Here is a 55458-nt window from a genome sequence, read left to right on the forward strand (position 1 = left end):
AGTATTCCCTGATGCCCGAAGTGCGCGACGTCTACCGCTACGACCGGGAAGATGCCGCCCGCATCGAAAACATGTGGGCCTACGAAGTGGACCCGATTTCGCCGGGTCGGTCGCACCAATTGGTGGGCCTTTGCGGCCCCGCCGGTAGCGCCGGACCCGAATACGGCCGGACTACGTTCGGGTCCATGTTTGCCTACATGTCGTTTTACAAATCGTTCAACCCGGTCGACAAACGCCGGTTGCTGCTGGATACCAACTACGTCGACAAAGCGGGCAAAATTGTGCCACAGCGCAGCATCACCCCGATCACGACGGAGGGCGTGCTGATCAAAAAATACCAGGACCCGAACTCGACCCAGGGGCTGATTCCGAACATTCCCATCCTGCGGTTGGCCGATCTATACCTGATTGCAGCCGAAGCCGAAGCCCGGCTGAACGGCGCAACCCCAGCGGCTTACGGGTATATCAACACGGTTCGGAAGCGGGCGGGCTTACCGGATTTGGCCACGGGTTTGTCGAAAGACGCCTTCATCGATGCCGTCATTCAGGAGCGGGCCTGGGAGTTCTTTGCCGAGGGCGACCGCTGGTATGACCTGACCCGGACGGGCAAATTCCTGACGGTGATTCCGAAAGCCGTCAACTCGGTGTATCCGACCCGCAACGTAACGGCCAAAAACAAGTATTTCCCGATTCCGCAGGATGAGCTGAACGCCAATCCGAAGCTGGAACAAAACCCGGACTGGAAGTAACCCCGTACCCCCGGACTTTAGTCCGGGTGAGTTAGAATGTCCAGAAGTTGATATTAACTCACCCGGACTAAAGTCCGGGGGTACGATACGACCCTAACTATGAAAAAAATAGGCGGTTTGCTTTTTGGACTATTGATCATTCTGACCAAACCGGTTTTGGCCAGAACCGGTTTCCCGGTTGGATCAAAAACCGTTGGCGAGCAACCAGCCAAAATCCGTGAGTTTACCATCACCGAAAACGACACGACTTCCTACACCCTGAAACTGGCGTTGAACACCTCGGACGAACCGCAATATTTTTTCCGAAACGTGTTCACGCCGGTTTGCCTGACGGGCGAATGCAAACCCGTGTACATCAACTTTTACTGGGATTTGCTGGGCAATTATACGCACTTCGATTTCCCGCCCGGTGAAGTCCTGACCAAGATGGATCACCGGGAATTCAAGCCGGAAGATTATGCGAAATTGCAGGATATTCTGAGCAACCAAAGCTCGTTACTGAAAGACGTCGCCATGGAAGATCTGGTCGGGAAAGGCACCGAAAACCTGGCCGATTCGGTCGATGCGAAAGCCGGAGCAACCCTAAAAACCGTCAAAAACGAGGTGATCGACGGGGCCGTGTATACCTGCTACACCCTCTGGCACCTGGCCCACGGAACGGTCGTCGACGAAATGCTGAAGATCACCGAAACCTATCGAACCGATGCGCTGCTGCACCGGTTTCTGAGCAGCAACAACCACCATTACCAGTATTGGGCCATGGAACGAATCATGGACACGAAGGGAAATGTGATGAACCCGTTTGCCAACGACCTGATGCAGATCATGCGAAGTAAAAACGTCTTTACGGCCCGGTACGCGTTGCAAAAAGTAAACAATGGTTTTTTTGCGGAAACCAACCGCCAAAACTGGCTCTGGGCGACGTACCAACAGGCCGCTTATCCGCTGCAAATTGCTATTCTGAAGAAACTGGCGACCATCCCGTTCCGGCCTCCGCTGGCCGAAAAAACCGCGCAGGCCCTCGGCAACGCCAATCCGGAACAATTCAAACTCATGCTGAATGCACTGGCCGCTCAGCCCAACTTACCCGACAAAACCGTTCAGCTTTTAGCTAATCATCTGAGTCATTCGAATGCGGACTATACCGCTGAAATCCACAAGGTTCTGACGCGCCTGCAACCCAAAAACCCGGTTGTTCGCAGCAAAATGAAGCACTACCAAACAAGCCGATCACCAACTCCCAACTAATCATGAACACTTTTCTCCGAACCCTTTTAGGCCTGCTGGTTTCCTGGCAACTGCTCGCGCAGGACCACGTCTTTGTCGAAACCGAATCGTTTGACGACAAAGGCGGCTGGGTCGTCGATCAACAGTCATTTGTGGTCATCGGTTCCTCCTACCTGATGGCTCACGGATTGGGTCGGCCGGTCAAGGACGCCAGTACGACGGTTCGTTTTCCGAAAAAAGGCAACTACCAGGTTTGGGTCCGCACGAAGGATTGGGCACCGTTTCCGAAAGGACCGGGCAAGTTTCGGGTAATGCTGGATGGGCAACCCCTAAAACCGGTTTTTGGGGAAAGCGGGTCGGACGCCTGGAAATGGTACAGCGGGGGCGAAATTGACGTCAAAACCGATCAGATGAAACTGGTCCTGCACGATTTGACCGGTTTTAATGGCCGCTGCGACGCCATTCTGTTTACCAATGCCCCGAAGTTCACCCCGCCTGACAAACCCGAAGCGCTGACGGCGTTTCGCAACAAACTGCTGAATCTGGATGGCAAACCGGCCGAAGCCGGGCACTTCGACCTCGTGGTCGTCGGGGGCGGTATTGCCGGAACCTGCGCGGCCATTTCGGCCTCGCGGATGGGCCTGAAAGTGGCCCTGATTCAGGACCGGCCGGTGTTGGGCGGCAACAACAGTTCGGAAGTTCGGGTCCATTTGCGGGGCGATGTCGATAAAAACCACTACCCGAAACTGGGCCGGATTGTGCGGGAAATGGACAACGGCGACCCCGGCAACGGCCACCCCGACGGGCAGGAATACGGTGATGCGCGCAAAACCGCCATCGTCAACGCCGAACGAAACATCAGTCTGTTCCTGAACACGCACGTGTACAAAGCCGAGAAAAACGGTGAATCGGTGACCGCAGTCGTGGGGCGCGACATTGCCACCAACAAAGAGGTCCGGTTTACGGGTACATACTTTGCCGATTGCACGGGCGACGGCACGCTGGGCCATCTGGTGGGGGCCGACTACCGGTTTGGGCGCGAAAGCAAGGCCGAAACCGGCGAGTCGCTGGCGGCCGAAAAAGCCGATAACTTTACGCTGGGCACCTCCAACCTCTGGGCGTCGCTCGAACGCGACACGGTTTCGACGTTCCCCGAAACGCCCTGGGCCATTCAGTTTTCCGACGAATACCACATCGACGAAGCCCGTGCCGACTGGCAGTGGGAAACCGGTTTTGGCAATTTCAATACGATCACCGACGCTGAGAAAATCCGCGACCATAACCTGCGGGCGGTTTTCGGCAACTGGTCGTACCTGAAAAACAACAAAAAGGCTAAATACGGTAAGCACCAACTGGCATGGGTCGCTTACATTGGTGGCAAACGCGAATCCCGGCGGCTGATGGGCGACTATGTCCTGAACCAGATGGATATACAGGAAGGCAAGCAATACCCGGATGGCACCGTAACGGCCACCTGGACGATCGACCTGCACTTTCCGGATGCCAAAAACAGCAAATATTTCGAAGGGCAGGAGTTTTTTGCCGGAACCAAACACATCAAAGTGGCTCCGTACACCATTCCCTACCGCTGTCTGTATTCCAAAAACATCACCAACCTGTTCATGGCCGGACGAAACATCAGCACAACGCACGTCGCCTTCGGCAGCACCCGCGTCATGCGGACCTGCGGCATGATGGGCGAAGTGGTCGGTTTTGCGGCTTACGTAGCCAAAAAACACAACACCAGTCCGCGCGGGGTTTACCAAGAACACCTGCCGGAATTCATGGCAATCATCAAAGACGAACCCGCCACGGCGGCTAAACCGTAATCCATCGAAGTTTTCAGTATACGGTTTTCGGTTTACAGTTTTCGGTGGTCGTTATTCGATATTCGGTGTTCGTTATTCATTATTGTGATGAAGTATCTTTTTAATAACGAACACTGAATATTGAATAACGAATTGAAGGGTCAGCAGCGCCACTGAAAATCGTATACTGAAAACCGTAAACCACAAGTAACAAGTCACTGATTATGAAATACAACCTGATCCTATTCCTCACCCTCTTTACCCTGGGTGGTCTGGCCCAGACGCCGAAAAAACTCAGCCTGTCGAACGACCGGATTCAATTGGTCTGGGCGTCGACGGCTGGGGGCTGGCGGTTGCAGAACGTGGCCGTCCGGAAGGGCAAGCAGTGGCAAACCCTGGCCCAGCCTTCCGGCGAAAATACCCTGCTGTACGCGGCCGAAAAACCGTCGGACAAACCGGCTGAAACCTTCAAAACCATCACGGGCGAGGAGTTTCCGGGCGAAAAGTACCATTATCAGCAGGTCCAATGGGCCGAAAGCACCAATCCGGTTTCGCTCAACACCGCCGGACAAGCCACGCACTTTTTCCCCAAAACCGGGCAGGCCGCTGGTAAAAACCACCTGACGTTCCGGCAGGAAACCGAAACCGCCACCATCCAAACCGACTGGTCCATCGATCCCCAGTTTCCGCAGGACGTAATTGTAAAACAAACCCTAACGGCGAAGAAAGGCGGTTTTTTCTCACTGGCCAGCCCCAGCCTTTCGACGGTTTCGGAGCCAAACCTGGCCTGGGCCAGCGTGCCGGGCTACTTTCAGGGCACTAAACTTCAACCCAATTTTGTGCTGGCTTACGCTTACGGCCACGGCATTCCGAACCGGCCCGTGATCTACCGCGAACGCTGTGCCAGCACGCTGGCACCGATGGTCAGCACAAAAAACGGCCTGACGCTGGCCATCATTCCCGAACCGGGCCTGGCCCGCGATCCCTGGGCGGAAGACAAAAACACCCAGATTGTCTGGAACATTGGCTTGTCGCACATGAACCGCAAGGCCCAGCTTTCGCCGACGCTCTACTACCCGGTTTTGGGCGAACCCAAATCTGCACTGAAACCTGGCGAAACTGTCAGTTATACGTTCCGCTACAGCCTGACCGACGGCGACTGGTTCAAGGCGCTCAATCACGCGATCTACGAAATTTACCGGTTTAAGGAAGCGCTGGCGCTGCGGCAAAGCAAACAATCGCTGACCAACCGCATTCAGCAAATGCACCAGTACCTGACCGACCCGAAAACGTCACTCTGGAATGTCGAAGAATTTGAAGGGAAAAAGATCGGGGCGCAGTCGTACCTGGGCGGGGTCGTGGGTTCGAACAAAGACGCCATGAAAAATTCGGATTACGGCGCGATGTGGATGCTGGCGACGGCTACCGGCGACTCGTTGCTGACCAAAAACGTGCTGCCTTACGCCCAGAATTTCAAACTGGTGCAGCAGGAAACCGGCAACAATTTCTTTAAAGGAGCCGTCGAAGGTCAGTATTACCTCGCCAAATCGAAGAAATTCGTGGAAGAATGGGGCGCGGTGGTCGAGCCGATTGCGCTGACGTATTACACGATGCTCGACATCGGGAATATGCTGTTGTTCGAGCCAACCAATCAGGAACTGAAGGAACGACTGCGTTTCGGAGCGGAACGTTTATTGATCTGGCAAAAACCGGATGGGAGTTGGGCCGTGGCTTACGACAAACAGACTGAACAGGAAATTTTTAAGGACATTCAGGATGTCCGGCCCACGTTTTACGGCCTGATTGTGGCCCATCGCATCCTGAACGACCCGAAATACCTGGCAGCCGCCCGTAAAGGGGCCGACTGGCTGATCAAAAATGCCGTCGAAACCGGCAGCTTTCTGGGCGTTTGTGGCGATGCACGGTACGCACCGGATTTTGCCACGGGGCAATCGGCCCAGGGGTTTCTGGATTTGTACGATCTAACGAAAGACGAACGGTATAAACAAGCCGCCATCACGGCCGCGAAGATTTACACGGCCTCGATTTACACCCACCCGATTGCCAGCCGGAAACCCAAAACCGTCAACGGCACGGCGCGGGAGGATTGGGAAATCAGCCAGGCCGGGCTGAGTTTCGAGCATGGCGGTATTTTCGGCTCGGCCACCCGCCTGGGACCCATTCAGTTATGCAGTCACGCCGGAATGTTCATCCGGATGCACCAGTTGACGAAAGAGCCGATTTTTGCGGACATGGCGCGGGCGGGAGCCATCGGCCGGGATGCGTTTGTGGACCCGAAAACCAGCGTCGCGTCGTACTACTGGCAGGCCATGAACCGGGGCGCGGGGCCGTATCCGCACCACGCCTGGTGGCAGATCGGCTGGCTGACCGACTACCTGGTGGCCGAAGCGGAGTTACGTTCAAACGGAAAAGTGGCATTTCCGCGCGGGTTTGTCACGCCCAAGGTCGGACCGCACCAGACGGTCGGGTTTGCGCCCGGAACCGTCAACGGGGAGAAGGCCAATCTGGTTGTTGAGGAGAATCTCGTAAAGATCGATAATCCCTCGGTTGATTACCTACTGGCGCGGACGGAGAAGAAAGACAAGGTGTTTGTGATTCTGCTAAATAACAGCGCGAATGCGTCTGATTTTCAATTCGCTGCCAAAGGGCAGAAAGCCATTACGAAGCAGCTACCGGCTTTCGGACTGGAGATTATGACGCTGGAAAATTAAGAAGTTGTAACCCTGCTTGATGATGAACCACCCTTATTCCTTTGGCGGCATTTTAGGAAGTCCAGCCTTTTTGAGCGCCGTATTGGCCCGTTCCAGCTTTTCAGCAAAAAGCGGTTTTCCATCTTGTCTGATTCTGTCGACAACTGGTTCTATTTGATTAGTAACAGATTGATTTTTAGTCTTCATAGAATGATTTTTAAGTGAAAATAACGATTATTTCTTGTGTATCAAAAAAAGTTCGTAGTGACGATTTGGTTGAAATCTCTCCCATTCATCATTTTGAAATCCGAACAATGAAAACCGTTCAGAAAGTTCTTGCAGACTATGGTTAATGGCCATTCGATATAGTCGGTTACGAGCAGTGGAATTTCCAGAGAAAATAATCCATTGTTCCGGAAATTGTTCAAGATACAGATTGACAATTTGAAAAATTGTAGCCAGAATCTGGGCAGTATCACCATTATCGCTTACAACAAAGTCATCAAATTTTCCTGTCAATGGGTTAAAATCGGCTAGAGCAAGATTGAAAGTGTCCTCAACCCCGGGTTGGGGTAAAAGAAACTAACTTCTCAATAACGCCTTTAGGACCAACACTTTCAAAGAAAAACTCAGTTGCGTTTAGACTTGGCCGGAACGAATAACCTGGATAATTCACGAATTTAATTTTTACATACAAATATAACCAAACTTGAATACAACCATCGATACACTGGTCATCCTCGTTTTCTCGGCTTTCGTGCTGGGCATCGGGATGCTGTTTGCCCGGACCGGACGCAACCTGAAGTCGTTCTTTGCCGGGGGCGAAGCCGTGCCCTGGTTCATTGGCGGGCTCTCGCTGTTCATGAGCTTTTTCTCCGCCGGAACCTTCGTGGCCTGGGGCTCCATCGCTTACAAATACGGCTGGGTCGCCATCACGATTCAGTGGACCATGTGCATCGGCGCACTCGTGACCGGTTTGTATTTGGCTCCACGCTGGAAAGCCGCCGGGGCGCTGACGGCCGCCGAGTTCATCCGCGAGCGGCTGGGGTTGACGGTGCAGAAAGTCTACATTTTTATCTTCACGCTCGTATCGGTATTCATCAAAGGGTCGGTGTTATATCCGGTGGCGAAACTGGTCAGTTCATCGCTGAACCTGCCGCTGGTGCCCTGCACGATTGGGTTGGGCATTTTCATGATTGCCTACACCGCCGTCGGCGGACTCTGGGCCGTGATGGTCACCGACATTCTGCAATTCGTGGTGCTGTCGGCTGCGGTTTTTATTTTGTTACCGTTGTCGCTCAACCGGGTGGGCGGTTTTGAAGGATTCACCAATGCGGTTCCCGACGATTTTTTCAACCTCCTTAACGGCGAATACACCCTCGGTTTTGTAGCGGCTTTTGTGATTTACCACATCTGCTACATTGGTGGTAACTGGACGTTCGTGCAACGGTACACCAGCGTCGACAGCCCGAAATCGGCCCGAAAAGTAGCTTTTCTGTTCGCCGGATTGTACCTCGTCAGCCCGGTAATCTGGATGTTGCCGCCGATGATTTACAAAGCCATCAACCCCTCGCTGACCGGTCTGGATACGGAAAACGCGTACCTGATGATTTGCAAACTCGTGCTGCCGCCGGGCTTGCTGGGTCTGATGCTGACGGGCATGTATTTCTCGACCTCGGCCAGCGCCAACACGGCCCTGAACGTCGTCTCGGCGGTTTTTACCAACGACATTTACAAAGGACTGATCAACCCGCAGGCATCGGACCGGCAACTGATGCGGGTGGCGCGGGGCTCGTCGTGGTTTTTTGGGTTGGGCATGATCGTCATTGCGCTGCTGGTTCCGGCGGCTGGCGGAATTGTCGAGGTGGTGCTGAGTATTTCGTCCATTTCGGGTGGGCCGCTGCTGGCTCCTCCCCTCTGGGCCTTGTTTTCCAAACGCCTGACCGGACAAGCGACGCTCTGGATTACCGGTATCGGCCTGACGGTCAACCTGTTCTTCAAAGCCATTTCGCCCTGGCTGTTCGATTTCAAACTTACGCGCGGGGCTGAGACCATCATCGGTGTCGGACTGCCGCTACTATTGTTGCTGGCGTATGAACTCTGGGCGCGTTCGCGCAATCAGGTAGCTCAGGAAGAACTCAGGTACCGGACGGTTGGTGATCAAAAACGGCGGGATCAGGCCGGCGAAGTGAGCGGAGAAGAAGCAATTGCCATTAAAAAGCAAAACCGGTTTGGGCTGCGCATCATTGCTATATCCCTGGCATTTACGGGTATTATGCTGCTCGGATTGAGTTTCCTGACCACGCAGGGAGCCCTGATAACCGCCGTCATTTCGGTTGTCGTGTTAGCTTCGTCGCTCATTCCGTGGTTCGCATCCCGGCGCGTTCAAATTCCTTCAGGATTGCAGCAGACCGAGAAAATCGTCAACTCGAATCACGGATAAATTAAAAAAAGTGCTCCCCAGACGCTCACTATGAGACACATACGCAATTTAACGACGGTTTTCCTACTCCTTCAACTAGCCTCGGTTTCGTTCGCCCAATACACCCTCCGCGACCCCGACGCCATTCTGCTGCACGGCGAGTGGCGGTTTGCGATGGACCCCAATGGCGTGGGCGAAACCGGCCAGTGGTACCGCGAAAATGCCCCGCTCAACCGCTGGGATCAGGTGACGGTTCCGCACTGCTTCTCGGTCGATCCGCGCTACCAGTTTTACACCGGAACGGCCTGGTACCGCCGGACCTTTCCGTGGCAACCGACTCCGGGCAAGCGCGTATTGCTCCACTTCGATGCGGCTTATTACGAAACCGTCGTCTGGCTCAACGGACGAAAAGTCGGCTCACACGAAGGCGGCTACACACCTTTTTACTTTGATGTTACCGATTTTCTGAAAGCCGGAACTAATACGCTCGCCGTTTCGGTAGACAACAACACCTGGCGCACCAACACCATTCCGGGATCGAAAGACAACAATGAGCCTAACGACCCGTTTCCGGGCTGGATCAACTACGGCGGTCTGATCCGGCCGGTTTACCTGACCGTTGAACCCGAGGTCTACATCGAGAACGTCAAAATCGACGCGACGCCGGATTTAGCCAATGGAACCGCTACCCTGAAAATCAAAACCCGGCTCCGGAACACGTCGGCCCAGGCGGTTTTGCCCAAACTCAGTTTTCGGTTGGAACAAAACGGAAAACCGATTTCGGTCAGCTGGAAACCGCAAACCGGGAGCGCAACCGCCAATCAGGTTACGGTGCTGGAAGCCAAAACCAGCCTGAAAGCCAACGATGTAAAGCTCTGGAGCGTCGACCAGCCGACCTTGTACGACATTCAGGTTGTAGCCGCTTCGGATACCGTCCGGACGCATTTCGGCATTCGGAAGGTGGAAGTCCGCAACGCGCAACTGCTGCTCAACGGCCAGCCGATCAAGGTGGCTGGGGGAAACCGCGTCGTCGATTACGTGGGGCTGGGATCGCTGGAACCGGATTGGCTGGTGGAAAAAGACCTGCGGCTGATGAAAGAAGCGGGCATGGAACTCCACCGCCTGACGCACTACACCCCCTCCGAAACCGTCTACGACTGGGCCGACCGCAACGGCATGCTCATCATTACGGAAGCCGGAAACTGGCAGTTGACGCCCCGGCAAATGGACAACGACACGATCCGCACGAAGTTCCGGCAGCAGTTTCGGGAAATGGCCGAGCGCGACTGGAACCACCCCTGCGTCATTGCCTACAGCGTCGGGAACGAATACCTGTCCGAACAACCCGCCGGTCAACGCTGGACCAAAGACATGATTGCCTACGCCCGCGAGCTCGACCCCACCCGACTCTACACCTTCGCGTCGATGCGGCTCAACACTTTGCCCAAAAAACCGGAGGACGAAGCCAGCCAGTACTGCGATTTTATCTCGACGAACACCTACGGCAACCACGCCACCGTCCTGAAACACATCCACACGTTGTATCCTGACAAACCGGTTTTCATTAGTGAATACGGCACCCGGGCCGATGGCAAAGACGGCGAAGCCGGACAGGTCGGCCACCTCGAAAAGTTCCTGAGCGACATTCGTCCGTTGCCGTATGTGATTGGGGCCTCCTGGTGGTCGTTCAACGATTACCTGAGTCGGCACCACGGCACCAATCCGGACGGCACCCGGCCTTGGGGGCTGGTGCGGCACGATCGTTCGAAACGGCCTTTGTACCAAACCCATCAAACCGGCATGGCGCCGGTGACGATGGAAAAAGTCAGCTTCGTGGCCGGTTCGGAAGGGGTTCATCAGCTCACGGTCCGTATCACGGCCCGCGCGGATTTTCCGGCCTACACCCTCCGAAGTTACCGACTTAAAACCAGCACGACGCAACGGACGCTTCCTGATTTACAACCCGGCCAAAGCACCGAGATCCGGCTACCAGTCCGGGGCTTCACCAACCGTTTACAACTCGAAATCTTAAAACCAACGGGCTTTTCTATTCTTGCACAAACGATTGATTTAACGAATGATACGCGAACAAGCAACCGATAAACGAGCGCCAAAAACCGTCCGGTATGAGGCTGATTTGATTGTGGTAGGCGGAGGGCTTTCCGGCACCTGTTGCGCCATCACGGCGGCCCGGGCGGGCATCCGGGTCGTGCTGGTGCAAGACCGGCCGGTGTTGGGCGGCAACTCGTCCAGCGAAGTGCGGCTGTGGGTACTCGGAGCCACCTCGCATATGGGCAATAACAACCGCTGGGCGCGGGAAGGGGGCGTTGTGGACGAACTGCTGCTCGAAAACCTGTACCGCAACCCCGAAGGAAACCCGCTGATTTTCGACACGATAATTCTTGAAAAAGTCGTTTCCGAACCCAACATTACCCTGCTGCTCAACACGGCGGTTTACGAGGTTGAAAAATCGGATGCCGAAACGATTAGCAGCCTGAAAGCCTTTTGCAGCCAGAACAGCACGGCCTACGATCTGGTCGCTCCGCTGTTCTGCGACGCTTCGGGCGATGGGATTGTGGCGTTTCAAGCCGGAGCGGCTTTCCGAATGGGGGCCGAATCGATGGACGAATTTGGGGAGAAATTTGCGCCCTCGGCTGAATACGGTGAGTTACTCGGTCATTCTCTGTATTTCTACACGAAAGATACGGAGAAACCAGTCCGGTTTGTGCCGCCCGCTTATGCTTTGCAGGACATTACCAAAATTCCGCGCTACCGGCGCTTCAACGCCAAAGAACACGGTTGCCAGTTGTGGTGGATCGAATACGGTGGTCGGCTCGACACGGTTCATGATACCGAAACGATCAAATGGGAACTCTGGAAAGTGGTGTACGGCGTCTGGCATTACATTAAAAATTCCGGGCAGTTTCCTGAAGCCGACACCATGACGCTCGAATGGGTCGGGCAGATTCCGGGCAAGCGCGAAAGCCGCCGGTTTGAGGGCGATTATATGCTGATTCAGCAGGACATTGTCGAACAACGCACCCACCCCGACGCCGTGGCTTTTGGCGGATGGTCCATCGACCTCCACCCTGCCGATGGCATTTTTTCCGAAAAACCGGGTTGTAATCAGTGGCACAGCAAGGGCCTTTACCAGATTCCGTACCGGTGTTACTATAGCCGCAACATCAATAACCTGTTTATGGCCGGGCGGATCATCAGCGCGTCGCACGTGGCCTTTGGCTCGGCCCGGGTGATGGGCACGAGCGCCCACGGCGGACAGGCGGTCGGGATGGCCGCCGTCTTGTGTACGCGGGAGCGCCTGCTCCCGCGCGATTTGACCGAACCCAGGCGGATGCAGGAACTGCAACGGGAACTGTTGAAAACCGGGCAACACATTCCCGGTTTGACCTTACACGATCCGGCCGATCTAATCCAGACGGCTGAGTTGACCGCATCGAGCGAACTGATCCTCACTGAACTCCCAGCCGACGGCCCGTTGTTGCCCATCACGCACTCGGCCGGGCAGATGTTGCCGCTAACGCCTGGCCCGGTGCCGCGCCTGACGGCCTGGGTCAGCGCCGACCAGGCTACAACGCTGACCGTCGAACTGCGCCGGAGCAGCAAACCGGACAATCACACCCCGGATGTGACGCTCGATACGTTGGTGATTCCGCTCAAAAAAGGAAAACACGAAATTGAGCTTTCTTTTGACGCGACGATTGATCAAGCCTGCTACGGTTTTGTCCTGTTCCTGAAAAACGAGCACATTCGGTTGCAGTACAGTTCACTTCGGGTTACCGGTATTCTGTCAGTGTTTAACAAGATCAACGCAGCGGTTTCAAATTACGGCAAGCAGGAACCAACCGAAGACATTGGTGTCGATGCCTTTGAATTCTGGACGGCCGAACGGCGGCCCAAAGGGCAAAATATTGCATTGAAGATCGAACCAGGATTGGCGGTTTTCGGCGTCGAGAATCTTCGGAATGGCATTCAGCGGCCGACCAGCCAGCCCAATGCCTACGTCGCCGACCCGGCTGATCCGAATCCGACGGTCACGGTCAGTTGGCCAGAAATCCAGCGCATCAGCCACGTGGAGTTGTTCTTCGACGGCGATTTCGACCATCCGCTCGAAAACGTGATCATGACCCATCCGGAAACCGAGGTACCGTTCTGCGTGCGCGACTATATTCTTTGTAACGACCGGAAGGAACGCGTTTTTTCGCAGACCGGCAATCATCAGACCCGAAACACCGTCCGTTTTGAGCAGCCTATTGAAACCCGCAGCCTGACCATTCATTTGAAAGCCATGAATGGCTCGGTCCCGGCGGCCCTGCTGGAGGTGCGCTGCTATTAATTTTTTACCTGTTTCTTTTCAATCGGTTGGTATTCGCTCAACAGGCGCAATACCAACCGATCTTTGTTTTATTACATTTTCATCAAGCCATATCATTATTGCAATTTCAAGTTAACTTATTCCGGTAGAATCACGCGATTTTTCGAATTGTTCCCGTCCAAAACCGCCAAACGAATAATACACTGAGAAATATCATTGGTTTTATCTATCAATTATCAATAAATACTATGTGTTCAGTTTAAATTTTCTTCTCACTTTTGTACAGAAAACAGTTCCTTACAACCTGTACAACACTATATCATCTATGAAAAATCATATTGTTTCTGTCGGCTCACAATTCCCGGAGTTCAAAAAGCTGGCGGTTGTTTCCCTGGAAAAAGGCAACGAGTTTTACGAAATTTCATCTGAAGACCACAAAGCCGCTGGCAAATGGCTCGTCATGTTCTGGTGGCCCAAAGACTTTACGTTCGTTTGCCCGACCGAAATAGCTGAGTTTAACAACAAGTATGAAGATTTTGCCGATCGGGATACTATTCTGATCGGTGCTTCGACCGACAGCGAGTTCGTTCACCTGGCGTGGCGCAAAAACCACGACGACCTGCGTGGTCTGAAATTCCCGATGCTGGCCGACACCTCGAAATCACTGGCCGAAGAGCTGGGCATTCTGGAAGCCAACGAGAAAATCGCGTACCGCGTTACGTACATCGTTGATCCCCAAGGCATTGTTCGCTGGGTATCGGTTAACGACCTGTCCGTCGGCCGGAACGTCAACGAAGTCCTGCGTGTGCTCGACGCCCTGCAAACCGACGAGCTTTGCCCCTGCAACTGGGTGAAAGGCGAAGAAACGCTGAGTGCTTAATTTTTAATGGCGAATGAGTGAATGAGCGATTGAGTGAATAGCTCCGCCAGTATTTACTTTCTGCGGAGCTATTCACTCAATCGCTCATTCACTCAATCACTCATTCAACCATGACCACGTCCATCCAAAACGAAACCGTACTGTCGCTGCTGACCAACCTGGGGTTGGACACGACGGCCAGCTACCCGACGCTCGAAACGTTGGGCCAGGTCGACCACCGATACCTGCGCGACCTGAAGATTAACGTCGGCAACGTGCTGAACAACAGCCAGCACCTGTCGAAGAAAGAAACCCGCCTGTTGGCGTTGTCGGTCGCGGTGAATGAAAAGCACCAGCCGCTGATTGACAGCTTCTCGAGCGCGGCCCGTCAGGAAGGCGCGACGGATGCTGAAATCGCCGAAACGCTGGCCTGTGCCTCACTGTTGAGCACCAACAACGTGTTCTACCGGTTCCGGCACTTTACCGGCAAAGATTACTACCAGCAAACGCAACCCGGCATCCGGATGAGCATTATGATGAATCCGGTTTTGGGCAAGGAGTTTTTTGAACTGATGAGCCTGGTGGTTTCGGCCGTCAACGGCTGCGAACTTTGCGTCCGGTCGCACGAAGAAAGCGTGCTGAAACACGGCGCAACGGAAGCCCGCGTTTTCGACGCCATCCGGGTCGGCTCCGTTATTAAAGGCCTGATTACTATTCTGTAACTATAATTTAATACACTTCATCGACCGGCCCGGAACGCTTGAAAACGTTCCGGGCTTTTTTTGTTAACCGAATAATAAAACAAGAAACATCAACGATATTACACGGTCAAATTTGGATAGCTTTGGAAGTACAAATACCTACTCCCTCAATCAAAACTATCCATGAAACTAGCGTTACGGATTTTTCTCTTCCTGATCGGCGGCATTGCGCTGCTGGTGGCCGGAAGCGTCGCCTACATCAAAACCGCCCTGCCCAATGTGGGCCCGGCTCCCGAATTGAGTGTTCAGAAGGATTCGGCTCATGTCGCCCGGGGCAAGTACCTGGCTAATCACGTGGCGGTTTGCATCGATTGCCATTCGGAGCGGAACTGGAACCAGTCGAGCGGTCCGGTGATTCCGGGTACGGAAGGCAAGGGGGGTGAAGCGTTTACCCGCGAACAGGGATTTCCGGGGACTTATTACGCCCGAAACATTACCCCGGCCCACCTGAGCGGCTGGACCGACGGCGAAATTTACCGGACCATCACGACGGGTGTCACCAAAGATGGAAGAGCCTTGTTTCCGGTCATGCCGTATGGTAATTATGGCCAGGTTGATCCCGATGATATTAAGGCAATCATTGCCTACGTGCGTACCCTGAAACCGATCGAGAACAACGCCATTCCTGATCGGGAACCAGATTTTCCGATGAACCTGATTCTCAACACGATTCCGGTCAAAAGTGAAGGTACGAAACGCCCAGACCCATCCGATACACTGGCGTACGGCAAGTACATGACCACCTTTGCCAGTTGTGGTGAGTGCCATACGCCGGTTGATGATAAGGGGCAGTTTCTGCCCGGGTTGGATTTTGCGGGTGGCCGTGCCTTCCCAATGCCGAAGGGAACCGTTCGGTCGATGAACATCACGCCGGACCGGGAAACCGGGATTGGTTCGTGGACAAAAGAAACATTCGTGGCCCGGTTTAAAGCCGCTCAGCAACCGGATTACAAACATCCGGCGACGGCAGAGTATGCCGACTTCAACACGATTATGCCGTGGATTATGTATTCGGGGATGAGCGAACAGGACCTGGGGGCCATTTTCACCTATCTACAAAGCCTGAAACCGGTGAAGAATTCCGTTGAAAAGTTTGTGCCCAAAGGCAAGGAAGTTGCCAGCCGTTGACGTAAAAGAAAGCCCGCCGAACAGCGGGCCTTTGCTATCGTTGTTCTTCCTGAACCTCAACGCCGAGGTAGATTTCCTGCATAGAAATTTCAGCATTGATGGACTCCAATCGCACGGTGTCGGTCAGCTTCCAATACGACACAATCCGCCAGAGATCATTTTCTACTTTGGAGAACACTTCGACCAGGATGCCATCGGGGCTGATTTGCACATACTCCCGAAATGACGGAATCTGCCGGTACAGACTGAATTTTTTGCGCTTGTTGTAGCCTTTGGTGGAGGGCGAAAAGACTTCGATGATCACGACGGGATTGACGGCCGCATTTTTATTTATTCCCGAAGTTTGCAACGGGCCGCAGATAACGCTTGCATGGCGATAAAGTTTACGATTTATCGTTCGTCATTTTAAAAACGAGTTGAATATCCACAAAATATACGTCGAATTCAACCACAACAGAAAACCGCTTTCTAGGTTGCCTTCTTCACCAGATCGACCAGCAGTTCGATCCAGAGCGGGCTGTCGTTCAGGCTTTCGACGAGTTGCCAGCGGTGACCGCCGTGTTTTTCAAACAGTTCCTTGTATTCCTCGCCCACTTCGATGGTGGTTTCCAGACAGTCGGCCACAAAAGCCGGGGAGAACGCCAGCACGCTCTTCACGCCTTTTTCGCCCAGTTCTTTCACCACATCTTCGGTATACGGCTGAATCCAGGGATCTTTGCCCAGTCGGGACTGAAACGTGGTGGTGTATTTTCCTTCGGGAATACCGAGCGCCCGAACCAATAACCGAGTGGTTTCAAAACATTGTGCCCGGTAACAATACTGGTTCATGGCCGTCAATGATGCGCAACAGTCGCCCAGCTTGCAGACCCGGCCGGTGATGTCGCCCTTGCGAATCTGCCGCTCGGGCAGGCCGTGGTAGCTGAACAGAAAATGGTCGAACGACTCGGCCTCCAGGTACGGCCGCGCCCGTTGCACAAAGCCCTCGATGAATTTCGGATGATCCAGAAAACTGTTGACAAATTCGATCCGGGGAATAATTTGCCAGTCGGCGACTACTTCCATCACCTTCTGGTACACCGAACCGGTCGTGGCTGACGCGTACTGCGGAAAAAACGGAATGACAATAATGTCCGTCAGCCCCAATTGCTGAAAAGCCGACAAACCGGCTCCGATGCTCGGATTTTGATACCGCATGGCCAGTTTGACCACGTAATCGTCGCCTAGCTCCCGTTGCAGCTCCTGTTCCACGACTTCGCCATAATACTTTAAGGGTGAGCCGTTTTCGGTCCAGACTTCCCGGTAAACCTTCGCCGACTTGGGGGCTCGAAACGGAGCGATGATCCCGTTGACGAGCAAATAGCGCTGCGGATACGGAATATCGATCACCCGACCATCCATCAGGAATTCCCGCAGGTATTTCCGGACATCCGGCACAGACGGACTATCGGGCGTTCCCAGGTTGACAATTAGGACGCCGGTTTTCCCGATCCGCTGCTGTGCGACCGGGGACGGCTTCAAAACAGGAGCATCCATACGTAGTGAGTTAACGATCAAAATTACAACGGAAACCGTATCAACCCAATCAATATTTTTTATTTTTACATCGATAAAAGTTATAAATAAATAATGACACTTTCCCAACTGGAATACATTGTTGCCGTCGATACTCACCGCCATTTTGCGACGGCCGCCGAACATTGTCACGTAACGCAACCCACGCTCAGTATGCAAATTCAGAAGTTGGAAGACGAACTGGGCATGCTGCTGTTCGATCGGTCAAAACAGCCGGTGGTACCGACCGAAACCGGGCAGATTATTTTGAACCAGGCGCGGGATGTGCTGCGGGCGGCCCGGCGTATTCCGGAGATCGTGAAAGAGTCACTGGAAGATTTCAGCGGGGAACTCCGGCTGGGTATTATTCCAACGCTGGCACCCTACCTGCTTCCTTACTTCATTGGTCAGTTTATCGACCACTATCCGGGCGTGACGGTTCAAATTCAGGAAATGATGACCGAACAGATTCTGGAACGGCTCAAGAACGGACTGATCGATGTCGGCATCGTGGTGACGCCCCTCGACGAAAACGGTCTATCGGAAATTCCGCTCTTTTACGAACCGTTCGTCCTCTATGCTGCCGATTCTCACCCACTTTTCCAAAAAGAGTCCGTTGCCTCGACCGATCTGAAAACCGAAGGATTATGGCTACTGACCGAAGGCCATTGCTTTCGGAATCAGGTGGTTAGCTTATGCGGGACCGATAAACGCAAAAACGGTAGCCAGCCGCTTCGCTACGAAACCGGTTCGCTCGAAACCCTGATTAAACTGATTGACAAACAGGACGGTTTTACGCTGCTGCCCTGCCTGGCGACGCTGGATATGGACGAAACCCGAAAAGCCCGAATCCGGCCTTTTGAGAATCCTCAGCCGGTGCGGGAGGTCAGTCTGGTCATGCACCGCAGCTTCCTGAAGCGGAAACTCATCAATGCGCTGAAACAGGAAATCCTGACCCATTTACCACCCGAGTTGATGACCTCCAAAAAGAAAAATACCGTCGTGCACGTTTAACGATGGCCGAACCGACGCCGGTTGCCGTTGCGGAATCCGTTTCCTGGTTTTTCGCTCCGATTGCCAGTGGTGGCTGTCTCCAATTGAGGTGCCCCCGGTTTTTCCTGCTTTTCTGCCGCCGGTGCGGTTCCCATCGGATACGGATGATTATCGACGATGGGTATATTCTTGGCGATCAATTTGTTAATGTCCCGCAGGTATTCTTTTTCTTCAGCGTCGCAAAACGAAAAGGCCACCCCTTTGTTGCCAGCCCGGCCCGTTCGGCCAATCCGGTGGACATACGTTTCGGGAACATTGGGCAATTCGTAGTTGATGACGTGCGAGAGTTCCTCCACATCAATTCCCCGGGCGGCAATGTCAGTCGCCACCAAAACGCGGGTCTGCCGACTTTTGAAATTGGTCAGGGCGCGCTGCCGGGCATTTTGCGACTTGTTGCCGTGGATGGCTTCGGCCTGAATACCGGCTTTTGCGAGGTCTTTTGCGACCTTGTCGGCACCGTGCTTGGTCCGGGCAAACACCAGCGCCGAGCCAATCGTCGGGTCGTTCAGCAGGTGAATCAGCAGGCGTTTTTTATTGGCTTTATCGACAAAATAAACGGATTGCTTCACCGTCTCGGCCGTGGACGAAACCGGCGTTACTTCCACCTTGACCGGCCTTTTCAGAATCGTATCGGCCAGTTTAGCGACATCCGGTGGCATCGTGGCCGAGAAAAACAGCGACTGACGCTGACCGGGCAGTTTGGCAATGACTTTCTTAACGTCGTGAATAAAGCCCATATCGAGCATCCGGTCAGCTTCGTCCAGGACAAACAGTTCGATGGTCCGCAGATCGACAAAGCGCTGATTCATCAGGTCGAGCAGGCGGCCCGGCGTAGCAATCAGGATATCGACGCCGGTTTTCAGCGCCTGGGTCTGGGCGTGTTGCGACACCCCGCCGAAAATCACGGTATGGCGGAGGTTCAAAAACCGTCCGTAAGCCGAAAAACTTTCGCCAATCTGAATGGCCAGTTCGCGCGTGGGCGTCAGAATCAGGGCTTTGATGGGTCGGGGACCACGCTCCGGTCGTTGTTGTTCGTGCAGAATCTGGAGGATGGGAATGGCAAAAGCTGCAGTTTTTCCGGTACCCGTCTGGGCACACCCCAGCAAATCCTGGCGGTCCAATAAAACGGGAATAGCTTGTTCCTGAATGGGGGTGGGGGTCGTATAACCTTCGGCGCTCAGCGCCTTCTGAATCGGCTCGATGAGCGGTAATTTCGAAAATGACATGGGATAAAGTTAGGTACTTTATCTGGCTAACTGTTTTGGGACCAATAAAGTGCCATTTGTCTTCCCCTGTAAGGAAACTCGGTTTCTCTTGAGAAGCTATTGCTTTTTCAACTGGTCCAAATCCACGTTCTTCAACAAGCTTTTCATAGCCTCATGTTTGGCATCAAAAACCTCTTGAGCAGTTTTATAATGCTTTTCCTGAACTTTCAGCCTTGCTCTTTTTTCTACTGTTTTCATGCCGGTTGCTGATTTACACGTACAACAATCGTCATTATCGTCGCTAAACCGTCCGTGTTCATTTTTATCAATCAAAGCCAGATTGTATAGCTGACTTTTTTCATCAATTTGGCTGTATTCAATAAATTTACGAATCGTACGGGTTGCGCTGACGCTTTCGAATTGAAAGTTTAGTGAATCAGTTGATGCTTGAAAATCGTACTGGGGCAATTGCATTCAATCAATGTTTGATTAGTCACACCATCAACAGCCGCCAGACACCGGAAATCAGGAGGAGAATCAAACCGATGGGTGTCAGCACTTTCCAACAGAGAAACATCATCTGATCGACCCGCACGCGGGGAAACGTCCAGCGGACCCACATTTGCAACAGCACAGCCAGCATGGCTTTGGAAAACAGCCAGAAAAAACCGGTGATGTTACCCCAGGCCGTGCCCGGCAACCCGCTCGTCCAGTCGGCCAGCCGAACCGGACCTAGATTGGGCAAGGGCGTGTTCCAACTTCCGAGAAACAAAATAGCGCCCAGAAACGACACGAGCAGCATCATGGCATATTCTGACAGCATCAACAGCGCAAACCGCATTCCGCTGTATTCGGTGTTGTACCCGCCCACCAGTTCGGACTCGCCTTCGGGCAGATCGAAGGGAGCGCGGTTGCTTTCGGCCAGCGTCGTGATAAAAAAAACGATGTAGGCAATCAGCAGAAACGGGTTGCGGAGGATGTTCCAGCTAAAAATACCGCCCCAGTTCGTCACGTCGACCCCCAGCGCTTTCAGGCCAAAGAGGTAGTTGGGTTCTTCGGCGTAAATGCCCTGCTGAAAACTGAGGTCCTGCAAATTCAGCGTCTGCCCGATCATCACGGCACAGAGAATGGTTAGTCCAAGCGGAATTTCGTAGGAAATAATCTGCGCCACCGACCGCATCGCCCCCAGCAACGAATACTTGTTGTTGGAGCCCCAACCGGCCATCAGAATCCCGATCACATCGAGCGAAACAATCGCCATCAGGTAAAAAACGCCCACTTCCGTAGCGGCTCCCTGCAAATCGGGCGTCAGTGGCAGAACGGCGTATCCGGCAAAAACCGACGCAAAAATGACCATCGGTGCCAGCAGAAACAGCCGACGGTCGGCGGCTTTCGGCACAATGTCTTCCTTCTGGAGCAACTTCAGCAAATCGGCAATCAATTGCAGCAAGCCGTATTTCCCGACCTCCATCGGCCCCAGCCGGTCCTGAATAAACGCCGAAACCTTGCGTTCGAGATAAACCCCAACGACTACAAAACTCACCGCAATGACTAAAAAAATCGGAAGTGCCAGCATAATCGTACCCACGGGCCGGGCCGCGAAGGCTTTAGTCCGTGCTGAATTCTGTGCAACCAAAACCGCTACCATTGAGCCGTTTCGAAGCGTTTAACGGCCAAAGATAGGAACCTTGACTCGAAATCGCACAAATGGCTGCAAAACGAGCGCGGTTTAGTAGCGCGACGACCCCGGGTGAAACGTTTCCCAGGAATGCAGGTACTCCTGCGATGCCGGAATCCGGGTGAGTCGCTTGCCTTTGAGCGGGCCGTCCGTGCAAACGCCCTGCCGGTTCCAGACTGAGCCGGTCTGCCGGTCCCGGAACGAATTTTTTCTGCCGGTTGCAAATTGCAGCGCCTGACCGTCGACGGTGCGATTCCAGACGTGGAAGGAGGTGCTGTCCGAAGCGACCATCAACACCAGCGGGGTTCCGGCCAGGTGGTCGTTTGTAATTTTTTGCTTCACTAATCGGTTCCAGTCGTAAGCACGGGCCAGCCGGTTTTGTTCGACGCCTACCACCCACGATTTGGGCTTCCAGGAGAGGCTGTCGCGCCGGGTCAGATCGCTTTTGCTTTTGCCCCGCTCGTAGGGTTCCATACTGGTGTACTGTTTTTTAAAGGTCGAATCCGGTTGCAAAACCAGGGTGTGCGGATGCTGTTCGGCCCAGGCCCGCAACGTCATCTGTTCGGCGGGCAAATCGGGCAGCAGTTGCCCTTTCAACGGTCCGGCAATGGCTTCGCCGTTGACCTGCCGCCACCAGCTTCCGGTGGTTTTGTCTTCAAACATGGCATTGAAATGATCCATGCCCACCAGCCGAAATTCTTCGGGTCGGTTTGCAACCATCGGCCGAAACACCCGGCCCGTCCGGCAAACCGTGCAGTACGTTACCATGACGGGTTGTCCGGCCACCGTGTCCCGCACCTGGTGATGATAGCCGATCAACTGAACAGGATAGGCCCGCGCCTGGCCCTCGACAACCAGGCCCAGCACCACTTTATCAGCCGGAATTTTGTTGTCTTTCAGGTCGAGCATGACGGTTTGGGTTGGCTGGTAAAACATTTTTTCGGCCAGCAACCGGAAATTGAACAGGTAAAAAACCGCTCCATAGCCAATCAGCAACAACCCTACCGCCACCTTTCGGCCTCGGCGTTTAGGCTCCGCCAATAAACGGTATGCCGGATACACAACCAGCAGCCAGCCCACAATTCGCAATAGCCAGACATTCTGATGAATCCAGTACGCCAGATCAATCGTGTCGGCTTCCTGACTCCCCGGCATGGGCATGATGAAGTACACCTTCGCCACTTCGACCAGCGCCAGCAACAGGATACCCGGCACAAAAAAGAACATTTTGTTCATGGTTGGAATGGGCCTATAGCCGTCGAACAAGCGGCATCCGGACTATTGATGTAGACAGCATTCTTCCAAAACGGTCTGAATTTCCCCATCCACAGGGCGGATGGGGAAGATCGACTAACCTATTATGAATCTTGAACGAACTAAGCTTTTCGCGTTATTCGGCCAATCACAGCATGACCTCATCAGGTTGTATCGCAATAACGAAACTTCCTGATTTCCAAGGGTGGCCTTCTACAAGCCCGACCCGTCGGCTTTCGCCCGGGCAATGGCGTATTGGCCAACTTCTGTCCCGGCTTTCAAACCTACTTCGCAATCAAACCGGTAGTGAATCAGGCCATACATGCGGGATACCGATGCCTCCTGCGCTTTTTCGTTAAATACCTCCGCCTGATCCGGAAAAAGATGGGCCAACACCGTAGCCGCAGCCCCTGAGAACGTCGAGTGACCGGAGGTATACGAGGGGAAGTTGGGCAGGCCGACCGAGGTTTTCACGCCAAACTGCTGCGGACGCGGGTAATAATAGTAGAACTTCGTTTCCCAACAGCTAATGGCAGCATCTACGAGGGCCGTTCCAACCAGCGCCAGCGTCCGGGCCATGCGCACTTCACTGTGCCGGGCTTCGTGACTCACGTTTGCCGCCGTGCGGTGCCAGTGACCGGGCGGTGTATAACTGCCTGCGCCATCGGCCCAGTAGTTGGCAATTCGGGCCTGTTCACGGGTCTGGTTCTTCTGAATGTTCTGCAACTCGGCCAGGTCTTTCTTAAACTGCTCACTATCGAGCGCGGGTGGTGGCCCCGGACGAAGTTTGACCAAGGTTTCCCGGTCGAAATTCCAGGGCAGCACAGCGCCGAAATTCGGCAACATCGGCGGCCGGGCCGGGATTTCCTGACTCACCCAGACCTCCTTCAAACCGCGTTCTTTGGCTTTCTCGATCATGCCCGCGGTTAGGGCCTGGTTGTTGGAAGCACCCATGCCATCCGTGCGGGCACGGCCCAGCACTTTAGCGGCTACCGCATTTCCCAACTCAACACCGGCCGCCAGGTCGCTTTCGACATTCATTCCGGCCCACTGGCGGCTCTCCTGGTGTTCTTTTAATTTCGCTTCCAAAAACGGCACTTCGCCCGGAAACATGGCCTTCAAAATCGTGACCGACGCGGCTGCTACCACCGCATCTTCCGATGGATACGTTGGAATACCGGAAACCGGTAGGGCTACCCGAAGGGTCGCATCGGTTTTCGAGGGAGCCGCCCGTTTGTACTTGTATTTGTAGTGCCAGGCCGCCACCAGCGCATCATACTGAGCCACACTCAGGTAAGCCAATGCCCGCGACACATACGGAGGGGTGGCAAATGGAAACTTCGGATCGGCCAGCGGATTGGCCGGATCCGGCACCGGGTATTTGCCTTCGGCATTGTAGGCTGGTGGAATGTTATAGCGGGCCGATAACTCGCGCGCAATTTCGTTCCAGCGGTAGACAGCCCCGGCACCCCAATACACGACGCTTTCCTGCTGCTCGTTGGTTAGACTCGCCGATTTCTGTTTCAGGTTCGCCAATTCGGCAATGTATTCGGGGGAAGAGACCGCTTCCGGCTCAGGAACTGCAATTTCGCTGGGCGAAGTCAGCAAATACGTTTTCCAAGTTCCGGCTTTTTCATCGACCGCAACCGGGGTATACCCCACCCGTTGGGGTTCTTCGATGGTTTTATCGCAGGCAGTCAGTACAGCCACCAAAACCACCCCCAATACGGCGATTTTTAATTCATTTATATACTTTTTCATACTAAAAATCGGATGAAGACGACGACAGGATGCTTCATTTGTATCAAGCCCCGGCTGTCGATTGACTAGTTACAACTTGAACAAATACAGCACACCTACGGAGTAGCTCGTGCTCTGGCCCACATTCCGCCCATCGACCACGTACCCGACACGGGCATTCAGGCCGATGTTTTTCGGCTGAATTTTTCCGTACCAGCCCACCGTAGTCGCCTGCATGTTGTTCGTCGGGAAGGGCATGTCGTTCCGGCGGATGTAGTCGCCGTGCGTACAGGCACTCTGCTCGGCCCAGACCTCGGTTTGCCATTTTTTCCGCAGGATTCCGAGCCGCAGCCCGAAGTCGTAAGCATTCGGCACACTCACCTCATCGGTGTTGTACACCCGATCGTCGGCCTGATAGGCATCCCGATCGACCTTGATATTGCTCCGCCACAGGTAGGTTCCGTGTCCCGTGAGATACAGTCCTGTTTTCGGATGTTTGTAACTGGCAATCAGCCGACCCGAAACCGTCCGGCACTGCAAGCCAATCGACATGGGCAGAAAATCCGGCACATAGTTTCCTAGCGGCAGCGACGCCCCGGCGACCGCGTGCAGCGAAAAACCGTGTGTGTTCAGCACCCGGTATTTCAGCCAGCCTGAAAGATCCTGAATACCTTTCTGGCCCAGCAGGTTTCCGGCGCTGGTTTCGGTCCAGATATAGGGCAGGTTAAGAATCAGATTGAGCCGGTTGCTGATCCCGATGGCAGGCATCACCGAGATACTCTGGGTCGTATGCGTGCCAAGGTTGGAATTTGAACGTTTCAGGGAGTTTTCCCAATACTCGGTCCAGGTACTTCTGCCGTACATCCCGGCCACGCACACCGATCCTTTACTCATATAAATGGCGTCGTGCGGCATTTGAGCCATCGCGTTGCCCACTAACAGGCAAGCGATCAATATCATTAATTTGATCGAATTTTTCATCACAGCAAGAAAAGAGTACGATGTCCCCCCGGCCGGTTGTCAGCCGGGAGGTCGAACGGGTATGAGGTGGATAGCGTCGGAAAGCCTACGATCAGAACCAACGGCTCAACGAAACGCCAACCGAGTAGTCAGCAAAAGCCGCATCGCCGTGCCGAAGTCCCAGCGGGTCGAGCTTGTCAGAGTAGCTCTTGATCCGGTTGCGATACAGCGCAATGGGCACCGTGGCCGAAGCCGAGAACTTTCCTTTCATGTAAGCTAAACCCGGTTCGACTGATACGATGTAACCGGGCCGCCGGAATCCCTTGCTGCCGCCGAACACATCCGACGATGGCACGCCTTCCACCCGACCGCCGAGCATGACGGCCAGGCCCGGAATGGCCTTGATCGACTGGCTCAGTCCCAGCCGGGCCGCAAACTGATCCGCTACGGAGAAATAGCCCGTTACGAGGTCGATGGTGGTCGCTTCCGGATTGCGCAGCACGTTGTTGGTTTCGCGCGGATTGAAGAGGTAATAGCCGGTGAAGTAGGCCGTCAACCCTCCGGTAAGTTGAGCATAGCCCTGGCCTTCGAGGCTGAAACCAACCCCACCGTCGCCCAGTTGAATCGACTGATCGACCGGTTTGTTGATCACGTAATCCCTCTTTTCCTTGTCAAGCTTATGGAAATCGCCGGTCACGCCGGGGTTTCCGGTGGGTAGTTTGATTCCGGCTCCCAGGGCCAGGTTAACCCGCGACTGTTTCGCCGGATCGACCAGCCAGTAGCTTCCGGAAATCCGCACATCGCCGATGCCTTGCGAACCCGTCCGGAAGCGTTTCTGTTCGGGATTAGCCGTAATTGAGTTGCCGTAATGTTCGTACAAAGACGAGCGGTCGTTATACTGAATGGGTAAATTGACGGTAAACGACAGCCGGTGCGTCGCCAGGTAGGTGATGCCGAGATCGAGCGCATGGGAAATATTGATCACTTCCGTGTTATTTTCCAGCCGTTCTTTCTGCTCAACATCGCCTTTGAAATGGCGGAACGAGCGGAAATACCGGTAGCCCATATTAACCTGCCAATGACCGGTCCGCTGTTTGAAAAAATCGGCCGAAGAAGCCGAACCCGGCAGCGCACAGCTCATGTGCCGCACGGCCACACAGCCCTGCGCCGACGCCTGAATATGAAGGATGGTTAGGCAAATGATTGCCAGTGAAAATCGGTAAAACGTTTTCATGCTAAATGTCTTGAATAATTCCACAGAGGGCTGACCGACGCCGTTTTGCAACCATGCGTCCGTAACCCATTTGAATAAATTTTAGGAAATGGAAAACCGGATTGAGTCCCGAAGACACGAGAATCACAGCGGTTGCTCTGTACCGACGCGAAGTCAATTCAGCCTTTTTCAGCCTGTAAACGTGTACGGAAACAGACGTGATTACCCATGACTGGGACAGTCTGGGAAACCCTGAAAATCAATCCTGAATCAAGACAATTGCTCGGGAGGAGGAGAAAAAACCGGAAGGCTCCGGGTACTTATAGGGGCAAAAAAGGAAGGAATTCGCACGGTTTTCTCGTTCCAGTCGTACAAAAAGAACCAGGTCCGGGCGTGGGTAATGGGCGAATATTCTTTCAACAATAATTTCAGCAGGGAATTGGCTTTCTTGGCTGATTCCGACGTTCCGGTGGCGAATTGCTCTTTCACCAATGAGAGCAAATCCCGTTGAAAAAATGATTTGGCTTGATTGACGTATCCCGTGATGCGCAGCGTATCGCCGGAAACATCCAGATTGACAATTTCGTAGAAGCTGCCCCGATATTTGAACCCACCCTGCTTTTGCTGCGTCAGAATGGCTTCGTTGGGGTGATTTTGCAGCGGAATCTGAAACTCAACGAGGTGATCTACGGAGGAATAGACCGTCAATCGCTCCGACAGCTCGTGCTCTTCCTGCCACTGCACACTGAGCAGCAGCAGCAAATGCCCCATCATGTGATAGAGCAGCGCGATAACTAAACCGAAGGCGATAAACCGTTTCACAAACCTAACGTTCGGAAAAATTTATCCAAAGATACAGGTTCCTTAAAAATATTCTACTATTTATGGAAATTTTCAAGGCAGCATCTCTACTGCCCTGCCAGTTGCACCGTCAGGCCAAACCGGGTGGGTGCGATGGTGGGGCCGCTGAAACCTCCGCCCCCACCGTACATCCCGCGCCGGCCATACATGCCGCCCATTCCCCCCATGCCACTCATGCTTCCGGCATCCGAACTGGTTTGCTTGGGCCGCTCCGGGACACCACTTTCAAAACTGATGGACAACGGCGCTTCCGCACCCGGTTTTCCACCAATCAGCGCCAGCGGAACAACCAGTTGATACACCAGCCGACCGGCTTTTTCTTCCAGTCGGGCCGAAATACCCGACGGATCGCCGGTGGCCGATACCAGCATGTCATCCTCGGCGACGAGTCGAATCAATTTCATCTCAATTTTCCGGCTCAGCAGGTGTTTCATCATCATGCCCCGGTCGGTTGGGCCGGTTTTAGGCCCCATCGACAGTGGTCGACCGGTTGCCGGGTCCATCTCTTCCGGCAGCGGAAACTGAATACCTTTCCATGCTTTCCGCTTGCCTTTCTGATCGAGCCAGATGGTGCTCCCGAACAGCAACGCCTTAAACTGATCCTGATCGTCGTCGAGTTGCAGGGTCAAAAAGAGTTTTTCAGCGTTGTTGGTGGCCGTTGCGTGTACTTTGGCCCCCTCGAGGTAAACCTCTCCCGACGCATTGCGGGCGGCCGAATCGGCAAAAGAAGTTGCGGTTGTCCAGGCACTTTTGACCGGGGCGGTTTTCTGGGCGAAGGAAAGCGTCGTGGTCAGCGCCAAAGCGAATCCGAATAAGGGTATGTATTTCATGTTGGGTCGAAAAAACGTTAAAGAATCAGGCGGCTACCGGCTCGTTGACCGGTTTTTTCCGCGATATGGCCAATAATCCCAGGAAGGTGAATACCCCGTTGAGTACCAGCCGCTCGAAACCGAATTGATACCCGTTGAACCACTCGGCCGAGTGGTTGTTGACGTACAGGGTCAGAAACGGCGACGCAAGGCAGATCAGCGGCACCAGCCCGTCGCGCACCGGCCGGTTCGTAAACAATCCGAATGCGTACAAGCCCAGCAGCGGGCCGTAGGTATAACCCGCCAGATCGAAAACCGCCGTAACGACGTCCTGGCTGTTGAGCCGGTTGAAAATAATGATGACGACGTAAAACAGAACCGAAAAACCGATGTGAACCCAGTGTTTGATCCGGGCCCGCTCCGTCTCCGGGCGGCCTTCCACGTTCATGAAGTCGATGCAGAATGAGGTGGTCAGCGCTGTCAGGGCGGAGTCGGAACTGGCGTAGGTGGCCGCCGTAATACCGAGCAGGAACGTAATCCCGACCACCAGACCAAAATGGTTGAGCGCCAGCATCGGGTACAGGTCGTCGGTTTTGGCCGGAACCGCAATCCCCTTCGTATTGGCATAAATGTACAGTAATGCTCCCAGCGACAGAAACAGGAAAACGACAATAGAGAATGTAACCGTAAACCACAGCATGTTTTTCTGCGCTTCCCCGATGTTTTTGCAGGTCAGGTTTTTCTGCATCAAATCCTGATCCAGACCGGTCATGACGATGGCAATGAAAACGCCGGAAATAAATTGCTTGAAAAAGTTTTTGGGGTCATTGGCATCCCAGAAAAAGATTTTTGAATAATCGCTTTGGGAAACCGTCGACACCATTTCGCCAAACGAGAGGCCGAGTTCGCGGGAAATCAGGATGATCGTCAGGACAACCGCCGTGACCAGAAACGTCGTCTGGAGGGTGTCGGTAACGATGATCGTTTTCACCCCGCCTTTGAACGTATACAGCCAGATGAGGAGAATCGTGATCGCTACTGACACCTCAAATGGAATCCCAAAGCTGTTGAAAATGGCGATTTGCAACACTCCGGCTGCGATGTACAGCCGAATGGCCGAGCCCACCGTCCGGGCCAGCAGAAAGAAACCGGCCCCGGTTTTGTACGACCAGAAACCGAACCGCTTTTCGAGGTATCCATAAATCGAAATCAGGTTCATTCGGTAATAAAGCGGCATCAAAACCGTCCCGATGACGTAGTAGCCGACCACATTGCCCAGAATCACCTGGAAATACGAAAATGCTTTTGCGCCGACGGCCCCAGGAACCGAGATGAATGTTACGCCTGACAGGGAAGTGCCGATCATGGCAAATGCCACCAGATACCAGGGCGTCTGGCGGTTGGCCGTAAAAAAAGTATTTGTGTCGGCCCCCCTGGCAGTGTACCAGGATACCGCAATGAGCATGGCAAAGTAAGCAATCAGTATCGTTAACGCGATGTTGGAATTCATACTGTCGGGGGCAACTTTTTAAGGAAACGATGGGTTATCTTTCTGGAAGTTTTGTTCCTCCGCGCCCTGAAAAAACGTGGCATAACCGGGCAAAATTTCGTAAATTTGCTAAACAAACAATAAAATTCGTGTAATGCAACCGTTCGAAGAAAACGACGTCGAGGTATTGGAAGAAGTTGTTGATACCGACCTGTATAGCCTGGTGGTTTTCAACGATGATATAAACACCTTTGATTACGTCATCGAGACGCTGATCGATGTCTGTGAACACACCCCTGAGCAGGCCGAACAATGCACGATCATCATTCATTACAAAGGGAAATGCGGGGTCAAGAACGGTTCCTGGGAAGAACTTGTCCCGAAACGAAACGAAATCTGCCGCCGGGGCATTTCCGCAGAGGTACTAAAATAATATCGAATAATGAATAACGAATGTTGAATATTGAAGTTTTTACAGATCGTTATTCGCTATTCGGTGTTCGTTATTCATTATTTTAAAACTTACTCGCCTTGGAGTTTCCTTCCAAATTGATTGAAGACGCGGTCAATGAAGTGGCAAAGTTGCCAGGGATTGGTAAAAAAACCGCCCTCCGGCTCGTGCTACATTTGTTGAAACGGGATGAAGAACAAACCAAAAGTCTGGCCGATACGCTGGTAGCGATGCGTTCGCAGGTGAAACACTGCCGCAAGTGCCACAACCTGTCGGACCACGATCTGTGCAGCATCTGTGTCAGCCACAAACGCGACCGCTCGCTGATCTGCGTCGTGGAAGATACGCGCGATGTGCTGGCCATCGAAAACACCGCCCAATACAAGGGCATGTATCATGTACTGGGCGGCATCATCTCGCCCATCGAGGGCATTGGACCGAGCGATCTGAAAATCGATTCGCTGGTCGAACGGCTGCGGACGCAGGACGGTGATGCCATCAAGGAAATCATTCTGGCCCTCAGCCCGACGATGGAGGGCGACACGACGGCGTTTTACCTCCAGAAAAAACTCAAAGCGTTCCCGATTAAAATCTCGACCATTGCGCGGGGGGTCCCCATCGGCGGTGATCTCGAATACGCCGATGAGGTAACCCTCGGTCGGAGTATTCTGAGCCGGATTACGTACGAATAATATACGTCCACACTGTACGCACGGACGAAAGTCCGGGTAAATCAAACCGCACCGCAAGGCCGGATACACGGGCTAAAGCCCGTGGGTACGAAAAAACGCCACCTTGTTCCGGATGGGTTTCACGGTTTTCAGGTAGTCGTAGATGGCCCCCAGATCCTGCTCGGTCATTCCGGCGTACAGCGTCCAGGGCATCACCGTGTTAAAACCGCTTCCGGCTTCGGGAGCCGGGAATGTGGCCGGATCGTAGGTCTTGAACCGCCGGATGAAATCGGCTTTTGTCCAGGTGCCAATGCCGGTTTCGGGGTCGGGCGTGATGTTGGCCGTTCGGAGCATGCCGTTCGCCAGTCGGATTTCGGTTCCGCCGGCAAACGCAGCTTTTTTTGTCAAACCACCCATCCCCCGTTTCGTGTGGCAATCCTGACAGCCCGCCAACGTAACCAGATACCGCCCGTACTCGACGCTGTTTTTGCGGGTCGGCATGTCCTGAAACCGGGCTTTGTGCGGCATAAGCTTCATAGCCAGTTTCATCGGCGCAATGGGTCGGGACGGCGGCACCGGATTGGCAATCGGTTCGAGTGTGCGCAGATACGCCACAATCGCTACGGCATCCGTTTCATCCATTTGGCCGTAATTGGCGTAAGGCATCAGCGGAAACAGTGGTTTTCCGTCTTTCGATACACCCGCCGTCATCGCCAGCAACACCTCGGTATCACTCCAGCTTTTCAGGGCAAACGGGGTAATATTCTTGGCGTAATACGTGCCGGGCAGGCCGTAGTTTTTGCCAAACTCCTCGCCCCCACCACCAAGCGTTCCAGGCACCAGCGGCCCCGCCAGCCGGTTGTAATCCCGCTTCGAGTGGCAATCCATGCAAACCGCCACATGATTGGCTAAATACCGGCCCCGCTCGATCCGGGCGGTTTCGGTGGGAAGGGTAATGGTTTGGATTCGGCCGGTGGTGGGCGAATAGGCTTTTGGCCGGACGCAGCCACTCACGGCTACCCATCCGGCGAAGGCCAGCAAAGAAAGAAATCGGTTCATGCGGGTGTTGTTTACTGAACCGTAAAGCTACACAAGACCGTCCGTTCGACCACCATCAACCTTCGGCTCTTGAGCAAACGGAGCGCGGTTTTTGTATCGGATGTACCAAAAAAGTCGCTTTCTTTGCGGTGCCTGAAAACATTGCCATCCAGGGTGTGTTTTCAAGCAAACAAGTATCTCACCTCAAACCATTAGGATATGAATCGCAGTGAGTTCTTAAAACTGGCCTTTGGCAGTGCTCTCACCCTGAAAGCCTTGCAATCGTCGGCCTTTTCCGGCTTCAATCAGGCCGAAGGTCCGTTCAAACTAGCCCCGCTGCCGTTTGATTCGGGCGCGCTGGAGCCCCACATCGATAAACAGACGATGGAAATTCACCACGGCAAGCACCACAAAGCGTACGTCGACAACCTCAACAAAGCCGTAGCCGGTACAGCAATGGCGTCTTTGTCGATTGATGAACTGGTGAAGAAAATCGACAGCAGCAGCCCGGTAGCCGTACGCAACAACGGTGGAGGCCACTGGAACCATACCTTTTTCTGGAACATCCTGGGTGCCAGCGGGGGCAAACAACCGTCGGGCAATTTGTCGGACGCCATCACCAAGAAATTCGGTTCGTTCGATAAGTTCAAGGAAGAATTTGGCAAGGCCGCTACCACCCGCTTCGGTTCGGGCTGGGCGTGGCTGATCGTCAATGGCAAAGACCTCGAAGTAGTTTCGACGCCCAACCAGGACAATCCACTGATGGCGCTGGCCGAGAAAAAAGGGACGCCCATCCTGGGATTGGACGTCTGGGAACACGCTTATTACCTGAAATACCAAAACCGGCGGCCCGATTACGTGACGGCTTTCTGGAACGTGGTCAACTGGAACAAAGTGAACGAGTTGTATAATGCCGCCATGAAGGCATAATCTCCTCTCTATCAGGCTTTTAGGCTTATTGAATTTCCGTGCAACGGGAGAAACCGCCCGGCAACCTGCCCGAAAGTCTGTAAACCTGAAAGCCTTTTTTGTAAATTAGCCGCCCGATACACGAAGACCATCAACAACATGAGTGCTATTTTGTACGACGAAATCCCGTCGCTCGACCTGGCCGATTTTACGTCCGGCGACTCGGAACGGAAGGCAAAATTTGTCCGGGAATTGGGATCCGCTTTCAACAACATCGGTTTTGTGGCCATCAAAAACCACGGCCTAACCGACGACCTGACCACGAAGCTCTACGACTCCGTCAAAGGGTTCTTTTCGGCGGATGAATCCCTAAAAAAGAAGTACGAGTTTCCCGAACTGCACGGGCAGCGCGGCTACGTCGGCAAAAACAAGGAAACCGCCAAAGGTTTCAAGGTGGCCGACCTGAAAGAATTTTACCACGTTGGGCAACCCGAACCGATCAATGGCATGCCCGACAACGTTTTTCCCGACGAATTTCCGGGTTTTAAAGAGAATACACTGACGACGTACCGCACGTTGGAAAACGCGGGCCGGATGCTGTTGCGGGCCATCGCTCTCTATCTGGGGTTGCCGGAAGACTATTTTGAAGACAAAGTCGACCACGGCGACAGCATTCTACGCGCCATTCACTACTTCCCACTGAACCCGGACCTGGTACCGGAGGGAGCAGTTCGGGCGGCTGCGCACGGTGACATCAACCTGATTACCTTGCTGATGGGTGCCAGCGCCGAAGGGCTGGAAGTGCTGCGTCGGGATGGCAAATGGATTTCGATTACGGCCCTGCCTGATCAGGTCATCGTCAACGTCGGCGACATGCTCGACCGGTTGACCAATCACAAGCTCAAATCGACCATCCACCGCGTGGTGAACCCGCCCCGCGAAAAGATGAACAGCCCCCGGTATTCGATTCCGTTTTTCATGCATCCCCGGGCCGATATGGACCTGACCTGCCTCGAAAGTTGTATCTCGACTGAGCATCCGAAAATCTACGAAGACATGACCGCCGGAGCTTTTCTCGACGAACGTCTGCGCGAGCTGGGGCTGAAAAAAAGCTGATCGCCCGTCTGGTTCTGTTGCCTTACGATGCGGTTTTGGCGACCCCATGCTGGGCAACAGAACAAGTTAATTATCAGACGGTCAGACGTATAGTTTTTTTCATTATTTTGCCTTTCATCCACCCAACCCCAAAAACTTCCCGGTATACGCCTGGCTGACGGAACGGTTTCAGTCCGGATCAATACCCGATTGCGCAAACACCTTTCAGCGTATGGCTTCTTACCTTTCCACCCTCTCGCCTATTGCTCCGGTAAGACGCATTCGCTATTTCATTTTTCTGAAGGATGTTCTGATCCTGGCCTGCACCGCCTTCGGGGGGCCACAAGTCCATTTGTCGATGATGCTCGACCGGTTTGTCCGCAAGCGCCGGTATCTGACTGAAGCCGAATTGCTGGAACTGAATGCCTTATGCCAGGTATTGCCCGGCCCCACTTCCACCCAGACTATCACGGCCCTGGGTTTCAAAATCGGCGGACCCAACCTGGCTTATTTAACCCTGATTGTCTGGGCCTTACCTGGCACACTGATCATGATGCTGGCCGCTCTGGGCATTTATTACGTGCAGCAACGACCGATCTCGCTCAACTTCACCCGGTTCATTCAGCCGATGGCCGTTGGTTTTCTGATCGTCGCAGGTTATCGCATTGGTCGTAAGGTGATAGTCAATCAGCGCGGCCTGGTACTGGCGATTGTCTCGACCCTGACGGCTTACGCGTTTCCATCGCCGTATGTGACCCCCGTTGTGCTCGTTGCCGGTGGTTTTGCCACGGCCTTTTTTTATAAAGGGCAGGAGCAGATGGAAAAAAAGCCCATCCGGATTCAATGGGCCAACTTCTTCCTCTGGCTGGGCGTTCTGGTGGTAGCCGCCATGCTGGGTGCCATTACCAAATACCTGCCGCTCCGGTTGTTCGAAAACTTCTACCGCAACGGCAGTCTGGTCTTCGGTGGAGGGCAGGTGTTGACGCCGATGCTCTACAACGAGTTTGTCGAGTTCAAACACTACCTCAGTCGACAGGAGTTCCTGTCGGGTCTGGCCGTGGTACAGGGCACACCCGGTCCCAACTTTGCCTTTGCCTCCTACATCGGTGTGCTGTCCATGCGGCATGGCGGACTGAGCGGCCAGTTGCTGGGCGGACTGGCGGCAACGGCCGGTATTTTTCTACCCGGTACGTTTCTAATCTTCTTCGTCTACCGATTTTGGAACCAGCTCAAACGGTACCGGGCCGTGCGGGCGTCGCTAGAAGGCATCAATGCTGCCAGCACTGGTCTGACAGTTGCAGCAGCCATTTCCCTGTTCCAGCCGATGGCCGAAAGCGGCCTGGCCGTTGTCGTCGTGGTGGGAACCATCCTTGTCCTCGAGTACACCCGCATCCCGCCTTATCTCCTGATTCTGGCGGGGTTGTTCCTCGGTTTTCTGGTCTGATTCAAACAATCCCCCGAAACGGCCCGTTGCCAACCGTAGAGAAACAACTCAACGGTATGAAAAAAATGGATCATCTCCTGGCGGTGTTGCAGGACCGAGGACTGGGGCGTCAGGAGTTTTTACAATGGGCCGGACGCGGTATAGCCGCCGGTGTCGTTGGTAGTCTGGCGGCTTCCTGCCGATCGGGCCAATCATCAACACGTTCCCAATCAAGTATTTATACAACTTCCGATGGAACGAAGGTAGTTTCTTCACCCTGGGAGACGCCCCCGGCGAAAGTGCCTGAAAAACCGGGTGAACCGATCCAACTGGAAGAATGGAAAGCAAAAACCGAACGCGAAACCGAAACACCCGCTCCGCTGCCCGACGATCAGCGCGTGGGCTACGCCATCGTCGGACTGGGGCATTTGTCACTGGACGAGCTTTTACCGGCTTTTGGGCAATGCAAAAAATCGAAAGTGGTGGCGTTAGTGAGCGGAAGTCCGGAGAAAATGCAGAAAGTAGCGAAGCAATACGGCGTCAAAACCGAAAGTTGTTACAGTTACCAGAATTACGACCAGTTGAAGGAAAACAAGGAGGTTCAGGCGATTTACATCGTGCTGCCCAACTCCATGCATGCCGAATACACCATCCGGGGCGCACAGGCCGGCAAGCACATTCTCTGCGAAAAACCGATGGCCAACTCGGCCGCCGACTGCCAAGCCATGATCGATGCCTGTAAAAAAGCCGACCGCAAGCTGATGATCGCGTACCGGATTCAGTACGAGCCGAATAACCGCATGATCCGGGAAATGGTGCAAAGCAAAAAATACGGCGCGGTGAAGTTCATTGAAGCCGTCAACGCCCAAAACTCGGCCAATCCGCAACACTGGCGGCACGTCAAGGCGCTAGCCGGTGGGGGTGCCTTGCCCGACATTGGGTTATACTGCCTGAATACGGTTCGCTACCTGCTGGCGGAAGAACCGACCGAAGTTTTTGCCTATCAATACAGCACACCTGGCGACGCCCGGTTTCGGGATGTGGAAGAAATGGTGTCGTGGCAGATGAAGTTTCCAAGTGGAGTTTATGCCAGTTGTTCGACCCATTATGGAGTTCACGAATCCCGGCGGTATCGCGTTCACGCCGAGCGCGGCTGGATGGAACTGGCCCCGGCTTTTCCGTACAAAGGCATCCAGATGCAAACGTCCTACGCCGAGGGTGAAATTGAGCGAACCGAGCAGCCGAAGCTACCGGAAACCAACCAGTTTGCAACCGAAATGGACCATTTTTCAGAGTGTATCATGCAGAATAAGCAGCCGTTCACGCCCGGTGAAGAGGGTTTGCAAGACCAGCACATTATGGAAGCCATTTACCAGTCGGCGCGGGAAGGCAAACCGGTTAAACTGCCCGAAATTAAAAAGAAAGATGCCTTCCGGGGGCCGCTGCCGAAGGAAGCCTGAGCCTGTTCTGCTTTGTAATCCACCGTAATTTTTGTATACTTGTCTGCAACGTGATCCATCCCTGCGCTATGGCTGAAACTGCATTGACTACACCGACCGAAACGGCGATCCGTAGCATTCCCGAATCCCTGATTTACGAAACACTCAACGGACGGCCTTTATATCGTAAAGGCTACAAGGAGGTACTTGCCAATCTGAAAACGCCCGAAGAGATTCTGGGAAGCAGTGACTTACAAGCAATTTTGGTATCTGTTATCCACGGTTATTTATTTAATCAGATCAATCGCAAAAGGTATCTGCTCGCCACCAACGAGGCCGGTCTTCATATCGCAACAGGAAATAACCTGTCAAATGACATTGACATCTTTGACAAAGAAAAAATAGCGATCAAAGGCCGGTATTTCGATATTCCGCCCAAGGTGGTGATTGAGGTGGATGTGAAAGTCGATCTGGCTGAGTTTCCGGCGCGGGAGTTGGATTACTTTTACGAAAAAACCGACCGAATGCTGGATTTCGGTATTGGAAAAGTTATCTGGATTACGACCCGATCCCGCAAAATCTTTACGGCCAGCCGTTCGACGCCCTGGCTAACCCAAAACTGGGATACCGACGTACCGGTTCTGGACGACTGCGTACTGAACCTGGCGCGGTTGCTAGCGGAGGAGGATGTAACATTCTGAAAAGATGGAATCCACCAGCCGTTTAGCGGTTTCAAGAAAAACTTACCTTCGTAAAAGACCGTCAACGAGACCAGCCCGATAATTTTCGCCAATAGGCACCTTTTTCACTCGCTCAATCTCCACTTCCTGTTTTCCCAGGGCCGTAATATGAGCCAGATTGACGATGAACGAGCGATGCACCCGTCGGAAATCACGGGTTGGTAACTGTTCTGTCAGTGACTTCATCGTCAGGTGGGTAATGTACTGGCGTTGGGCGGTTTTGATGAGGATATAATCTTTTATCGACTGCGCATACAGAATCTCATTGTGTGCGATTTTAACCAACTGGCCATTGACCTTAAAATAGGTATGGGCCTTTGGCGAAGAATAAACCGGCTTTGTTTTTAGAAATTTTGACACACTTTGCCGGAACCGATCGTAGGTGATTGGTTTCAGCAGGTAGTCGATGGCATTCAACTCATAACTCTCAACGGCATAGTCGGTATAAGCCGTTGTAAAGATGACAGCCGGGGGTTCTTTCAGCCTTCGAATCAGGTCGACACCGGTCAGTGAAGGCAACTGAATATCCAAAAATAACAGGTCAATCGGGATCCGGTTGAGGACCTCAAAAGCCTCCAGTGCCGTGTAGCAGACTTCCACCAGATTTAACCCGGCTGTCTGGCGGATGTATGTTTCGATGACTTGTTGAGCCAGCGGCTCGTCTTCGACAAGAAGGCAATTACTCATTGAATCGCAGCGTTAATCGTAACTGAAGTTTATAGGACATCTCGTCTTCCTGAACCCTGAGGTCGTGCTGCTCAGGATAAAGGAGTGATAACCGCTTTAACGCGTTTTTCAGTCCAATCCCCCGGTTTTCCTCCAAATTGCCGACGGGCGAAACCTTGCTGTTGCTGGTTTCAAGAAACAATTCCCGTTCGATCAGCACTAACAGAATATGAACATGCCCCGTGCTGGTTTCCTCCCGAATTCCATGTTTAAACGTATTTTCCACAAAAGGTAACAACAACAACGGTTCGATGAAAGCCGAAGCCTGAATGCCTTGTGTTTCAAACTGAATGTTCAGTTTTTCGGAAAACCGTACCGACTCAACGGCTACGTAATTCGCCAGAAAAGTAGCTTCCTGCTCCAAACGCACGGTCTGTTGGCGGGCTTGGTATAACATATAACGCATGATGTCGGCATGCCGGGCGACCAGCGGGGCGGTTTTGGGCGACTGTTGTAACGCTAGTGAATAGATGTTGTTGAGTGTATTAAAGAAAAAATGGGGGCGCAACTGCTCTTTCAGTCCGTCCAGTTCAGATTGTAACTGTTGCTGGCGCAGTTCGTACAATTGTTTTTCTTGTTGGCCCGACTGCCGGTAATACCCCAGGGCCGTCACCATCAGGAGTTCGCGCAGCACATATACAATGCTGAAATGAACGGCTGTCCGGGCCTCAAACCAGGTCCGGGCATGAGCCGCGATGGAGGTCGGCAAGAAAGTCAGGTGCATCAATCCTCCGTAAACAACATACTGGATATAGCCATTTAACCCGATAAAATACAGCACCAACCGACCGAGAAACGTCCCGTAACGTTTGCCGATCAGGCAGGGGAGAATAAACCGGTAATAAACCAGATAAGGAATAAAATGGCGCAGGACACCATAGATTACCCTTTCCAGTATGTCCACCCTGGAAGGCAGCGTACCGGTTCGCTCGTACAGATTGTACTCAACGTCGACCAGTATCGGAAAAAGAAGAAAAACCGCCCCGAAAAAATAAAGCTCGCTCCTGCTCAGTGAAATCGTGTGTAAACGCTGCATGAAACGGAAGATACACCGTATTCCTGAATCCCTGCGAAAGGATCCGTTTTTATGAACCGACTTTTCGACAAAACCAGTGGATTTTTCGACAAAACCGGTTTGATCGAATTCTCAGCCTGCTGGTCGAAATTCCCGGCTAAGGTCCTAAATACCGGCTAAGTTCGCGGGGTAATCAAGCATCACAATGAACCGGTTTTTCCTCCTTCTGGCTCTTTTCTTCAGTACCCCTTGTTTCGTTATCGCCCAACGTGCGGATGAACTGGTTGCGGCTATCCGGCAAAAGCAGGCTTTGTTGCAAACCGTCTCGTACACCCTGACCCGCACCGACACACTGGTTACCGGCACAACACGCCGGATGAGCGGAAGCGCTCAGATTCAACGCAATCCTCGGGATACGGTCTTTGGCTTCTCGTTTCGGTCCCGACGCGATGGTATTCCAAGCGAAGTGGTTTACGACGGCCAGGTAGCTTATGAAACCGATGACAGTACCAAGATTTACAAGCGGATATCCGATGTCAGACAAATTAAAGATCTGCTCTATCATCCCGGCGGACAAGTTATTGTCCCTGACCTGATTCGTCTGGACACCACAAAGGCGGTTCGGTTTTCCGTGTCGCAGGACAGTCGCTATTACTATCTGACCCTGCACTACCCGGATCTTCCGGCGTACGATGTTACCAATCGTTACAAAACCCTTTCCGTCGATCGCACCAGCTTTTTGCCCATGGCCGTCCGGCACCATCAGGAAACGCTGGGAAAGGTGCAGGACTTATTTTACCAGATCAAGAACCTTCAGGTAAATGCTCCTTCCTTTACTGACCAGTTTTCGGAACCCGATTTTTTGAAAACCTATCGTTTACAACTTGCTCCGCTTGCTGATCATAAGCCCGAGAATCGTTTACCGGATCAGCCGATTCAGCCCTTTGCGCTAGCTAATTTTGATGGTAAAACCGTCTCCTCCTCAACGTTTACGGGCAAGGTAACGCTCCTTGACTTCTGGGAAGTCTGGTGTGGCCCCTGTCTGGAATCGATGCCGCACATCCAGCAGTTTTCGGACAAATACAAACAGGCGGGTTTGTTGGTTTACGGCATTATTCACGAGGAAAAAAGTCGGGAAGCTGCCCAGCGGTGGGTGCAAAAAAAAGGCATTACCTTTCCGATGCTACTGGGTAACGCCCAATCCCGGCAAACCTTTGCGCTTCATGCCATTCCCCGTTATGTTTTGCTGGATCGGCAAGGTAAAATAAGCTTCCAGAGCGAAGGATTCACCCCTGAACTCGAAACAGCTATTCAACAGGCCCTCCGGCCGTAACCGTTATGCTTTGTCCTGTTGTTCCCTCACTGATACCCCCGCGCCTGCAGTTGAAACAGTTCAGCATAGCGTCCGCCTTTTTCAAGCAACTCGGTATGGCTGCCGATTTCGAGCAGTTGACCGCTTTCCAGCACCAGAATCCGGTCGGCCATGCGGACGGTCGAAAACCGGTGGGAAATAATCACGGCGGCCTTGCCTTCCGTCAGCCGGGCAAACCGCTGGAAGACTTCGTACTCGGCGCGGGCATCCAGGGCCGCCGTGGGCTCGTCGAGAATCAGCACCTGGGAGTCGCGCATATAGGCCCGGCCCAGCGCCACTTTCTGCCACTCTCCACCCGACAGTTCAACGCCTTTCCCGAAACTACGACCGAGTTGCTGCTCATACCCACCCGGTAATTTGGCAATGACGGTATCGGCCAGACTGCGTTGCGCCGAGTTTTCGATGCGTGGCTGGTTCGTGCGTTCACCGATGTCGCCCACGGCAATGTTGACACCCGCCGACATCTTAAACCGTACGTAGTCCTGAAAAATCACGCTAATGTTCCGGCGCAGATCGATCAGGTCATAGTCGCGCAAATCCCGGCCGTCGAGCAAAATCCGGCCTTCGGCGGGGTCATACAACCGGGCCAGCAGCTTGACGAGCGTGGTTTTTCCGGCCCCGTTTTCGCCCACCAGCGCCAGTTTTTCACCTGGTTTGAGCGTAAAACTCAGGTTTCGCAGCGCCCAGCGGTCCGAATTGGTATACTTAAAACCGACATTTTCAAAGACAAAGCCCTGTTGAATTTTTTCCGGAAACAACAGCGGTTTTTCCGTCGAATGGATGAGCGGTTTGATTTCGAAAAAGTCGAACAAATCCTGGAGGTAAACCGCTTCCTGCGTCAGACTGCTGAATTGCAACAGAATACCTTCCATCGACCCGCGCAGTTGCCGGAACGAACCCGCCAGAAACGTCAGGTCGCCAATGGAAATCGTCCCGCTGACGGCCCGGGCCACAATCCAGATGTAAGCGCCATAGTAGCCCATCGTGCCCACCACGGTCAGCGCAGTTCCCCAGCCCGCCCGCCGAATCGCCAGATCCCGGTTTTTGGCGTAATACTGGCCCGACAAGGTCCGAAACCGGTCGATCAGGAAGTTCGACAAGCCGAAGATTTTGACTTCTTTTGCGGTTTCGTCGCTCGCGCCCACAAACCGCAGGTAATCGAGTTCGCGCCGTTCGGGCGTCCAGCTTCGGGACACCGAATAGCTTTTCTGGTTGAAATAATTGTCGCCGATAAACGCCGGAATCACGGCCAGCAGCAGCAGAATCAGCAGCCAGGGGTTGTAAACGGCCAGACCAGCTGCCAGAAAACCGACCGAGATCAATTCCTGCGCCTGTCCGAAAATCCCCGACAGCAAAAATGACCGGCCCGTGGTTTGTCGGCGGGCGCGTTCGAGTTTGTCGTAGAACGTCGCGTCTTCGAATTGCTCCAGATCGAGCGTGGCCGCATGCTCCATCAGTCTGACAGAGGTCTGGTTGGTGACCAGGTCACCCAGTAGGCTGTCGAGCAGACTGGTGAGCCGCCCCAATGCCGTAGACAACACGGCCAAGCCAAACTCCGCTCCTACCAGCGTCCAGAGCCCGTCGGTATCGATAGTTGGCTGGTTTGACAGCCGAATTACCTCGTCAATAATCAGTTTGCCAATGTATAATGCCAGCGCAGGCATGGCGGCCCGAATCAGCCGGACAAGCGCGTTGCTCAGAAAAAGGCCGGGGGAAGCCTGCCAAACCATTCGGAAAAAAGCGGGCAGGTTGCGTAAAGCCGCAAACCGGTCTTTCCAGGAAAGCTCCGTTTTTTCGGACGAACCGGGCAGGCGTCCGGGGAGATCGGGAACGGGTGTTTTTGCCATAGTAAACATACACGCCCCAAACGAAATTGGTTCTCAAGGTTTTTGCGGGAACGGTTTGGCTTACTGATTGGCCGGTTTTAATGCAATCTTAACCGATCGAATCGTTTATATTCGTTCTATTTCGTGTTCTTTTACGGAATCAGATCGGTCATCCTGACCACAATCCTTCGTTAATCATGAAACAAAAAGGCTTCACTGCCCTGTTCGAACGGTTTTCAACCGACGTTACCAAAGCCACCGGCAGTTCAACGGCTTTCCTGCTGGCCCTGATCACAATTCTGGTCTGGGTTATAACCGGGCCGATTTTTCATTATTCCGATACCTGGCAACTGGTGATCAACACCGGTACGACGATCATAACCTTTCTTATGGTCTTTCTGATTCAGAAATCGCAAAACAAAGATTCGATGGCAATCCAGCTAAAACTGAACGAGTTGATTGCCGCGCAGGACGGTGCCAGCAACCGGCTCCTGAACGTCGAAGACTTGTCGGAAGCCGAGCTACTGACGCTGCACCGTTATTACACAGTGCTGGTTGAGAAAGCGAAAAAGGATGCTAAAATTACCGCATCCCATTCAGTGGAAGAAGCAGAAGAACGACACGTCGAAAAGCTCAAAGATCAGCGCCAGCGGAAAGCCCGGAAGAAATCGGCCTAACCTCTCTTACAACAACTTATAATTGCGGTACTCGCCGACCCGCCAGCCGGTCAGGTCTTCAATGACTTTCAACACCCGGTTTTTCAGCGACAGCTTTTTTTGCCGGATGTCGAAATTGAATTGCCAGTTCATCCGGTCGATGCGGGCCTGCATGACAGCGGGGTGGGTTCCTTCAAAGAGGGCCAGCGAGTCGATGCCGCTATAATCGAAGGTTTTCAGTTCAGCACGCGTTTGGGCCAGGTAAGAATCATCATGCCAGTACCGACCAAAGGTGCCTAGCTTATCCACTTGTTTTTCAGGTGGTTTCACCCAGCCGTAGTGATACATTGTCGCGTCAATCAATTTGACGCGTAGTTTACGGTTGCCGATCGTCCGAAAACCCTGGGCGTCGCGATAGGCTTTGACTTTCCCGGTATTTCGGATAATCCGGATTTCCCGGCGGTACCACCGGCGCGAATCACCGATGTAGTGGTATGAACCGTAAAAATGCAGGTAATTCAGTAAAATCCCTTCCACCTCCGCATCTTCCTTGTATTTCTGCATGGCATCCTGCACCACCGGTAGGTACTTCTCGTGCAAGACCTCATCGCCCTGGATGTAAAATGCCCAGTCGGAGTCCGGCGCAATGGCGGCCAGGGCCTTATCGGTTTCCACGGCCAGCACCCGCCCCCCTTCCCGCAGCGAATCATCCCAGACGGTTTCAATAATCCGGATTTTCTCGGAAGGAATTGAACGAATCAGGTTCAGCGTTTCATCCTCAGACTTTCCAACCGCTACGACAAATTCATCGCAAAGCGGCAGAATCGACTGGATGGCTTCGACAATGGGATAATCAAACCGAACAGCATTGCGAATAAAACTAAACCCGGAGACTTTCATAGGCGGAAGGAGAGGGTGCGCGGAACACAGTTTTCGTTATTCGTTATTCAATATTAAAATTTTGTCATCTTCCGTTGTTACTCGCGCGTTGCGATTAACTACAGAAATAACGAATAATGAACACTGAATAGCGAACACTGAATACCGCAAACCGTTATTTATACTGAAACCGAATGGGGCTGGGTGTATACCGGAAGACAAGTTCATGAACACCCTTCTGAAGATAAAACGGATTTTCGATCTGGCGGCTGTTGTAGGTGTAGCCAACCCGGATACTGCCCGACAATTCATACTCTGCCAGCACAACGAAGTAATTTTGAGTACTGAGGATGGTGCTGTTGTTAGCCCGGTACGACAGACCCAGCCCTAGTTTTTCTTCAAGCCAGACTTTGGTGTTGAGGTCGATCCCGAGCGGATACCCGGTTTGTTGGGTGAGCAGAATAGACGGCAGAAACTCAATCCCTTCGCTGGCTTTAAGTCGACCGCCAAAATTGATGAACAACGGCCGTTGGTAGCGAACCGAGGAGTTTTGCCGATTGTCCAGACTCAGGGCCCGGTCGATGATTTCGGGCATGGAGACACCCGCCCAAAACCGCTCGGCTTCGTAATAAACGCCCGCTCCCACGCTCGGAAGTGCTTTATTGACGGCGGCTATGCTCGATGCATCGTAAACCGGCAACACGTTGATCCCGCCCGAAGCACCGAACGACAGTTTCGCCATCGACGGCAGCGTGATTCGATAAGACAGACTCCCGTAAACGCCGGTGTTGGAATAGAGACCCATTCGGTCGTTGAGCGCCTGAAGGCCCAAGCCTACTTTCCCGCCCGCCAACGGCCCATCCGCCCCGAAGCTTTGCGTAATTCCAAAGCCGGGTCCGCGCAGCGAGAACCACTTCCGCCGAAAAATAGCCGTCATCGTCAGGCTTTCCCGGCTACCGGTAAAGGCGGGATTGATGGTGAGGGGATTTGTCAGGTATTGCGAATACAAAACTTCCCGTTGCGCCCAGACCGTTTGGCTCCCGGTCACGCACAGGCTTAGAAGACAGGCTAATTTCCAGACAGCTTTCCGAATCATTCACGAGTCAAATTGGGTGTACGAAAGTACAAAGAAAGCTATTCAACCTGAAGTATCTTAATTTCGGTCCGCCGATTCCGCTGATGTTCGGCTTCCGTACACTTTACACCGTCTTTACAACCGTTCAGCAACAAGCTTTCGCCATAACCGGCGGCCTTCATCCGTTTGGCCGAAATACCGCCTTTTACCAGGTAATTTACAACGGCCCGCGCCCGCTTGGTCGACAGTACTTTGTTGTAAGCCGCTGAAGCCCGGCTGTCGGTATGCGACCGGAGTTCAATACGCATCCGGGGGTATTTTTTCATCAGCGCAACGAGTTTGTTGAGTTCCACAGCCGCATCCGGCCGGATGGTCCATTTATCCAGGTCGTAATAGATGTTCTCGATTTCGATGATGTCGCCCGCCCGGAACATCATCAACTCCGTTGTCGCGTTAGCTGCCGGCAGGATGCGCGCACCGGTAGTCCCCATACAATCTTTGATGGCTTCCAGCAGGTATTCACAACCCGGATCGACCATAAATTCGTAGCTACCATCTGCTCCGGTCATCATTTGCACAACCGTGCTGTCGCACAGATTCCGTAAAATCACCGCCACGCTGTCGATGGGCTGGCGTTCCGAATGGGTCAGAATCCGGCCCCGGATACGCGATTTCAGCGGGGTTGCCGCCAGCAATTGGGCGGTATTCAACGGGATTTCCAGCCGCAGAGGCTGATCATCCGCCAACCCCCGGGTTGAAAAACCGAGCCGGTTGGTTTGAAAACCGGGTAAGGATGCGGCAATTCGAAAATCACTGTCCGGATCCAGACAAAGTCGCACGTTCCCCTCCGCATCAGTTTGTGCTAGTCGTTTACCGTCTGTCAGATTTTGCTGATCAATATCCAGTTGTGCGTTGCCGAGCGGTTGTTTCGTTTGTGCATCAAAGACGTTGATGGTCAGTTCCCGGCAAGTATACAGCGAACCGATCCGCTGAAACCGGTAAATGTCGTCGTCGGTCCCCCCGTGTAACCGGTTGCTGCTGAAATAGCCATTCATCCGGACGCCGTCGGTCACAATTCCAAAATCGTCTCTCGATGAGTTGAGCGGTTCGCCCATATTCTGAACCGATTTGACGGATGTTCCCTCTACAAGCTGGGCATAAAAAATGTCCAGATCGCCAAGTCCGGGATGGCCATCTGAGGAGAAATACAGGTTGCCCCGGTCATCAACAAATGGAAACAACTCGTTTCCTTTGGTGTTGATGTCCTTGCCCAGATTGACCGGTTCCGACCACTTGCCGTCGTCAAACCGGGAAACATAGAGGTCGGTTCCACCAAAACCGCCGGGCCGGTCGGAAGCAAAATAAAGCAGGTTGTCGCTGGGACTTAAGGCCGGATGGCCGGTCGAAAACTCGTCGCTGTTAAAAGGCAATTCGTGCGCTTTCCCCCAAGCTCCTTTTTGTTCCTCAGCAACATACAGCTTTAACTTGTTGATACCGTCGGAGCTTTCCCGGTATTTGCCCTGGTTATAATTGTTGCGCGTGAAGAATACTTTCGAGCCGTCTTTGGTAAACGCAACGGGCCCTTCATGGTACTTTGTGTTGAGGGTTCGGGCAAACTGTTTCGTCTCCCCAGCCGATTCATTGAGTTCGGAGTTTGTCGGCCTACGGCTCCCCCCATTGAATCCCAGCGTTCGGCTGTCATTCGCGGTCGGGTCGGTATAGGCATCTTCGCCCAAGGTGCGCTGGGGTTTTACCCGTTTGGGGGTTCGATGGGCGACGCCACCGCCCAGACTGGCGACGGTGTTGCTGAAGTTGGTCGCGTCGGGCATGAAATACAGATCGAGAAAGGGTGAGTTGTCCCAGCTAAAGACACGTTTGAGGGGGCCTCCCTGGCGCTTGTTGGTTACAAACACCAGTCCGTCTTTGTAATACATGGGGCTAAACTCCGCTCCGCTGGTGTTGATTTCCAGAAAGTCAATCTTGTAATTCCCGGGATTCCGCGACAAAATACTGATGTCTTTATAGAGTTTAGAGAATTGCTTTCCCCGCTGGTCGTCGTTTTGGTATCGGCTGTATAGCTCGTACACTTCCTGCGATTCCCGGTATTTGCCGTTGCTGGCCAGTGTCTGTGCATAATACAGATAACAGGGAATGTAGTCGGTTTTCGGCTCTTTCAACTGTCCGAACAGGCTCCGATAGACTCGTTCGGCATTGGGCATATCCCGCAGCTGTCGGTAGCTGTACGCTAATTTTGACAAGGTCGACAGCCGTTCCTCTTCCGACAGCTCCGACCGGTTCAGTGCCTCTTCGTACAGGTTAATGGCATTGCTGTACGCCAGCCGGTCGAACTGATGATCCGCCTGTTTCAACAGCGACTGTGCCAGCGCAGACCCGACCAGTCCAATCACCAGACAACACAACAGGAGAACACCACGCATAAGAAAGGTAGCTGGACTTCAAACTAGAGACAACACCCGCACTATAACACCGTAAACGTTTGCCAATCAAATCAGAAATAGCGGGGGGTTAGAATTTTATTTTTTCCAAAACCCAGTTCATACCGGAGCATGATTTCGTGGGAAGGCAACTTGAAGGTTTTCAGTTTATTCAGCATCTGATCGTAGGCATAACCCAGCCGGAGTTGGTCGGATAGCTGCACTTCTACAATTCCGACAATCGCATCCTGGTTGTATTTGTCGCCGTTGTTGAGCGCACTCTCGTAGCTGTTAAACTGATTCCGTCGGTAGGAAGTCCCGACCGCAATCCGGTCGGCAATCCACAAATTCAGGTTGCCATCAATGCCCAGCGGAGCGCCTTCGACGTATTTCACCAGCGTCGACGGTTTCAGTTTCAGAACCGGACTCAACCGAACCACAAACCCGGCCATGGCGTAGGCGTGACGCCGTTGGACGGATTTTTGCAAACCGGCATTGTAGTCCGTCAGCCGGTTTTTGATCAATTGGGGGACCGAAACGCCGATGTACGATTTATCGTTGCTGAGGTAAATACCGGTCCCGAAATTGGGCAGGATTTTCGAAACGTTCTCGGCAAAAGCCGGATCGCCTTCCCGATCGGTCCGCACTTTTGCCAGATCCGCCTGAAAACTACTGGCTCCGGCCTGGATGCCGAGCCCGAGGGTGGAACGACTCCCCAATTTAATCCGAAACGCGTACGAAGCATACGCGCCGGTGGTGTTATACTCGCCAATCCGGTCGTTGAACAGTTGCAGCCCCAGGCCAATCCGCTCGCGGTTGACGGGCATGTCGATGGTAAAGGTGGTCGTTTGCGGAGCTCCTTCAATACCACCCCACTGGTTGCGGTACAACGCCGTCATGCTCAACACATCGCGACTCCCGGCATAAGCGGGATTGACGGCCATCATATTAAACATATACTGCGAAAACATGTGGTCCTGCTGCGCCTGAACCCGGCTACCTCCAGCCATTCCAGCCAGCAGCAGCGCTATTTTCCCCCATTTTCTAAACCTGCTTACCATCGTTTTTAGCGGTTAATCGTCATAAATCGTATAAACTTGCGGCCATCGCTCAGTTCGACGACGTAGAAGTACGTGCCATCGGGCAACCCTTTCGAATTCGACCCAATCCGCACACCGGTATTTGTGGTACCGTCCCAGTCATTCCTGTAATCCAGGTTGCGGTAAACCGTGTGGCCCCAGCGGTTAAAGACTTCCAATTGGACGGTAGCCCCGCCCGTATTTCGAATGACAAACTGATCATTAATACCATCGCCGTTGGGCGAAAAGCCTTCGGGAATCATGATTTCGTCCCCATTGGTATTGAAGATCAGCGGAGTCGGTACACTTTCATCGGCTTCGGTCGGATCGTTGTTGCCGTTCAGGTCCGGATCAAGGCCATTGGTCGACACATCGCGAACGGTATCCGATCCGGCAACGGCCATTGCGTAGACCGAGTTGAGGTATGGACTCGTCCGGCCGTCAGTTGTCAGATTCAACGCCAGTACCAGGGTATCGCTCCGGCCAACCGCCAGTTTACTGCCCGCAGCCAGCAATTCCGGATCAGCCGCGCCGTCGTAACCCGTATTGGCTAACAATTCACTATCGGATAAGAGGGTTAGTCCCTCAACCTTATAGCTGGCCCCGGTGGTGGTGTTGAATACCTCGGCGAGTTTGCTGGTTAACTGCACATTTGTCAGCTCTGCCGAACCATAGTTTTTAACAACAAGCTGATACGTAACCCGGTAACTACCATCGGTTTGACGAACCGTGTCTTTGACCGCCAACGCCACCCCAATTGCCGGGGCTTTGGGAACACCCAATAACGTGATCGTGGTTGGCAGACTGTTGTTGCGCGGATCAAGGTCATTGTCCGGGTCAACACTGGAACCCGCCGTCGACGTGTCCGTCAGCATCGTAACCCCGTCCAGTGTCATGGCTTTGGCGATGGCGATGTTGTGGTAGATCGTGTTCGGGCTGTTACGAATATCTACTTGAACCGTGAGGTGGATGCTCCGTGTTTCTCCCTTAGGTAATGTACTCAGGGAATCGACCAGCAGGTTTGTCAGCAGCCCCTGTCCGGTATAGGTTGTGTCTACTGTCAGACCCGTGTCGGCCACAATGACCGGTTTCTTTGGTCCGATCAGCACATCATTGCCAAACGTCTGAGTCAGATTATCAGCTACCTGTACCTGCTTCAGATCATCCGAGCCGAGGTTACCCACCTTGATGGTATAGGTAATGTTGTAAACGCCAGCCCCCAGATCTTCCAATTTGCTGACCGATTTGGCCACTCCAAGCAAGGACGGTGGCAGATCGAACCGCACGGCTGTCGGTTCGTTACCATAAGGTGCCGGATTGAACCCGGTATTGGAGAGGTCGGTCACCAGCGTATCAGCCTGAAGGCCGGTTCCGATTAGTTGGGTATAGAACGGACCCATCGAATTTGCGGGCTTGATGTTGACCGTTACCTGAACTGTATCCGACGCTCCAGCCGCCAAGGTACTGTGCTCGCTATCGAGGAGCGAGGAGAGTTGTTTCCCGTCGTAATTAACATTGGGTTTCAGCGTACTATTGACACCTACAGCTGGAATCCCAACCACGCGGCACGAATCAGGTTTCTCATACCCGGCGAGCAGACTATCGGAGAGCTGAACCTGACTCAGGTTCGTGTTTCCGTAGTTTTTAATCGTTACTGTATATGTTACATTATAGCTGCTATCGGCCTGTGGCTCGACCCTCGCGACGGCCAGCGCCACCCCGAGTTGCGAAGGCGGAGCCGAATTGAACTGACCGGGAGTCGGCTCGGTGTTATTATTCGGATTGCCATCGTTATCCGGATCGGCTTTGCTGCCATTCGTAGACGCATCATTCACTGTGACCTCATCGAGTTTGGCCAGCAGGTATGCCTGATTATAGAACGTCTTGGTCAGGCTTCCCTCCGGATGCGTCCGAACATTGACCTTCAGCAGAATATGTTCGGTAGCACCCGCTTTGATCATACTCTCGCTGAGCAGGAGCTGCGTATTACCGACCCAGCCACTATAGGCCGGATTGAGTTTTAGCATCGAACCATTTCCAACCGATACAACGACCGATTCGATCACGTGTGGATCAAAAACCGACTGGACATCATCCGTTACCTGTACCTGAGTTGCATTCTGGTCACTCAAGTTGGTCAACGCAATGTCATAAGTAAATTCAAACAGGGTTTCTTCTTTTTGCGTTACTCCTTTCAGCGCTTTCGCTACGCCCACACTATTCGATTGAGCGGGTGTGGTATCTTCAATTGTCACCGTAGCCTTGTTGTCGGCCAGGTTCGGATCGACCTGATCGAGATAGATGATTTCCACCAGGTTGCTGATCGCTCCTTTTGTCAATACCCGTACCGAGTAGTGGAAAGACACTTCATCCCCGGCAGGCAGAACCGAAATCCAGGCTCCTAAATGCCCGTGGGCATCGACAATCAGATTCCCCGGCGACACCAGTTCCAGGCCGCTCGGCAGAATGATCCGGATGTCGCTGTGGGTGGCCGTACACGTGCCTTTGTTTCCCAGTTTCACGTTAAACGTGACGACGTCCCCCACTTTAGGGTTCGGATTGTCAACGGTATACCTGACATAGAGGTCCGAACGGCAGGTATCAGTAACACAATCAAAGATCCCGACATCAATCAGAGTTGGTGGACTATAGCAACCGGATGTACTCCGTTCAAAGGCATAGAAAACTCCTTTACCAACGGCATCCGGACGCATGACGATGGGTGACGCGGGACTCTCGCTCAGGTGAAACTCAAAGACACCACCCGGGGTAAAAGGCTCATTTTCCACCACTTTTGTCAGATCGACCGTCTGGCTCGGACACGTATTCCGGACCATCATGGCCGCAATCGGTGACTCGATGGGTTCCTTCACGTGGATAACTACCGGCTCCGATGCCACCGACGCACAACCCTGATTATCTACCAATTGTACCGAATAAGTTCCGCTGGTTTTTACCACAATGCTTTGGGTCGTTTCGAGCGTACTCCAGCGGTATTTATGACCATCCGGGGATGCGTGTAGCAAAACCGAATCGCCGTGGCATAGGACAGTATTCACCTGGGTAATCGTCGGCTGGATCTTGGGTCCTTCAATCGTCAGCTTCATGGAAGCTTTAGCGGGCTGACAGGGGCCGTTTCCGTCTGGATCATTCGTCGTGAATGTCAGGATCACAAAACCGGCATTGGCATCGGCGAGGGACGGTTTGTAAGTCGCATCCAGAGAAGCCGGATTATCAAAAGTACCCGTGCCACTGCTCGTCCAGAGCGCACTGGTGGCGGCTCCGCCCAGCGTTCCGTTCAATTTGTATTCCTTCGCCGAACAGATTGTCGCGTCCGGACCGGCCGATGCCGTAGCCGGGTTGGTCGTACAGAGAATTTCACCACAGGTAATTACTGTCACCATAATTTGGCTGGCCGGGCTGTAGCAACCATTTGTTGTTTTCTCGACAGCATAATAGGTTCCTGCCCCTACAGTGGTCGGATTTGCCACTTTTTGCGCGGGATTCGGCGTTGAACTGGTATAGAATTCGAATTCCCCCCCTGTTGTCGAGACAGAACTATTGATGGCTTTTGTGAGGTCGGCTGTTAGCAGCGGACAATCGTTAATGATATTCACGACAAGCGGTTTATTCACTTTCGGATGCACCGTTATCGTTACCTCGTTCGATTTGTCACTTTTGCAATCTTGTGATGTACTGCAGATAGCCCAATAGGTTGCGGTTTGCGTCGGATAAAGCGTGATGGAAGCCCCCATCTGGTTGTTCGACCATATCACTGTACCGTTCTGGCAACCCGCTGCCGTTAAGGTAACCGGGTTCTCGAAGCATACGGCAGGTGTATTGACCGAAATCATCGGAGCCGCCGGAGTATTGACCTGTATGGTGCTTACCGGTGATTTTTCACTGACGCAGGTTCCAAGGGAACAGGTGGCCCAATAATCGGTTGTTGCCGTTAGCCCAATGCTAAGGCTGGTTCCGGTCGCACCTGTTGACCAGGTTACGGTGCCCGGACAACCGATGGCTGTAAGCTTAGTGGTTTCGCCGGGGCAGAGATTCATATTGTCGGCGGCAAGTGTTGGCGCGTAAAGTGTGACCACCGATACGCTGATTGGGTCAGATGCCGCGCTCTGGCATGTGTCATGTACCTTACAAACCGCTGTGTACGGCCGGTGGCCGGTTATGTTTTCCAGCACCATGCTGCTTCCGGTTTCGCCATTGGACCAGATGATCGTACCATTCGGGCATCCAGTTGCCGTTAAGGTAGCTGACCCACCGTAGCAAACAACCGACGTAGAAGCAGAAACCATGGGCACCGGCGCATCACATTCTCCTTTGATTTTTACCGTAACCGGGGTTGGTTCGCTCAGACAGCCTTTGATTTTGCAATGGGCGTAATAGCTTGTCGAGGTAGTTGGATTCACCTCAATACTACTACCCGTTGCTCCGGTGGACCAGATTATTTGCCCGCCGACGCAACCCGTTGCCGAAAGAACTACGGTTTCACCCGGTTCAATTTCTGTCTTCGACGCCCAGACAACCGGTGGCAATGGCGTATTAACGACCACCGTATACGCATCCGAGGGATCACTGATGCAACCGTTGTTTTGACAGGTTACGGTATAAACCGTCGTCTGCGTTGGCGATACTATGATACTGGTAGCCGTTTCTCCGTTTGACCACAGCGGAGTTCCCATACAGCCTTCTACGGTCAGACGAATTTCGTCGCCCGGACAAATATGCCCATCCGTACACTTACAGACCCGAATAGTCGGCTTTGCGGGGGTATTGACGTGTACTGTAATTTTGGCGGGTAATCCGTTACATTGTTCGTTTACTTTACAAGCCGCGTAATATTCCGTTGTCTGCGTTGGATTCACAATCAACGTATTACCTGTTGCATTCGTCGACCACACCACCGTTCCGTTGCCGCATCCGGTTGCCGTCAGGGTGACAGGCTGACCTTTACAAATCGCGGTCGCCGACGCTACCACCGTCGGAGTCGGAGCATTGCTGTTATTGACATTTACCGTAATGGTGTTTGAGGTTACGCTGGTGCAGTTGTGTTCTTTACATTGCGCGGTGTAATGGGTTGTCGAGCCTGGCATCACCGTGATGCTGCGCCCTGTCGATTGGTCTGACCAGATCACTTGTCCTCCCTGACATCCTTCAGCCGTTAGCGTCACTACTTCTCCTGCACAAATCAGCGTTTTATCGGATTTAATAATGGGTGCTGCCGGATTGACCACCGTAACCGACAGCGGTTGCGATGGTTCGCTGGTGCAATTACCCACTTTACAGGTAGCCCGGTAGGTTGTGTTGTTGGTGGGCGATATACTTACCGTAGCTCCCATCGCTCCATTTGACCAGGTAACCGTACCCGCACAATTCATCGCCGTCAGTTGTACTGATCCACCCAGACAGATTACATCTGCGCTGATATCGACCAAAGGCGGCTGCGGTTTTGCAACGTTCACGACGAACACATCGGACACAGGACTGACACAAGTTTCGCGTTTGCAAACCACCGTGTACGAAGTCGTTGTTGTTGGGGCAACAAGAATACTCGCCGTCGATTCGCCCGTCGACCATAAGGGGACACCGATGCAATTGACAATGGTTAGCGTACTGGTTTCACCGGGGCAGATGGTGTTCGTTGTAGCAATAATGGACGGTTTTGGTAACGGTCCGGTTCGGATAATAATGGACTGTGAAGGGCCGCTGATACAATTATGTATCCGGCAGTTGGCGTAATACGTAGTTGTTCCTTCCGGCATCACCGAAATAACCGACCCCGTTGCTCCGGTAGACCAGATAATTCTGCCTTCGCATCCTGTAGCAGTCAAACTTACCGTACTGCCTACACAAATTTCTGTCGCCTGGGCGGTAATTGTGGGCGGTTGCGGATTGGATACTTTAATAATAACCGGCTTCGATGGCTCACTTGTGCAGTTTGCCAGCTTACATTGGGCGGTATACGTCGCTGAGGTGGTGGGTGAAACGACCAGGTTTTCCCCCGTTGCTCCCGTCGACCAGATGATGGTTCCGGCACAGTTTGATGCGCGAAGCGTAACGGCGTCTCCCGGACAAATATCGGTCACGTCGCACACAATGATGGGCGGTTCTACTGTACAAGTTGTACACTGTATCCCTGTAATCGTAACACTGGTAGCCTCAGTGCTTGTGCATCCGTTAACTGTCTGGGTTACGGTATATACCTGATTTCCCGCTGAGGTAGGGATTACGGTCACCTCACTGCCTACTGTTGCCGATAAGCCCGATCCGGTCCACTGAAAAACCGCTCCGTTGCCGCCATGGGCTGTCAGGGTTACCATTGAGCCTAAACAGACAGTAGCAGTTGGGGATATCGATACTTGCGGTTTTTCGGGCCCATCAGGTTGTACTAAGGTGACAGTGATCGGATTCCCTGCACATTCCCCCACTAACGCAGTTATGCTGTATATCCCGGTTTGTAACGCATTGAGCAGGATTTGCCCGGCTCCATCGGCGTTTCGCGTTTCTATACTAATTTCACCGTTGTTACGGCGGTACCGTATTTGGTAAGTCTGGTTAGCGGCAAAATTTCCAAGTAAGATATTCCCATCATTGCTTCCCGTACAGGAGGTCGGGTTAGAAGTTGAGACTAAGGCCGGAGTAGGCGCGGGGTTAACCCCCACCGTGATCTGCCGGGTGATACTACAGCCACTCACCCCCCCATCACTGATGACCACCGTAAAGGTGCTCGTGTTCGTCAGGTTCGAAACCGTCACACTGCTGCCACTCTGACCACTCACCCCTGCCCCCAGCCACTGATAGCTCAA

Annotated in this window: 42 protein-coding genes and 1 pseudogene (1 of these 43 running past the window's edge); 20 read left to right on the forward strand and 23 right to left on the reverse strand. The window is 53.2% G+C overall.

Annotated elements, in window-relative coordinates:
• The 4 genes from ACO2Q8_RS02470 to ACO2Q8_RS02485 form a co-directional block, all read left to right on the forward strand.
• On the forward strand, window positions 1-749 hold the 3' portion of the coding sequence (locus ACO2Q8_RS02470) for a RagB/SusD family nutrient uptake outer membrane protein (RefSeq protein WP_423343187.1). The gene continues 727 nt to the left of window position 1, outside the view; 749 of the gene's 1476 nt are visible here — the last part of the coding sequence; its start codon lies beyond the left edge, outside the window; it ends in the stop codon at window positions 747-749.
• 99 nt (window positions 750-848) lie between these two features.
• Window positions 849-1997, forward strand: a complete 1149-nt coding sequence (locus tag ACO2Q8_RS02475; protein WP_423343188.1) for a hypothetical protein — start codon at window positions 849-851, stop codon at window positions 1995-1997.
• Between the two features lie 2 nt (window positions 1998-1999).
• On the forward strand, window positions 2000-3805 hold the full coding sequence (locus ACO2Q8_RS02480) for an FAD-dependent oxidoreductase (RefSeq protein WP_423343189.1): 1806 nt from the start codon (window positions 2000-2002) through the stop codon (window positions 3803-3805).
• Between the two features lie 203 nt (window positions 3806-4008).
• Complete coding sequence (locus tag ACO2Q8_RS02485; RefSeq protein WP_423343190.1) at window positions 4009-6516, forward strand: glycerophosphoryl diester phosphodiesterase; 2508 nt, start codon at window positions 4009-4011, stop codon at window positions 6514-6516.
• A 33-nt stretch (window positions 6517-6549) separates the two neighbouring features.
• On the opposite strand, the gene ACO2Q8_RS02490 is transcribed toward ACO2Q8_RS02485, so the two are convergent.
• Together ACO2Q8_RS02490 and ACO2Q8_RS02495 are read right to left on the reverse strand one after the other, a co-directional pair.
• Entirely contained in the window at window positions 6550-6702 is a 153-nt protein-coding gene (locus ACO2Q8_RS02490) for a hypothetical protein (RefSeq protein ID WP_423343191.1), read from the reverse strand.
• A gap of 27 nt (window positions 6703-6729) precedes the next feature.
• A pseudogene (locus ACO2Q8_RS02495) lies at window positions 6730-7041 on the reverse strand (DUF6934 family protein); the annotation flags it as partial.
• A 163-nt stretch (window positions 7042-7204) separates the two neighbouring features.
• On the opposite strand from ACO2Q8_RS02495, the gene ACO2Q8_RS02500 reads away from it, so the two are divergent.
• The 6 genes from ACO2Q8_RS02500 (at window position 7205) to ACO2Q8_RS02525 (ending at window position 15998) form a co-directional block, all read left to right on the forward strand.
• On the forward strand, window positions 7205-8938 hold the full coding sequence (locus tag ACO2Q8_RS02500; protein ID WP_423343192.1) for a sodium:solute symporter family protein: 1734 nt from the start codon (window positions 7205-7207) through the stop codon (window positions 8936-8938).
• Window positions 8939-8968: 30 nt separating this feature from the next.
• Window positions 8969-11020, forward strand: coding sequence for a glycoside hydrolase family 2 protein (locus tag ACO2Q8_RS02505; protein ID WP_423343193.1), 2052 nt, complete (start codon window positions 8969-8971; stop codon window positions 11018-11020).
• The gene (locus ACO2Q8_RS02510) at window positions 10995-13271 is read left to right on the forward strand and encodes an FAD-dependent oxidoreductase (RefSeq protein WP_423343194.1); all 2277 of its coding nucleotides are present in this window, start codon (window positions 10995-10997) and stop codon (window positions 13269-13271) included. Before ACO2Q8_RS02505 ends, ACO2Q8_RS02510 begins: the two co-directional genes overlap by 26 nt.
• A gap of 304 nt (window positions 13272-13575) precedes the next feature.
• Entirely contained in the window at window positions 13576-14130 is a 555-nt protein-coding gene (locus ACO2Q8_RS02515; protein ID WP_423343195.1) for a peroxiredoxin, read from the forward strand.
• Window positions 14131-14240: 110 nt separating this feature from the next.
• The gene (locus ACO2Q8_RS02520) at window positions 14241-14831 is read left to right on the forward strand and encodes a carboxymuconolactone decarboxylase family protein (protein WP_423343196.1); all 591 of its coding nucleotides are present in this window, start codon (window positions 14241-14243) and stop codon (window positions 14829-14831) included.
• A 162-nt stretch (window positions 14832-14993) separates the two neighbouring features.
• The gene (locus ACO2Q8_RS02525; RefSeq protein WP_423343197.1) at window positions 14994-15998 is read left to right on the forward strand and encodes a c-type cytochrome; all 1005 of its coding nucleotides are present in this window, start codon (window positions 14994-14996) and stop codon (window positions 15996-15998) included.
• 34 nt (window positions 15999-16032) lie between these two features.
• On the opposite strand, the gene ACO2Q8_RS02530 is transcribed toward ACO2Q8_RS02525, so the two are convergent.
• Together ACO2Q8_RS02530 and hemH are read right to left on the reverse strand one after the other, a co-directional pair.
• Entirely contained in the window at window positions 16033-16392 is a 360-nt protein-coding gene (locus tag ACO2Q8_RS02530) for a Uma2 family endonuclease (RefSeq protein WP_423343233.1), read from the reverse strand.
• Window positions 16393-16466: 74 nt separating this feature from the next.
• Window positions 16467-17531, reverse strand: coding sequence for a ferrochelatase (gene hemH / locus ACO2Q8_RS02535; RefSeq protein ID WP_423343198.1), 1065 nt, complete (start codon window positions 17529-17531; stop codon window positions 16467-16469).
• Between the two features lie 93 nt (window positions 17532-17624).
• On the opposite strand from hemH, the gene ACO2Q8_RS02540 reads away from it, so the two are divergent.
• Window positions 17625-18563, forward strand: coding sequence for a LysR substrate-binding domain-containing protein (locus ACO2Q8_RS02540; protein WP_423343199.1), 939 nt, complete (start codon window positions 17625-17627; stop codon window positions 18561-18563).
• Here the strand turns inward: ACO2Q8_RS02540 and ACO2Q8_RS02545 are convergent.
• The 10 genes from ACO2Q8_RS02545 to ACO2Q8_RS02590 form a co-directional block, all read right to left on the reverse strand.
• The gene (locus ACO2Q8_RS02545; RefSeq protein ID WP_423343200.1) at window positions 18560-19828 is read right to left on the reverse strand and encodes a DEAD/DEAH box helicase; all 1269 of its coding nucleotides are present in this window, start codon (window positions 19826-19828) and stop codon (window positions 18560-18562) included. The two genes, ACO2Q8_RS02540 and ACO2Q8_RS02545, sit on opposite strands and share 4 nt — an antisense overlap.
• Before the next feature lie 96 nt (window positions 19829-19924).
• On the reverse strand, window positions 19925-20281 hold the full coding sequence (locus ACO2Q8_RS02550; RefSeq protein ID WP_423343201.1) for a DUF6934 family protein: 357 nt from the start codon (window positions 20279-20281) through the stop codon (window positions 19925-19927).
• Window positions 20282-20300: 19 nt separating this feature from the next.
• Entirely contained in the window at window positions 20301-21383 is a 1083-nt protein-coding gene (locus ACO2Q8_RS02555; RefSeq protein WP_423343202.1) for a complex I subunit 1/NuoH family protein, read from the reverse strand.
• 153 nt (window positions 21384-21536) lie between these two features.
• Complete coding sequence (locus ACO2Q8_RS02560; RefSeq protein WP_423343203.1) at window positions 21537-22721, reverse strand: DUF3179 domain-containing (seleno)protein; 1185 nt, start codon at window positions 22719-22721, stop codon at window positions 21537-21539.
• Window positions 22722-22952: 231 nt separating this feature from the next.
• A complete protein-coding gene (locus ACO2Q8_RS02565; protein WP_423343204.1) occupies window positions 22953-24500 on the reverse strand; it encodes a vanadium-dependent haloperoxidase in 1548 nt (515 codons plus the stop codon).
• A gap of 69 nt (window positions 24501-24569) precedes the next feature.
• Entirely contained in the window at window positions 24570-25460 is an 891-nt protein-coding gene (locus ACO2Q8_RS02570; RefSeq protein ID WP_423343205.1) for a hypothetical protein, read from the reverse strand.
• A gap of 91 nt (window positions 25461-25551) precedes the next feature.
• Entirely contained in the window at window positions 25552-26673 is a 1122-nt protein-coding gene (locus ACO2Q8_RS02575) for a hypothetical protein (protein WP_423343206.1), read from the reverse strand.
• Between the two features lie 249 nt (window positions 26674-26922).
• Window positions 26923-27474, reverse strand: coding sequence for a hypothetical protein (locus ACO2Q8_RS02580; protein WP_423343207.1), 552 nt, complete (start codon window positions 27472-27474; stop codon window positions 26923-26925).
• Between the two features lie 86 nt (window positions 27475-27560).
• Window positions 27561-28343 carry a hypothetical protein gene (locus tag ACO2Q8_RS02585; protein ID WP_423343208.1) on the reverse strand — a complete coding sequence of 261 codons (783 nt, stop codon included), beginning with the start codon at window positions 28341-28343 and terminating at the stop codon, window positions 27561-27563.
• Between the two features lie 25 nt (window positions 28344-28368).
• Window positions 28369-29832, reverse strand: a complete 1464-nt coding sequence (locus tag ACO2Q8_RS02590) for a sodium:solute symporter (protein WP_423343209.1) — start codon at window positions 29830-29832, stop codon at window positions 28369-28371.
• A gap of 133 nt (window positions 29833-29965) precedes the next feature.
• Between ACO2Q8_RS02590 and ACO2Q8_RS02595 the strand changes: the two genes are divergently transcribed.
• Complete coding sequence (locus ACO2Q8_RS02595) at window positions 29966-30244, forward strand: ATP-dependent Clp protease adaptor ClpS (protein ID WP_423343210.1); 279 nt, start codon at window positions 29966-29968, stop codon at window positions 30242-30244.
• 98 nt (window positions 30245-30342) lie between these two features.
• Entirely contained in the window at window positions 30343-30954 is a 612-nt protein-coding gene (gene recR / locus ACO2Q8_RS02600) for a recombination mediator RecR (RefSeq protein ID WP_423343211.1), read from the forward strand.
• A gap of 72 nt (window positions 30955-31026) precedes the next feature.
• Here recR and ACO2Q8_RS02605 read toward each other — a convergent pair whose 3' ends face one another.
• Complete coding sequence (locus tag ACO2Q8_RS02605; RefSeq protein ID WP_423343212.1) at window positions 31027-31992, reverse strand: cytochrome C; 966 nt, start codon at window positions 31990-31992, stop codon at window positions 31027-31029.
• 198 nt (window positions 31993-32190) lie between these two features.
• Here ACO2Q8_RS02605 and ACO2Q8_RS02610 point away from each other — a divergent pair, with 198 nt between their 5' ends.
• The 5 genes from ACO2Q8_RS02610 to ACO2Q8_RS02630 all read left to right on the forward strand — a co-directional run bounded on the left by ACO2Q8_RS02610 (window position 32191) and on the right by ACO2Q8_RS02630 (window position 37538).
• On the forward strand, window positions 32191-32901 hold the full coding sequence (locus ACO2Q8_RS02610; RefSeq protein ID WP_423343213.1) for a superoxide dismutase: 711 nt from the start codon (window positions 32191-32193) through the stop codon (window positions 32899-32901).
• A 138-nt stretch (window positions 32902-33039) separates the two neighbouring features.
• Window positions 33040-33996, forward strand: coding sequence for an isopenicillin N synthase family dioxygenase (locus tag ACO2Q8_RS02615; protein WP_423343214.1), 957 nt, complete (start codon window positions 33040-33042; stop codon window positions 33994-33996).
• 211 nt (window positions 33997-34207) lie between these two features.
• A complete protein-coding gene (gene chrA, locus ACO2Q8_RS02620) occupies window positions 34208-35419 on the forward strand; it encodes a chromate efflux transporter (RefSeq protein ID WP_423343215.1) in 1212 nt (403 codons plus the stop codon).
• Window positions 35420-35475: 56 nt separating this feature from the next.
• Window positions 35476-36858 carry a Gfo/Idh/MocA family protein gene (locus ACO2Q8_RS02625; protein ID WP_423343216.1) on the forward strand — a complete coding sequence of 461 codons (1383 nt, stop codon included), beginning with the start codon at window positions 35476-35478 and terminating at the stop codon, window positions 36856-36858.
• Between the two features lie 68 nt (window positions 36859-36926).
• Window positions 36927-37538 (forward strand): Uma2 family endonuclease, encoded by a 612-nt coding sequence (locus ACO2Q8_RS02630; RefSeq protein WP_423343217.1) that lies wholly within the window; start codon window positions 36927-36929, stop codon window positions 37536-37538.
• 42 nt (window positions 37539-37580) lie between these two features.
• Here ACO2Q8_RS02630 and ACO2Q8_RS02635 read toward each other — a convergent pair whose 3' ends face one another.
• Window positions 37581-38264 (reverse strand): LytR/AlgR family response regulator transcription factor, encoded by a 684-nt coding sequence (locus tag ACO2Q8_RS02635; RefSeq protein ID WP_423343218.1) that lies wholly within the window; start codon window positions 38262-38264, stop codon window positions 37581-37583.
• Window positions 38257-39339 carry a sensor histidine kinase gene (locus ACO2Q8_RS02640; RefSeq protein WP_423343219.1) on the reverse strand — a complete coding sequence of 361 codons (1083 nt, stop codon included), beginning with the start codon at window positions 39337-39339 and terminating at the stop codon, window positions 38257-38259. The genes ACO2Q8_RS02635 and ACO2Q8_RS02640 overlap by 8 nt, the downstream gene beginning before the upstream one ends.
• A 184-nt stretch (window positions 39340-39523) precedes the next feature.
• On the opposite strand from ACO2Q8_RS02640, the gene ACO2Q8_RS02645 reads away from it, so the two are divergent.
• On the forward strand, window positions 39524-40651 hold the full coding sequence (locus ACO2Q8_RS02645; protein ID WP_423343220.1) for a TlpA family protein disulfide reductase: 1128 nt from the start codon (window positions 39524-39526) through the stop codon (window positions 40649-40651).
• 26 nt (window positions 40652-40677) lie between these two features.
• Here ACO2Q8_RS02645 and ACO2Q8_RS02650 read toward each other — a convergent pair whose 3' ends face one another.
• Window positions 40678-42537, reverse strand: coding sequence for an ABC transporter ATP-binding protein (locus ACO2Q8_RS02650; protein ID WP_423343221.1), 1860 nt, complete (start codon window positions 42535-42537; stop codon window positions 40678-40680).
• A gap of 176 nt (window positions 42538-42713) precedes the next feature.
• Here ACO2Q8_RS02650 and ACO2Q8_RS02655 point away from each other — a divergent pair, with 176 nt between their 5' ends.
• Entirely contained in the window at window positions 42714-43193 is a 480-nt protein-coding gene (locus tag ACO2Q8_RS02655) for a low affinity iron permease family protein (RefSeq protein ID WP_423343222.1), read from the forward strand.
• A gap of 6 nt (window positions 43194-43199) precedes the next feature.
• Here the strand turns inward: ACO2Q8_RS02655 and ACO2Q8_RS02660 are convergent, their stop codons facing one another.
• The 5 genes from ACO2Q8_RS02660 to ACO2Q8_RS02680 all read right to left on the reverse strand — a co-directional run bounded on the left by ACO2Q8_RS02660 (window position 43200) and on the right by ACO2Q8_RS02680 (window position 54738).
• The gene (locus ACO2Q8_RS02660) at window positions 43200-44072 is read right to left on the reverse strand and encodes a glycosyltransferase family 2 protein (protein ID WP_423343223.1); all 873 of its coding nucleotides are present in this window, start codon (window positions 44070-44072) and stop codon (window positions 43200-43202) included.
• A 154-nt stretch (window positions 44073-44226) separates the two neighbouring features.
• Window positions 44227-45147 carry a PorP/SprF family type IX secretion system membrane protein gene (locus ACO2Q8_RS02665; RefSeq protein WP_423343224.1) on the reverse strand — a complete coding sequence of 307 codons (921 nt, stop codon included), beginning with the start codon at window positions 45145-45147 and terminating at the stop codon, window positions 44227-44229.
• Window positions 45148-45185: 38 nt separating this feature from the next.
• Window positions 45186-47564 (reverse strand): OmpA family protein, encoded by a 2379-nt coding sequence (locus tag ACO2Q8_RS02670; protein WP_423343225.1) that lies wholly within the window; start codon window positions 47562-47564, stop codon window positions 45186-45188.
• Between the two features lie 71 nt (window positions 47565-47635).
• Window positions 47636-48622 carry a PorP/SprF family type IX secretion system membrane protein gene (locus ACO2Q8_RS02675; RefSeq protein ID WP_423343226.1) on the reverse strand — a complete coding sequence of 329 codons (987 nt, stop codon included), beginning with the start codon at window positions 48620-48622 and terminating at the stop codon, window positions 47636-47638.
• Window positions 48623-48627: 5 nt separating this feature from the next.
• Window positions 48628-54738, reverse strand: a complete 6111-nt coding sequence (locus tag ACO2Q8_RS02680) for a gliding motility-associated C-terminal domain-containing protein (RefSeq protein ID WP_423343227.1) — start codon at window positions 54736-54738, stop codon at window positions 48628-48630.
• Window positions 54739-55458 lie beyond the last annotated feature (720 nt).

Origin of the sequence: Larkinella sp. VNQ87 (assembly GCF_049445795.1) — a bacterium.
GTDB lineage: Bacteria > Bacteroidota > Bacteroidia > Cytophagales > Spirosomataceae > Larkinella.

Excerpts from the sequence above, each read along its gene's own strand:
- ACO2Q8_RS02475 (WP_423343188.1), top strand. The coding sequence starts at position 849 with ATGAAAAAAATAGGCGGTTTGCTTTTTGGACTATTGATCATTCTGACC.
- ACO2Q8_RS02480 (WP_423343189.1), top strand. The coding sequence starts at position 2,000 with ATGAACACTTTTCTCCGAACCCTTTTAGGCCTGCTGGTTTCCTGGCAA.
- ACO2Q8_RS02485 (WP_423343190.1), top strand. The coding sequence starts at position 4,009 with ATGAAATACAACCTGATCCTATTCCTCACCCTCTTTACCCTGGGTGGT.
- ACO2Q8_RS02490 (WP_423343191.1), bottom strand. The coding sequence starts at position 6,702 with ATGAAGACTAAAAATCAATCTGTTACTAATCAAATAGAACCAGTTGTC.
- ACO2Q8_RS02505 (WP_423343193.1), top strand. The coding sequence starts at position 8,969 with ATGAGACACATACGCAATTTAACGACGGTTTTCCTACTCCTTCAACTA.
- ACO2Q8_RS02510 (WP_423343194.1), top strand. The coding sequence starts at position 10,995 with ATGATACGCGAACAAGCAACCGATAAACGAGCGCCAAAAACCGTCCGG.
- ACO2Q8_RS02515 (WP_423343195.1), top strand. The coding sequence starts at position 13,576 with ATGAAAAATCATATTGTTTCTGTCGGCTCACAATTCCCGGAGTTCAAA.
- ACO2Q8_RS02520 (WP_423343196.1), top strand. The coding sequence starts at position 14,241 with ATGACCACGTCCATCCAAAACGAAACCGTACTGTCGCTGCTGACCAAC.
- ACO2Q8_RS02525 (WP_423343197.1), top strand. The coding sequence starts at position 14,994 with ATGAAACTAGCGTTACGGATTTTTCTCTTCCTGATCGGCGGCATTGCG.
- hemH (WP_423343198.1), bottom strand. The coding sequence starts at position 17,531 with ATGGATGCTCCTGTTTTGAAGCCGTCCCCGGTCGCACAGCAGCGGATC.
- ACO2Q8_RS02540 (WP_423343199.1), top strand. The coding sequence starts at position 17,625 with ATGACACTTTCCCAACTGGAATACATTGTTGCCGTCGATACTCACCGC.
- ACO2Q8_RS02545 (WP_423343200.1), bottom strand. The coding sequence starts at position 19,828 with ATGTCATTTTCGAAATTACCGCTCATCGAGCCGATTCAGAAGGCGCTG.
- ACO2Q8_RS02550 (WP_423343201.1), bottom strand. The coding sequence starts at position 20,281 with ATGCAATTGCCCCAGTACGATTTTCAAGCATCAACTGATTCACTAAAC.
- ACO2Q8_RS02555 (WP_423343202.1), bottom strand. The coding sequence starts at position 21,383 with ATGCTGGCACTTCCGATTTTTTTAGTCATTGCGGTGAGTTTTGTAGTC.
- ACO2Q8_RS02560 (WP_423343203.1), bottom strand. The coding sequence starts at position 22,721 with ATGAACAAAATGTTCTTTTTTGTGCCGGGTATCCTGTTGCTGGCGCTG.
- ACO2Q8_RS02565 (WP_423343204.1), bottom strand. The coding sequence starts at position 24,500 with ATGAAAAAGTATATAAATGAATTAAAAATCGCCGTATTGGGGGTGGTT.
- ACO2Q8_RS02570 (WP_423343205.1), bottom strand. The coding sequence starts at position 25,460 with ATGAAAAATTCGATCAAATTAATGATATTGATCGCTTGCCTGTTAGTG.
- ACO2Q8_RS02575 (WP_423343206.1), bottom strand. The coding sequence starts at position 26,673 with ATGAAAACGTTTTACCGATTTTCACTGGCAATCATTTGCCTAACCATC.
- ACO2Q8_RS02585 (WP_423343208.1), bottom strand. The coding sequence starts at position 28,343 with ATGAAATACATACCCTTATTCGGATTCGCTTTGGCGCTGACCACGACG.
- ACO2Q8_RS02590 (WP_423343209.1), bottom strand. The coding sequence starts at position 29,832 with ATGAATTCCAACATCGCGTTAACGATACTGATTGCTTACTTTGCCATG.
- ACO2Q8_RS02595 (WP_423343210.1), top strand. The coding sequence starts at position 29,966 with ATGCAACCGTTCGAAGAAAACGACGTCGAGGTATTGGAAGAAGTTGTT.
- ACO2Q8_RS02605 (WP_423343212.1), bottom strand. The coding sequence starts at position 31,992 with ATGAACCGATTTCTTTCTTTGCTGGCCTTCGCCGGATGGGTAGCCGTG.
- ACO2Q8_RS02610 (WP_423343213.1), top strand. The coding sequence starts at position 32,191 with ATGAATCGCAGTGAGTTCTTAAAACTGGCCTTTGGCAGTGCTCTCACC.
- ACO2Q8_RS02615 (WP_423343214.1), top strand. The coding sequence starts at position 33,040 with ATGAGTGCTATTTTGTACGACGAAATCCCGTCGCTCGACCTGGCCGAT.
- chrA (WP_423343215.1), top strand. The coding sequence starts at position 34,208 with ATGGCTTCTTACCTTTCCACCCTCTCGCCTATTGCTCCGGTAAGACGC.
- ACO2Q8_RS02625 (WP_423343216.1), top strand. The coding sequence starts at position 35,476 with ATGAAAAAAATGGATCATCTCCTGGCGGTGTTGCAGGACCGAGGACTG.
- ACO2Q8_RS02630 (WP_423343217.1), top strand. The coding sequence starts at position 36,927 with ATGGCTGAAACTGCATTGACTACACCGACCGAAACGGCGATCCGTAGC.
- ACO2Q8_RS02635 (WP_423343218.1), bottom strand. The coding sequence starts at position 38,264 with ATGAGTAATTGCCTTCTTGTCGAAGACGAGCCGCTGGCTCAACAAGTC.
- ACO2Q8_RS02640 (WP_423343219.1), bottom strand. The coding sequence starts at position 39,339 with ATGCAGCGTTTACACACGATTTCACTGAGCAGGAGCGAGCTTTATTTT.
- ACO2Q8_RS02645 (WP_423343220.1), top strand. The coding sequence starts at position 39,524 with ATGAACCGGTTTTTCCTCCTTCTGGCTCTTTTCTTCAGTACCCCTTGT.
- ACO2Q8_RS02650 (WP_423343221.1), bottom strand. The coding sequence starts at position 42,537 with ATGGCAAAAACACCCGTTCCCGATCTCCCCGGACGCCTGCCCGGTTCG.
- ACO2Q8_RS02655 (WP_423343222.1), top strand. The coding sequence starts at position 42,714 with ATGAAACAAAAAGGCTTCACTGCCCTGTTCGAACGGTTTTCAACCGAC.
- ACO2Q8_RS02660 (WP_423343223.1), bottom strand. The coding sequence starts at position 44,072 with ATGAAAGTCTCCGGGTTTAGTTTTATTCGCAATGCTGTTCGGTTTGAT.
- ACO2Q8_RS02665 (WP_423343224.1), bottom strand. The coding sequence starts at position 45,147 with ATGATTCGGAAAGCTGTCTGGAAATTAGCCTGTCTTCTAAGCCTGTGC.
- ACO2Q8_RS02670 (WP_423343225.1), bottom strand. The coding sequence starts at position 47,564 with ATGCGTGGTGTTCTCCTGTTGTGTTGTCTGGTGATTGGACTGGTCGGG.
- ACO2Q8_RS02675 (WP_423343226.1), bottom strand. The coding sequence starts at position 48,622 with ATGGTAAGCAGGTTTAGAAAATGGGGGAAAATAGCGCTGCTGCTGGCT.